The sequence below is a fragment of the Kitasatospora sp. NPDC057940 genome (genome assembly GCF_042887425.1).
Classification (GTDB): Bacteria; Actinomycetota; Actinomycetes; order Streptomycetales; family Streptomycetaceae; genus Kitasatospora.
Map to the genome: position 1 here is coordinate 1 of NZ_JBHVPH010000019.1, position 56,975 is coordinate 56,975.

Here is a 56,975-nt window from a genome sequence, read left to right on the forward strand (position 1 = left end):
GCGCCGTCATCGGCGCAGCGGGCCCTCGGGCGTCCGCGGGGATCAGTGGTGGCCGTGGCCGCTGCTGATCTCCTGGTGCTCCTCGGCGGTGGGCTTGGCGATCTGGCTGCCCTCGCCGTAGAAGCCGCGGGACAGCTTGGCCCTCGTCCGGGCGAACAGCCCGGCCTTGCGGACCACGCCGTTCTCGTCCACCTCCGGCGGCAGGTCCTCCGGCTGCGGCTGCTCGTGCGCGGTGAGGGTGTACATCCGGCCCGGCGGGAGCGGGGCGTGCACCTCGACGAACTCGCCGTGCTGGAGCCGGTTGATGACGCCGGTCTCCCGGCCGTGCAGCACCTTCTCCTTGTCGCGCCGCTGCAGGCCCAGGCACCACCGCTTGGTGATCACGAAGACGACCACCGGCACGACGAAGAAGCCGGTGCGCACCGCGTAGGTGATCGCGTTGATCGACAGGTGGAAGTGGGTGGCGAGCAGGTCGTTGCCGCCGCCGGCCAGCAGGATCAGGTAGAGGCCGATCCAGGCCGCGCCGAAGGCCGTGCGCACCGGCGCGTTGCGCGGCCGGTCGGCGATGTGGTGCTCGCCGCGGTCCCCGGTGACCCAGGCCTCCAGGAACGGGTAGCACCAGATGGCCAGCAGCACGGTCGGGAAGACCATCAGGGGGACGAACACCCCGAGGTTCAGGGTGTGGCCGCCCCAGACGCTGATCTCCCAGCCGGGCATCACGCGCACCAGGCCCTCGGAGAAGCCCATGTACCAGTCCGGCTGGGCGTCGGTGGACACCTGGTCGGGCCGGTAGGGGCCGTAGGCCCAGATCGGGTTGACGGTGGCGATCGCCGACATGAACGCGACCACGCCGAAGACCAGGAAGAAGAAGCCGCCGGCCTTGGCCATGTAGACCGGCATCAGCGGCATGCCGACCACGTTGTCGTTGGTCCGGCCGGGCCCGGCGAACTGGGTGTGCTTGTGGTAGAAGACCAGGATCAGGTGCGCCGCGAGCAGGCCCACCATGACCCCCGGGATCAGCAGGACGTGCACGGTGAACAGCCGCGGCACGATGTCCTGGCCGGGGAACTCGCCGCCGAACATGAAGAACTGCAGGTACGAGCCGACGATCGGCACGGCCAGGACGGCGCCCTCCATGAACCGGATGCCGGTGCCGGAGAGCAGGTCGTCCGGCAGCGAGTAGCCCATGAAGCCGTCGAACATGCCGAGGAACAGCAGCAGCGCGCCGAAGACCCAGTTGATCTCGCGGGGCTTGCGGAACGCGCCGGTGAAGAAGACGCGCATCATGTGCGTCAGCATCGAGGCGACGAACACGATCGCCGCCCAGTGGTGGACCTGGCGCATCAGCAGGCCGCCGCGCACCTCGAAGCTGATGTCGATGGTCGAGGCGTAGGCCTCCGACATCTGGATGCCCCTGAGTGGGACGTACGAGCCGTCGTAGATGACCTCGCCCATGCTCGGCTTGAAGAAGAGGGTCAGCCAGACGCCGGTGATGATGATGATGACGAAGGTGTAGAGCGCGATCTCGCCCAGCATGAAGGACCAGTGGTCCGGGAAGATCTTGCGCAGATTGGCCTTGGCCAGGGAGTAGATGCCGACCCGGCCGTCGGTCCAGTCGGCCAGGGCCTCGGCCTTGTTCGCGGGGTTGGCGCGCGTGCTGGTCACCGGTCCCGGCTGCGACTGCTGGTCGGTTCTCACGACGGACTCCCCGGCGTCCTCGGCGTGCCGGGCTGGAGGCCCGCCGGCAAAGACGCCGGCCGGCGAAGTGTTGTGATCATGGGACCTCTCGATACGGGCCCGCCGGCTGAACCGGCACGAGGAGCGGGTGACCCACTGGCCCGTTGCTCAGGGTGATGAAGCGCTTACTCTGTCATGCTGTCGGCAGGGGGCCGACTGTGCACGTCCATCGGTCCGTACGGCCGCGCGTGTCGGGCCGGACGGGGGGTCCTGGCGTCCGATCGGCCGCCGGACGGGTGGTGGTGCTGCGCCCGGGTGCCGCTGAACCGTTTCGGCGCGCGCCGCGTCCGGAGGTCGCGCGATCCCGGGCCTACGCTGCGCCAATGGTGGATCACCCTGAACTCTTCGAGGACGTCGCCGCGGCCCTCGCCCGCGCCGGGATCGACGCCGGGCCGGGCCCGTCCCTGCTGCGGATCGGCCATCGGCCGCCGGGGGTGGCGGTCGGCTGGTCGCCGGGGGAGGGGCCGGACGGGCCGCCCTCCCGGGGGGTGCGCGAGGCGGTCAGCGGTGCGGCCGCCGTCGTGCTGCGCGAGTGCGGCTACCTGGTCGCCGAGACGGCCGGCGGCGAACTGCTGGTGACGCCCGCCGCCGTACCGGTGGCGGTGCCGGCGGAGCCGGAGACGGTTCCGGAGCAGTGGTGGGGCTGAGCCGGGCCGGCTCGGCAGCCCTCATACCGAACCCTTACCTGAACGGGGGGTGCTGTTGACCACGGCGGCTCTAAGGTTTGCCTAAGCTAAGTCGAAGCGCCCTGGACCCTCGTGTCCGGGGCGTTCGGCTGTGCCGCGCCGCCGCCACCCGCGGCGGGCCGCCGAGTTCAGGTACGACCCGGGGTGACCGGGGGAGGAGCCCGCTGCATGTGGGATGAGGCGTTTCCCAGCTTTCTGATCGGGCTGCGCGAAGGTCTGGAAGCCGGACTGATCGTGTCGATCCTGGTCGCCACGCTCGTCCGCTTCGGACACAAGGCCCGGTTGCCGCAGGTGTGGACCGGCGTCGCGGCGGCGATCGCGCTCAGCCTCAGCTTCGGCGCGGTGCTCACCTTCACCGCCGCCAACCTCTCCGGCCATGCCCAGGAGGCGTTCGGCGGGGTGCTGAGCCTGATCGCCGTCGGCTTCGTCACCGCGATGGTGTTCTGGATGCGCCGCTCGGCGCGCACCCTCTCCGCCGAGCTGAAGGAGAAGGTCCAGGCCTCGCTGGCGATGGGCGCCGGCGCGCTGGTGCTCACCAGCTTCCTGGCCGTCGGCCGCGAAGGCCTGGAGACCTCGCTCTTCCTGTGGACCAACGTGCGCACCGCAGGGGAGTCGACCGGGCCGCTGCTCGGCGCGGCCGTCGGCCTGGTGCTCTCGGCCGGCCTCTGCTGGGGCCTGTACCGGCGGGCGCTGAAGATGAACCTCACCCGGTTCTTCACCATCACCGGCGCCGGCCTGATCGTGGTCGCGGCGGGCGTGCTCGGCTACGGCCTGCGCGACCTTCAGGAGTCCGGGCTGGTCGGCGGCGGCAGCTCGTACGCCTTCGACCTGAGCGGCCACCTGGACGCCTCCTCCTGGTACGCCACGCTGGTGCAGGGCACCCTCAACCTGACCGTCACCATGACGGTCCTCCAGGTCGTCGGCTACCTCGCCTACCTGTGCATCGTGATGACGCTGTTCGTCGAGGGCGTCCGCGGCGGCGGGACCGCTCCGGCCGCCGGGAAGACGACACAGGGCGAGGCTGCGCAGGGCGAGACGGCGCAGGGCGAGAAGGCCGGGGCCGCCGGACCGGTGCGGTCCGGGCGGCCGCGCTGGGCCGTGCCGACCGCGCTGGTCGCGGTGCCGGTGGTGGTCGCCGGGGCCGTGATCGCGGTCAGCGACGGCAAGCAGAGCAGCTCCGCCACCGTGTCCGTCTCCGAGCAGGAGTGCGGCAAGGGCTTCAGCACCCCGCTGCCCGGCCAGCAGGTGTTCCAGATGCACAACACCGGGGACAAGGTCTCCGAGGTCTACCTGGTCAACCCGGCCAGCGGCGCCGTCTACGGCGAGATCGAGGGCCTGGCCCCCGGCACCACCCGCGCGCTGACCGCGACCATCGGCTCCGGCGACTACGCCTGGCGCTGCGTGCCCACCGGCGGCACGTCCGTCACCTCGGCCGCCGTGCACGTCACCGGCGGAGGCCAGGTCAAGGCCGTCAAGCCGGTCGCCGAGGACGACCTCAAGGGCCCGCTCGACGCCTACAAGGACTACGTCAACAAGGGCCTCGCGACCCTGCTGACGCAGACCCAGAAGCTCCAGGCCGACATCCACGGCGGCGACCTCGCCACCGCCAGGGCCGACTGGCTCACCGCCCACCTCCAGTACGCCTCGCTCGGCGCCGCCTACGGCACCTTCGCCGACCTCGACGGCAAGATCAACGGCCGGCCCGACGGGCTCGCCGACAAGGCCCAGGACAAGGACTTCACCGGTTTCCTGCGCCTGGAGTACGGACTGTGGCACGGCCAGTCCGCCGCCGACCTGACGCCCGTCGCCGACCAGCTGACCGCCGACGTCGCCAAGCTCGGGCAGGACTTCCCCGGCCAGGACTTCGACCCCGGAGACCTCCCGCTGCGCGCCCACGAGATCCTGGAGAACACCCTCCAGTTCGAGCTCACCGGCGACACCGACCAGGGCAGCGGCACCAACCTGGCCACCACCCAGGCCAACCTGGCCGGCACCCGGGAACTGCTGACCGTCCTGCAGCCGCTGCTCGACGAGCGCGACCCGCAGCTGCTCCCCCGCGTCGACGCCGGGATGAAGCGGGTCGGCGACCTGGTCGCCGCCGCCCACAAGCCCGAGGGCTGGACCGCACTGGAGCAGCTCCCCGCCGACGCCCGCCGCCAGCTCAACGGCGCCACCGGCCAACTGCTCGAAGACCTCGCCCCCATCCCCGCCCTGCTCGAGATCCGGAAGGCCGCCTGATGACCGACCACACCGCTGCCACCGGAGGCTCCTGCCCGTTCCCGCACGCAGCCGCGCCCGCCCCGGCCGTCGCCGAGGGCGGCTGCCCGGCCGGCCCGGCCCGCCGCAGCTTCGTCCGGACCGCCCTCGGCGCCGGCGCCGGAGCGGCCGTCCTGGCGGGCGGGGCGTTCACCCTGGCCGCCGGCCCGGCCTCCGCCGGGGACAGCCGCCAGGCGAAGAGCGGGGCCGTCCCGTTCCACGGCGACCACCAGGCCGGCGTCACCACCCCGGCCCCCGGCTACGCCGCCTTCGTGTCCTGCCAGGTGATAGCCCAGGACCGCAAGGGCCTGGAGGACCTCCTCAAGACCCTGACCGAGCGGATCCGCTTCCTCACCGCCGGCGGCACCCCGCCCGACCTCGGCGTCGGCGCGCCGCCCGCCGACAGCGGCATCCTCGGCCCCACCGTGCCCACCGACAACCTGACCGTCACGGTCGGCGTCGGCGCCTCGCTGTTCGACGACCGGTACGGGCTGGCCAAGGCCAAGCCGACCAAGCTGGCCCCGATGAAGACCTTCCCCAACGACAACCTGCGGGCCGCCGAACTCCACGGCGACCTCTCGCTGCAGATCTGCGCCGACCGCCAGGACACCGTCCTGCACGCGCTGCGCGACATCACCCGGCACACCCGCGGCGCGATGCAGATCCTCTGGCGGATCGACGGCTTCCAGAACGAGTCCCGCCCGGACGGCGCCCAGCGCAACCTGCTCGGCTTCAAGGACGGCATCGTCAACCCCGACACCACCTCCGCCCGCGAGATGGACCGGCTGATCTGGGTCACCGACGGGCTGGGCGAGCCCGCCTGGGCGACCGGCGGCAGCTACCAGGTGATCCGGATCATCCGGATGCTGATCGAGTTCTGGGACCGCGTCACCCTCGCCGAGCAGGAGAAGATGTTCGGCCGCCGCCGCGACACCGGCGCGCCGCTGGACGGCCGCCAGGAGACCGACGCGCCGGACTACGGCAAGGACCCGGAGGGCAAGGCGATCCCGCTCAAGGCGCACATCCGGCTCGCCAACCCGCGCACCGCCGACACCGACACCTCGCGCATCCTGCGCCGCGGCTTCAACTACGACCGGGGCGTCGACCAGGCCGGCAACCTGGACATGGGCCTGGTGTTCTGCTGCTACCAGCAGGACGTGGTGCGGCAGTTCGAGGCCACCCAGACCCGGCTCATCGACGAGCCGCTGGTTGACTACATATCGCCGACCGGCGGCGGGTACTTCTTCGTCCTGCCGGGCGTGAAGGACAACGCCGACTGGCTCGGGCGCGGGCTGCTCGCGGCGGTCTGACGATGGTCTGACGGCGGTCTCACGGCTGGTCCCACGGCGGCCGACGTGACGCCGGGCCCCGGGCGCCGCCGCGCGCCCGGGGCCCGGCGGCGTCGCGCGGACGGGAGTTCGAAGGCGCGCCCTACGGGCCGAGGGTGAAGCCGATCACCGCGCCGCCGCCGTCCCGGTTGGCGGCGAAGGCCTCGCCGCCGTGCGAGCCGGCCACCTCGTGCACGATGGCCAGGCCCAGCCCCGAACCGGGCAGGCTGCGCGCGGCGGTGGCCCGGTAGAAGCGGTCGAAGACCCGGGAGAGGTCGGCCTCGTCGATCCCCGGCCCGCCGTCGCGCACCTCGACCCGGCGGCCGCGCACCACCACCTCGATCGGGGCCGTCCCGGCCGGGTCGAACTTGGCGGCGTTGTCCAGCAGGTTGCCCACCGCCCGGGCCAGCGCGTCCGGGCGGGCCGTGACCACCGTGTCGTCGGCGTCCACGGTGATCTCCCGGCCGCTGCGCCGCCGGGCCTGCGCGGCGGCCTCGCGCACCAGCTCGGCCAGCACCAGCTCGGTCGGCTCCTCGTCGGCCTTCCGGTCCGCGGCGAGTGCCACCAGCTCCTCCACCAGCAGCGTCAACTCCCTTGCCTCCTCGGCCAGATCGGCCATCAGTGCGGCCTGTTCGGCGGGCGGCAGGCGGTCCAGGCTGGGCAGGACCGAGAGGTTGGTGCGCAGGCTGGTCAGCGGGGTGCGCAGCTCGTGCCCGGCGTCCTGGACGAGCCGGCGCTGGTTCTCCTTGGCCGTGGCGAGCCGGCCCAGCATCCGGTCGAAGGCCCGGCCGAGCCGGCCGACCTCGTCCGTTCCGGCGGCCGGCACCGGCACGTCCAACCGTCCGCTGGCGGCGACCAGTTCGGCCGCGGCGGTGAGCCGGACCAGCCGGCCGGTGATCCGCCGGGCGAGCAGCCAGCCGGCCCCGCCCGCGAGCACCGCGACCACCGCCACCGACACCCCGGTACGGATCCGCAGCGTCGCCAGCAGGTGTTCGGTGGGCCCCAGTTGCTGGGCGATCTGAACCGCGCCCCGGCCGCCGCCGAGCGAGACCACGGCCACCCGGTAGGTGTCGCCGTGCACGTTCCGAAGCCCGGACGAGGTCTGGCCGGGGTCGTCGGAGCGGGCGAGGGAGCGGTCCTCCGGGGTCGGCCGGAGGTCGATCCGGGCGGTGCCGGGCAGCACCTCCCCGTCCGGGCCGAGGGACTGCGAGGTGACCCGGATCGGGCGCAGCAGGTCCTCGCTCAGGCCGCCCGTGCCGTTGAAGTCGCCGGGGAACAGCATCTCCCGGCCGACCTGCTGGTGCACCGCCTGGACGGCCGCGGTGAAGTCGGCGCCCTCGTCGTCCCGGATCAGCCGGGCGGCGGAGCGGTAGCCGAGCGCGCCGATCAGCACCGCGACCAGGGCGGCCATCGCGGCGAAGGCGAGCGAGACGGTGGTGCGCAGCCCCGGGCGCGGCCACAGCAGCCGCGACCGGCCCCGGGCGGTCACGACTCGCGCAGCGTGTAGCCGACGCCGCGGACGGTGTGGATCAGCGGTGTCAGACCGGGCCGGTCCAGCTTGCGGCGCAGGTAGCCGATGAACACCGCGAGGTTCTTCGAGCCGGGGCCGAAGTCGTAGCCCCAGATCCGCTCGTACACCGTGGCCTGGTCGAGCACCGAGCCCGCGTGCCGGGTCAGCAGCTCCAGCAGGTCGAACTCGGTGCGGGAGAGCTCCAGCTCCTGTCCGGCCCGCCAGGCCCGCCGGGCGTGCGGCTCGACCCGCAGGTCGGCCACCGCGAGGACGCCCCCGGCGGGTTCGGGCGGGTTGCGGCGCAGCAGGGCGCGCAGGCGGGCGAACAGCTCGTCCACGTCGAAGGGCTTGACCAGGTAGTCGTCGGCCCCGGCGTCGAGCCCGGCGATCCGGTCCGGGACCTCGACCCGGGCGGTGAGCATCAGGACCGGGGTGCGGTCGCCGTCGGCGCGCAGGCGGCGGCAGACCTCCAGGCCGTCCGGGCCGGGCATCATCACGTCCAGCACCAGCAGGTCCGGGCGCTGCTCCGTGAGGGCGGCCAGGGTCTGCGCGCCGTCCGCGGCGGTGCTCACCCGGTAGCCCTCCAGCTGGAGGGCGCGGGTGAGGGAGTCGCGGATGGCCCGGTCGTCCTCGGCGATCAGCACGGTGTGGGTCATGGCCCCGATTCTCCCCGGCGCGCCCACGGCGGTGTCCGGCGGGTCCGAGGGGCCGAGGGTCCGGGAGTCCGGGCCCGGCCGGTGGCCTGGCCGGCCGCGGCTTTCGCGGCGCCGGGGAGGGGCGTACGGTGGCCACACGGTGGCGTGTCCGCCGGGGGTGCCACCGGGTCCTTGTCGGCACACCCCGCCGGAGGCCGCGATGGCAGACCGGATGGCCTTCCTCACCACCCCGCGCGCCGAGCGCGAGCGGCGGGACGCGCAGGAGCGACTGGGGGACTCCCGGGAGGTGTACCGGCCGCGGGCGCTGCTGCCGATGGTGGGCGGGCAGGCGGGCCGGTGCATGGACTGCGGGCTGCCGTTCTGCCACCACGCCTGCCCGCTGGGAAACCTGGTGCCGGAGTGGAACCGGCTGGTGGCGGACGCGGACTGGCGGGCCGCCGCCGCCCGGCTGCTGGCGACCAACAACTTCCCCGAGTTCACCGGACGGCTCTGCCCGGCACCCTGCGAGAGCGCGTGCGTGCTGGCGATCGACGGCGCGGCGGTGACGATCAAGAACGTCGAGCTGGCGATCACCGACCGGGCCTGGGAAGAGGGCTGGGACCTGCCGCAGCCGCCCGAGCGGAGCGCCGGGTGGCGGGTGGCCGTGGTCGGCTCGGGCCCGGCGGGCCTGGCCGCCGCGCAACAGCTGACCCGGGCCGGGTACGCCACCACGGTGTACGAGCGGGCCGACCGCCTCGGCGGGCTGCTGCGCTACGGGATCCCGCCGTTCCGGCTGGAGAAGCACCGGCTGGACCGGCGGCTCGACCAGATGCGGGCCGAGGGCACGGACTTCCGCACCGGGGTGTTCGTCGGCCGGGACCTCGCGGCCGGGGAACTGCGGGCCGGGTGCGACGCGCTGGTGGTGGCGGTCGGTGCGACCGCCTGCCGGGAGCTGGCGGTGCCGGGGTGCGCCCTGCCCGGCGTGCACCAGGCGATCGACTACCTGACCTGGGCGAACCGGGTCGACGAGGGCGACCGCGCGGCCCCGCCGGTGTCCGCCGAGGGCCGGCACGTGGTGATCGTCGGCGGCGGGGACACCGCGGCCGACTGCCTGGGGACGGCGCTGCGCCAGGGCGCGGCCTCCGTCACCCAGCTCGACATCAACCCGTGTCCGCCGGTGTGCCGGGCGCCGGGGCAGCCCTGGCCCGTCCACCCGAAGGTGTACCGGGAGACCACCTCGCACGAGGAGTCGGGGGCCGCGGCGGCCGGTCCCCGGGTGTTCGCGGCGACCACGGTCGGCTTCGAGGCAGGACCGGACGGCCGGCTGGCCGCCGTCCGCTTCGCCGAGGCCGAACCGGCCGACCGCAGCCCCCGGACCGGCACCGAGCGGAGCGTCCCGGCGGAGCTGGTGCTGCTCGCGCTGGGCTTCAGCGGCCCGGAGCCGGACCAGGGACTGATCGCCCAACTCGGCCTCACCACCGGCCCGGACGGCGCCCTGGCCCGGGACGACGACTTCGCCGGTGGCGCGCCGGGCGTCTTCGTCGCCGGGGACGCCGGGCGCGGTCAGTCACTGATCGTGTGGGCGATCGCCGAGGGGCGGGCGGCGGCCGCGGCGGTGGACCGCCATCTGCGCGGCGGCACCGAACTCCCGGCGCCGATCCGGGCGTCGGCGCGGGCGCTCACGCTCTGAGGGGCGCGTGGGTGGGCCCGGCGGCCCGCCGGCCGACCCCGGGCGCGGCGGGCGCGCCCGAGGTGTTCGTCGGCGCGGTGGCCGGCGCGGTGGTCGGCTAGGCCCGGTCGGCGGACGAACTGTGGCCGGCGGTCTCGTAGTTGGGGTACCTGGCGTCGGAGCGGTGAGCGCGGCCGGGCCCGGTCGGCTCCGGGTCAGAGCAGCGGCAGTCGGCGGAGGAAGACGTCAGGGGCCTGGTTGGTGTCGCCCGGGACGAGCGTGCCGTCCTCGGAGGTGAACAGCACCGTGGTGCCGAGGTCGTCGACGAACGGCCGCTCCGAGGCGCCGGCGGTCTGCGCGCCGTCCGTCGCCACGCTGACCCGCTCGGTGCGGCCGGTCCACAGGTCGCGCCGGAAGACGTCCCCGGCGTTGTTGGTGTCCCCGGGCACCAGGTTCGCCGCGTCGGAGTCGAAGTAGACCCAGCGGGCGTCGGCGGTGATCTGCCCGTGGTAGGACTCGCCGGTGGTCTTCGTCCCCGGGAGCCCGGCGCTGACCAGGGTCTCGGTGTCCTCCTCCAGGTCGCGGACGTACACCTCGAAGTGGTGCCCCCGGGGGCCGTTGCCGTCCTGGAGCAGCGCCGAGTAGACGGCGTAGCGGCCGTCCTGGCTGAGTGCCGGGGAGGCCGCCCCGCGATAGCCGCCCGCCCCGTCGGTGCTCACCAGGACGCTCTGCTCGTCGCGGAGGTCGCGGACGTAGAGGGGGTAGAAGCGGGGCTTGAGGATCGTCGGCTGGTCGTCGTGCCGGAAGGAGTCGCGGACGAACTCCTCGTCGGAGACGCCGTCGAGCTCGGCGGCGGCCTTCGCGGCGAGGGCGCCGGGCTTGTCCTGGCCGATGATGTTGGTGGCCTTGGAGATGAAGCCGACCGAGCCGCCGTCCCCGCTGATCACCGGCTCGGCGGAGGAGGCGTTCGCCTCGGTGCCGTCCGCGCCGACGCTGACCAGGCGGGTCGCGCCCGTCGAGCGGTCGGTGACGTAGATGTTGCCGCCCGTCCAGGTGACCGTGTCGGGGGCCAGGTCGGAGCGGTTGGACTGATAGGCGACGTACCGGCCGTCCCGGCTGATCGACGGGTGGCTGGACTGCCGGCCGGTCTGCGGCTTGGCCGGGTCGTGGCCGGTGGACACCAACTCGGTGGTCCCCGTCCGGCGGTCGTGGACGTAGACGTCCTCGAAGCCGAGGTTCCCGCCAGGGGCGAGGTTGGTGGCGTAGGAGCTGAACGCCACGTAGCGGCCGTCGCCGCTGATCGTGGCGTTGAAGGAGTCGTCGGCCGCCTGGACGCCGTTCGCGCCGGTGTTGACGCGTTCGGTCCGGCCGGTCCACAGGTCCCGGACGAAGACGTCCGACTTGCCGTTGGTATCGCCGGGAACCAGGTTGGCGGCCTTCGAGGTGAAGACGGCGAAGCGGCCGTCGGCGCTCAGACCGGCGGCGTACGAGGCGCCGTCGGGCTGCGCCTGGCCGAGCCCGACGGACACCCGTTCGGTGCGGCCGTGCGGCGCGTCCGCCCGGGCGGGCGTCGCCACCGTGACGGCGGCGAGCGCGGCCGCCGCCAGCGCGCCGGCCGCGCGGAGCAGGCGTGGTGCGGAACGTGTGCGGGTCATCAGGTCCCTCCCCTGGGTAGGGCCGGTCCGCGTCGAACTCCCCGGCGGCCGGCTCGTGGTGAGCCAACCGCCGGGTGCGGCGCGAGGTCAACGAGGCCCGCCCGGGAGCGGCGGAATCGCGTCACCGCGAGGAGGGGGAGAGGGCGATGGATCGGGTGCGGACGGTCTTTGCTAGCATCCGGCGGCAGAGGCGTCGGAGGGGGTTCGGGTGGAGCGCGGCAAGCAGGTGGAGGAGTCGGTCGAGGTCCGCTACACGCCGACGACCGCGGACTTCCGGGCGGCCTTCGCGGCCCGGGCCCGGGGCACGGCGGTGGGTCGACGGGCCCGGCGGTCGAGGTACCTGATCGCCTCGTGCGCCGCGTCCGGCGCGGTGCTGACCTCGGTCGCCGACCGGACGGTGGGCCCGCCGGCCCTGGTGATGCTCGCGGTCGCGCTGCTGCTGGTGGTCGGACTGCCCTGGCTGCAACTGCGTCAGGTGCGGCGGATGGCGGCGGACAAGGGCGAGTTCCGGATCGTCCTCGGCGAGGCCGGGGTGACCGTCACCAACGCGGTGTCCAGCACCGAACTCGCCTGGCGGGAGCTTCCGTACTACCTGGAGACGCCCGAACTCTTCGTCCTGCTGGGCGGGGACGAGCAGACGCACGTGCTGGTCCTGCTGCCCCAGCGCGGCACCGGCGACCCGGGCCGGCTCGGCGCGTTGATCGCCCGGCACGCCTCGGTGCCCGTCCGGGGCTGAGGGGCGGGGCCCCGGTCCGCCGCTGTCGGGGCGGGCGGTCATGGCGTGGACTGCTGGTCGGGCCGGGCGGGCTGGTCGGGTTGGCCGGGTTGGCCGGGTTGGCCGGGTTGGCCGGGTTGGCCGGGCTGGTCGGGGTGGTTCAGCTGGTCGCGCTGGTCGTAGCGCCAGAGCGCCGGGAGCGCGGCCGACAGGGCGGCGGTGCCGGCCAGGCAGAGCAGTCCGCCGGTGCGCAGCGCGACGCGGATGCCCTGCCGGGCGGCGAGGCCGCCGGCCCGCAGGTCCCCGAGGGCGGGGCCGGCGGAGCCGATCAGCATCTCCAGGCCGGCGGCGCGGCCCCGAAGTTCGTCCGGAATGGACTGGTTCCAGATCGCGCTGCGGAAGGTGTCGCCGATCTGGTTGGCGCCGCCCGCGACGAGCAGGCAGAGCAGGACGGCCCACAGGCCGGGGGCGATCGAGGCCGCGGCCGTCGCCGCGCCGACGAGGGCGGCGCAGAGCAGCACCGGCCGGCCGTGCCGGTGCACCCGCTCGGTCCAGCCGCCGGTGGCGGCCGCGAGCAGGCCGCCCGCCGCAGCGGCCGAGTAGAGCAGGCCGAGCGCCCACACCGCGTCCAACTCCTGGGCGAGGAAGGGGAACAGCGCGGTCGGCAGGGCGCAGACGGTGGCCGCGAGATCCGCCAGGTAGGTGCCCAGAAGGTCGGGGCGGCGGGCCGCGTACCGGGCGCCGTCGACGAACTCCCGCAGCCTCGGTGCCTCGGCGTCCCGCTGCGAGGGGACGGGCCGGACCCGGGTGAGCAGGGCGATCGAGACCAGGAAGGTGCCGAGGTCGACCAGGTAGGCGGCCGGGACGCCGGCCGTGGCGATCAGCACCCCGGCGGCGGCCGGGCCGGCCAGTCCGGCGATGCTCCAGCGCAGCGAGAGCAGGTTGCCCGCCGCGACCAGCTGGTCGGGCGGCACCAGCCGGGGGATCATCGCCTCCGCCGAGGGCTGCTGAAGGCCCTGCAGTGCCGCTGCCAGCCCGGCGGCCGCGTACAGCGGCCAGAGCGCGGGGGTGCCGAGCAGCGCGTTGGCGAGCAGCAGGGCGCTCAGTGCGGCGAGTGCGAGTTCGGTGACCAGGGCGACGGTTCGGCGGTCGGCACGGTCTGCGAGGACGCCGCCGTAGAGGCCGAACACGATGGTCGGCAGGAGTTCGACGGCGCCGACCGCGCCCACGGCCAGCGGTGAGCCGGTGAGGTCGGCGATCTGGAGCGGGATCGCCGTCATGGTGAGGACGGAGCCGAGCAGGGTGACGGTGCCGGCCGTCCAGGTGAGGCGGAAGTCGCGGGAGGACCGCCAGGGCGCGGTGTTCGGCAGCAGTCGGGACCTGGGGCGGTCCGTTCCTGAGGTCATGGGGTGGTGGTCCCTTCGGGCCGTCGATCGCGACGACTCTCCTTATCGCTGATAAATTCCAGCTCGGAACTTAGCGGCGATAAGGTGGAGTGGGCAAGCGGATAACGGAGAGGTGGCCGGCGGTGGCGCTGCAACGCGACGAGGTGGTGCGCACCGCGCTGCGCGTACTCGACGAGGAGGGCATCGACGGCCTGACCACCCGGCGGCTGGCCCGCGAACTCGGCGTCCAGTCACCCGCGTTGTACTGGCACTTCAAGAACAAGCGGGAACTGCTCGACCTGATGGCCGAGGCGATGCTCGCCGAGGCCCTCCCGGTCGACCGCAGCCCGGATCCCGAGCACTGGCCGGACTGGCTCGCCGCCGACGCCCGCGCCAAGCGCCACGCCCTGCTCGCCTACCGCGACGGCGCCCGGGTGCACGCCGGAACGCTGCCCACCGAGGACGAACTGCCCGCCGTCGAAGCCCAGTTGGATGCCCTCCGGCAGGCCGGCCTGCGGCCCCGCACCGCGCTGCGGCTGCTGCTCACCATCGACCGCTACATCATGGGCTGGGTCACCGAGGAACAGGCCTGGCGACAGGACGCCGCCGACCGCGCCCGGCCGCCCTTCCCGGACGAGGCCCTGCGCGACCTCCCGCTGCTGCGCGAGGCGGCCGACGTGCTGCGCATGACCGACCACGACGCCGACTTCGAGTACGGGCTGCGGGTCCTGATCGAGGGCTTCCGGGCCGAGATCGCGCGCGAGGCGCTCGGGACGGATGGGCTCGCGTGACCGGCAGGGCCACCCTTGATGTGGGCAGGTCGTCGGGCAGGCGGGCCCGGCAGGATCGGCCGGACAGGGCCTAGCGACGGTGGGCGTGCAGCGCCTCGCGCAGCCGCCCGCCGGAGGCGGCGAGCTGTCGGGCGGCGGTCGGCGCGTCCACGTCCGCGAGCAGGACCAGGATCGCGTCCTTGGCCCGGCCTCCGGTGGCGGCGAGCGCGCGGTGGACCGCCGCCTCGTCGGCGCCGGTGGCCTCCGTGACGATCCGGTGGGCCCGTGTGCGGAGCTTGGCGTTGGTGGCCCGGACGTCGACCATCAGATTGCCGTACGTCCGGCCGAGCCGGACCATGACGGCCGTCGACAGCATGTTGAGCACCAGCTTCTGCGCCGTGCCCGCCTTCAGCCTGGTCGAGCCCGCCAGTACCTCCGGGCCGACCTCCACCTCGATCCCCAGCTCGGCTGCCGCCACCAGCGCCGAGCCCCGGTTGCACGCCACCGCGACCGTTAGCGCCCCGGCCGCCCGTGCGGTCCGGACGGCCGCCACCGTGTACGGCGTGCGGCCGGAGGCGGAGACGCCCACCACGGTGTCGGCCGGGGTGAGCCGGAGCGCGGCCAGGCCGGCCGCCGCCAGCTCCGGGCGGTCCTCGGCGCCCTCGACGGCGCCGGTCACGGCGGTCCCGCCCCCCGCGATCAGGCCCACCACCAGGCCCGGATCGGTGCCGAAGGTCGGCGGGCACTCGGCGGCGTCCAGCACCCCGAGCCGCCCGGCGGACCCCGCCCCGGCGTAGACCAGCCGCCCGCCGGCCGCCATCCGTGCCGCCGTGGCGTCCACCGCGGCGGCGATCCGGACCAACTCCCCGGCCACCGCGGCGGGGACGGTGCGGTCCTCGGCGTTCATCAGGCGGAGCAGGTCGGTGGTCGGCAGCTGGTCGATCCCGGCCCAGTCGGAGCGGATCGTCTCGGTCGGCGGCAGGGCGTCCTGGTCCATGCGGCCAGCGTCCCCGGACATGGCGGTCGCCAATCGGCGCGCGGCCGCGCAGGGTGGCGGTCTCCGGGCCCTCGGACGTGGCGGAGCCATGGCGGACGCCGGGCCGGGTGCGGTGGGAGCGGCCGGTGTACTCGTGATGCCCTCCACGTGCGGAGCGGGTGCTCAGCCCGTCAAAGGGCGTCGCCGTTGCCGCCGTCGAGGTGACGGGCGATGCGGGCGATGGCGGGTGCGTTGTCCTCGAACAGGTGGGCCTGCATGCCCACGGCCCGGGCGGCTTCGACGTTGGGCGCGTGGTCGTCGACGAAGAGGCAGTCGGCCGGGCTGACGCCCAGGGCGGCGCAGGTGATCTCGTAGGCACGCGGGTCGGGCTTGCCGGTCCCGATCTCGTGCGAGTAGACGATGTGTTCCACCAGCTCGTCGAACCGGTAGAGCGGGACCTCGCGTTCGCGGGCGCCGACGAAGCTGTTGCTGAGGATGCCGAGCCGGGCCCGCCCGCGCAGTCCGCGCACGTGGGCGATGAGCTCCTCGTTCGGCGTGCCCAGGTACTCCTCCCAGAGGTCGGCCATGAAGGCCTCGACCTGGGCCGGGCCCAGGTGCAACCGGGCGGCGACCTGCTCGCGCACCTCCGGTTCGGTGATGCCGCCGATCGCGCCGGCCTGCCAGACGTCCCGCAGCCGCTCGTCGATCGCGTGCGGCGGCAGCTCCAACCGGCGCTCCCAGCGCTCCGGCCAGCCCGTCCTCGGCGTGTACTCCAGGACGCCGCCGATGTCGAGGATGAGGCAGGGTGCGTTCACGGGTGGTCCCCTCTCCGCTGCGGCCGCCGTGGCGCGGCCCGCCCCTGCCACTTTCGCGGGTGCGGGTGGGCCCGGGTCAAGGGGGCGGTGAGTCCTCGGCGGTTCCGGGGAGCGCGCGCGGCGGCCGCGTCCGGCGGCAGGGCGTGCTGTCGGCCCGTCAGGCCATCCAGAAGAAGACGGCCGTCATCCGACGTTCCGGCAGCTCGGCGCCGTAGTAGGAGGTCGCGCTGTGCATGAGGTTGGCGTGGTAGAGGAGCAGTTGGTTGTAGCGGTTGGGGACGCGGACGTCCTCGGTGAAGTGGTCGGCGGGCACGTGGCGGGTGCCGAGCGCCTCGACCAGGTTGTTGTGCGGCGCGTTGACGAGGTTCCCGCCGAGGCGTCCGCCGGGGAACTGCTGGCGGTAGAAGCTGGTGCCGGCGTCCTTCGGCGCGCCCGGGCTGAGGTAGAGCACGGCGGCGTAGCGGCACAGCGCGCGGGAGTCTGTGTGCGGGCGGGACTCCGACTCCCCGGCGCCGACGACCTGGACGCAGTTGTGGTTGAGCGTGCCGCCGCCCGGGGTGCTCTGCACCCAGAGCCGGGAAGCGCCGGTGGCCTTGCGGACCAGGGCCTCCACCCGGGCCAGCTCGTCGGGCTCCAGTCCGGGCATGGTGCGCAGGCCCGGCCAGGTCTCGGGGCGGTACGGGTAGCCTTCGGTCCAGTCGCCGCGGGCCAGACAGCGCTCGCGGACGGCGTCCGGGTCGGGGAGGACGTTGTCCAGGACCCAGTAGTCCCGGCCTCGGGTGGGCTTGCGGTAGGGCAGGACCGGCAGGGTGGTGGGCCTGATGGGCTGTGAGGGCATGGGCCGACGATAGGGGCGGCGGTCGTCAACCTTCTGCCGTGAGCAGGTCAACCTTTCGTCAAGGGCTCTCCATTGGGCGGGCGCCTCGCGCCGCAGGTCAGGAGCCCGGCCGGACGGCGAAGGTGCCCAGGGCGCCCTCCAGTCGGTCGAAGGCCCGGACGGCCGAGGGGCGCACCGCCGCCGTGATGGCGGCGGCCTCGTCGCCGGCCAGCAGCCGGCGGAACACTTCGGTGAACACCGTGCGGTCGACGGCGGCGAGCAGCCCGGCGGCCACCCGGCTCTCGAAGTCGACCGGCGGGCCGGCCGCTGTGCTGACCGGCGTTTCGGGTGATGCGTCGGGCGGAGTGCCGGTTGTCGTGGGGCGGGTGGCCTCGGCCAGGGCCCCGGCCAGGGCGGCCTCGCTCTGCTCGTGCAGCTCGCGGATCCGGGCGACCAGGGCGGGGCTGTCGGCGACGGTGCGGGCGAACGCCGGGCCGGAGAAGCCGAGCCGTGGATCGTGCCGGTCGAGGCCGGCCAGGCAGTCGCGGCGCAGCGCGGCGAGGGCGGACTCGCCGGGCGCACGCTCGGCGACCGCCCTGGCGAGCCGGCCGACGATCTCCTCGTGCAGGTCGAGGAGGAGGTCCTCCTTGCGCGGGAAGTGGTTGGTGACGGTCATCTTGGCGACCCCGGCGGCCGTGGCGACCTCGGCGATGGTGGTGCGGTCGAAGCCCTGGTCGATGAAGAGCCTGGTCGCGGCGTGCGAGATCGCCTCGCGGGTACGACGCTTGTTGAGCTCGCGCAGGGTCGGGGTGGCCCCGGGCCCCGGCGTGGGCCCCGGCGTGGGTTCGGTCACGGGTTCCGTCACGGTTTCCGGCGTGGGTTCCGTCATGGGGGCAGCGTAGCGCAGTTCGCTGGGTCGGACCCAGAAATTAGGCTTGACCTAATCGCTGGGTTCGTCCTAAGTTTCTTCCGGGCGGTCGGAGCGGCCGCTGGACGGACGACCAGGGGAGGGCGCATGACCACATCGGCCACGTACGGAGGCGCCGTGTTCACCCACCGCGCCGGGCGGCTCCGTCTGCTCAGCGTCCACGCCCACCCCGACGACGAGTCCAGCAAGGGCGCTGCCACCCTCGCGCGGTACGCGGCCGAGGGGGTGGACGTCCTGGTCGCGACCTGTACCGGCGGCGAGCGCGGCTCGGTGCTCAACCCGGCGATGGACCGCCCCGAGGTCCGGGTGGACCTCGCCCGGATCCGGAGCGAGGAGATGGCGGTCGCCCGGGGCATCCTCGGCGTGCGCCAGCAGTTCCTCGGCTTCGTGGACTCGGGGATGCCGGGCCCGGGCGAACCGCTGCCGGCGGGCTGCTTCGCCGCCCAGCCCGTGGCGGCCGCGGCGGCGCCGCTGGTCGCCCTGATCCGGGAGTTCCGTCCGCACGTGGTGGTCACCTACGACGAGACCGGGGGGTATCCGCACCCCGACCACGTGATGACCCACCAGGTCACGGTCGAGGCCTTCGAGGCCGCCGCCGACCCGGGCCGCCACCCCGAGGTGGGGGAACCCTGGCAGGCGGCGAAGCTCTACTACCACCTGGCGCTCTCCAGAGCCTGGTTCCAGACCCTGCACGACGCGATGACGGAGCGGGGCGTCCCCTCGGACATGGGCGCACTGCTCGCGGACTGGCCGGACACCCCGCCCGCCCTCGCCACCACCACCCGGATCGCGTGCGCCGAGCAGTTCGCCGTACGGGACGCGGCACTGCTGGCGCACGCCACCCAGATCGAGCCCGGGGTCGCGTTCATGGCCCACCCGCGGGACATCGAGCGCGAGGTCTGGCCGACGGAGGACTACCACCTCGCCCGGAGCCTGGTGCCGGACGAGGGCGAGGGGGAGGACGAGGGCGAGGGGCCCGAGACCGACCTGTTCGCCGGGCTGCGCGCAGGAGGGGCGGGGCTGCGCCAAGGAGAGGGGGACGGATGAGCCGGAGGTCGGGTTTCGCCCGCTCAGCACTGGCCGTCGGCGAGCACGAAGTAGCCCGGGCCGGTCTGCTTCAGGGTGTGCGTCACGAAGGTGTTCCAGAGGCCCATGCTCTGGCCCGAGCCGAGCGCGTAGGTCAGGCCGCCGCTCTGGGTGGCCCGCCCGGCCCGGACCTGGTTGTAGTTGCTGTCGGTGAAGCACTGCGCGGCGCCGCCGCCGGTGGTCGCCGTCACCGCCGCCGATCGGGTGCCCACGGCGCCCGACGGGTCGACCGCCGCCACGGTGTAGCCGTACGACGTGCCGGGGGCGAGCCCGGTGTCGGTGAAGGACGGGCCGGTGGCACTGCCCGCCATCGCGCCGTTCCGGTAGACCTGGTAGGAGGCGGCCCCGCTGACGGCCTGCCAGGCGAGGGCGATCGAGCCCTGGCCCGTCGGCGTCGCGGTCAGCCCGGTCGGGGCGGGCAGACCGGGGTTGGTGGGCCCCGTGCCGCCGTCGAGGCCCCAGAACTGCGCGGTGTAGTAGCTGGAGCAGATCGTGTTGAGGAAGTAGCTGCCGGTGGCCCCGCACTGGTCGGCTGCGGAGCCGGGGTTGACGGCCAGGCCGTGGCCCATCCCGGCGACGGTGAACAGCGCCACGGCGGGCCGCCCGCCCGTGTCGGCGTAGACCTCCTCGGTGGTGCCGCCCGGCAGGCTCCGGGTGCTGGTCGGGCGCTGGCCGACACCCTGGACGTCGGTCCACTGGTCGCGCAGCTCCGTCGCGTTCACCGGCCTGACCACGGTGTCCGCGCTGCCCTGCCAGATCGCCACCCGGGGCCAGGGCCCGGCGTAGCCCGGGTACGCGGCCCGGACCTTGTCGCCCCACTGGGCCGGGGTGAGCCCCTGGTCGGAGTTCTGGCAGCCGGAGGCGGCGCCCTGGGTGGTCGCGCACTGGGCCGGGAGGCCGGAGTCGATCGCCCCGCCGGCGAACACGTCCGGGTAGTCGGCCAGCAGGTCGGAGGCCATCCCGCCGCCGGCCGACAGCCCGGTGACGAACACCCGCCGGTCGTCCGAGCCGTACAGAGCCTTGGCCTTGGTGACCATCTCGACCACCGACTCGGCCTCGCCGACGCCCCGGGAGTCCTTGGTCGCGTCGAACCAGCTGAAGCAGGAGAGGCTGTTGTTGGCACTGCTGGTCTGCGGGAAGACGACCGCGAAGCCGTACCGGTCGGCGAAGGTCGTCCAACCGGAGTTGCGGTAGTAGTCGTTGGCGGTCTGCAGGCAGCCGTGCAGTGCGACCACCAGCGGCGCGCCACTCGGCAGTCCGGCGGGGGTGTAGGAGTACATCGCGAGGTTTCCCGGATTGGCGCCGAATCCGGTGACCTGCTGGAAGGTCCCGCTCACGGTGTCGGCCGTGGCCGGAGCCACAGTCGGTGCGGGTGCGGGTGCGGGTGCGGGTGCGGGTGCGGGTACGGGTACGGGTGCGGCGGTGCCGATCGCGAGCGCGGCGGCCGTCAGCAACGCGGCGGCGGCAGGACGGAGGGGCATGGGGGCTCCTGGGTGGGGGAGGAGTGGGGGCGGTTGCCGTGCAGCGTGGCGCGCCCCGCGCCCCGGTGCCATGTGACGGCCACCCGAGGTCCACCGCGCCGCCATGGCGTGGACCGCCATGGTCCGATGCCGGGGGCCGCGCGCCGGCCGTACGCCGGAAGGCACTTGAGGGGCGTGCGCGAACAGGGCAGGTTGATCCCATGACGACGAATGAGGCAGACCCCGGCGGCGCGACGTCCCCGGAGGGCCAGGAGCTCCTTGAAGGCCGGCAATCACTTGAAGGCCGACAGCCCCTGGAGGGCCAGGTGCCCCGGACCAGGACGCACACCTGGACGGCAGGGCCGCCGATCTCCGCCTTCCCGCACCTGAGCGGAGAGGAGATCCTGCACGAGATCCTCGCGGGCCGGATCCAGGAGCCCGCGATCTGCAGCACTCTGGGGTTCCACCTGACCGAGGTGAAGCCGGGTACGGCGGTGTTCGAGGGCGAACTCGGCGACCACCTCTACAACCCGATGAACACCGTGCACGGCGGCTACCTCGCCACCCTGCTCGACTCGGCGCTCGGTTGCGCGGTGCTGAGCCGGCTACCCGCCGGGATCGGCTATACCACCACGCAGTTGAACGTCCACATGCTGCGCCCACTGTTCGCCGACTCGGGGCTGTTGCGCTGCGAGGGGCTGGTGCTGCATCTGGGCCGGACGATGGCGACGGCCGAGGCGCGGGTGGTCGGGGTGGAGAACGGCAAGCTCTACGCGCACGCCACCACCACCTGCGCGATCCTGGCGCCCCGCCCGGCGGCCTGACGTGATGGCCAGACCGGTGGCCTGGTCGCAGGCCTGAGCTGAGGCCTGGGCTGAGGTTCGGCTGAAGGTGCGGCCGGGCCCCGGTCGCCACGGCGGCCAGGGCCCGGGGGCGGCTGCTGTTCAGCGGGCCCGGGCGGGTGGGCGGCCGCTTCGCGCGTGCTCCCGAGGTGCCACCACGCCGTGAGGGGAGGATGGGGCATGGACATCCGGCAGCTGGAATACTTCCTCGCGATCGTGGACCACGGGGGTTTCAACCGGGCCGCCGCAGCCCTCTACCTCTCGCAGCCCGCGCTGTCGCAGGCCGTGCAGGCGTTGGAACGGGACGTGGGCGGGAGCCTGTTCCACCGGATCGGCCGCCGGGCGGTGCTCACCGAGGCGGGGACGGCGCTGATCGAGCCGGCCAGGGTCGCCGTACGCAGTCTGGAGCTGGCCCGCGCCAGCGTGCTGGCCGTGCACGAGTTGCGGGACGGGCGACTGGACATCGCGGCGATGCCGTCCCAGGCGATCGAGCCGTTGACGACGATGATCCGGGCGTTCAGCCGCCGGTACCCCGGGGTGTCGGCGAACATCCGGGCCGCCTTCACCTCGCGCGACGTCATCGACATGGTGCGCACCGGAGCCGCCGAGTTGGGGCTGCTCGCCACGGAAGGGCCGCTCAGCGACAAGGAGGTGGTCTCCCATGACGTCGGGGAACAGCGCTTCGTCCTGGTCACCCCTCCGGGTGGACCGTTCCGCGAGGGTACGTCCGTCCAGTGTGAGGAACTGGCCGGGCAGCGGTTGATCGTCGGGCAGCGGGGCACGGGGATGCGCGCGTACGTCGACGGCCTGCGCGAACGGGGCATCGGGTTCGCCATCGCGGCGGAGACCGAGCACCGGGTGGCGATCCTCCCTCTCGTGCTCGCGGGGGTCGGGCTCGCGGTGGTCACCGAGTCCTGGCGCACCGCGGCCGAACAGGCGGGCGCATTGGTCCTGGACATCGAGCCGAGGACGACCTTGCGGATCGTGCTCGTCGGTCGGCGCGCCGAACAGTCCCCGGCCGCGCGCGCCTTCGTGTCCTGCGCGCTCGATGCCGTCAAGCACTGATAAGGAGGCCTTATCAGGCAGATCGACAGAGCGTCTTGGACGGTGCGGTGGCTCGATTGCTGCAATCGGCACATGACTCATCACCACATCGCCCTGATTCCCGGGGACGGAATCGGGGCCGAGGTCCTGCCCTCCGCCCGGCAGGTCCTGGAGGCGGTCGGTGCCCGCCACGGCATCGGCTTCTCCTACACCTCGTACGACTGGTCCTGCGAGCGCTACGTCCGTGAGGGCGCGATGATGCCGGTGGACGGCCTCGACCAGCTCCGCGACAAGGACGCGATCCTGCTCGGTGCGGTCGGCCACCCCGGTGTGCCGGATCACGTCTCGCTGTGGGGGCTGCTGATCCCGATCCGGCGCGGCTTCCGGCAGTACGTCAACCTGCGGCCGGTCCGGGTGTTCGAGGGCGTCGAGAGCCCGATGCGCGGCGCGGTGGCGGGCGAGGTGGAGCTCGTCGTCGTGCGCGAGAACGTGGAGGGCGAGTACAGCGAGATCGGCGGTCGGCTGAACCGGGGGTTCCCCGAGGAGATGGCCGTTCAGGAGGCGGTGTTCACCCGCGCAGGGGTGACCCGCGTCCTCGACTACGCCTTCGGGCTGGCTGCTCGGCGCGGCGGCAGGCTCACTTCGGCCACCAAGTCCAACGGCATCGTGCACACCCTGCCCTTCTGGGACGAGCTGGTCGCCGAGCGCGGCGCCGCCCACCCCGAGGTCGCCTGGGACCAGGAGCACATCGACGCGCTGGCCGCCAAGTTGGTCCTCGCACCGGCCCGCTTCGACGTGGTGGTCGCCTCCAACCTGTTCGGTGACATCCTCAGCGACCTGGCCGCAGCGGTGGCGGGCTCCATCGGCATCGCACCGGCCGCCAACCTCAACCTCGAGCGGGACTTCCCCTCCATGTTCGAGCCGGTCCACGGCTCCGCTCCCGACATCGCCGGTCGGAACGTCGCCAACCCCGTCGGCTCGATCTGGTCGGCGGCCATGATGCTCGACCACCTCGGCCATCCCGAGGCGGCCCGGGACGTCACCGACGCCATCGCCGCGGTCTTCGCCACGACCGACGAGCGCACCCCGGACCTGGGCGGCAGCGCCACGACCACCGAGTTCACGGAGAAACTCCTCGAACTGCTCTGACCGGCACACCCCCGGCCGGGGTTTCGGGCCGGGCGGGGGCGGCGGGCTGACGACGCCGCTCCGGCCTGCCCGCAGTGGGGCGCCGGTTCCACCCCGGTCGTAGGGCCGTCCCCGGTCGCTCGCCGCCGAGCCGCGCGCTGTCACCGGCTTCCGCGCTCGGAAGGTCACTCCCGCCTCCGGCTGCATCCAGGTTCCTCGACGAGGAGAAACGCCATGACAGCAACCGCGCCTCCCGGCAGCATCGCTTCCTCCGGCGCCCCGGTGTCCGAACCGTGGTACAGGCAGCTGTACTTCTGGGTGCTGACGGCCATCGGCTGCGGTGTCCTGACGGGTTGGCTCTGGCCGCGTACCGGCATCGCCCTGGAGCCGGTCGGCACCACCTTCGTGTCGGCCGTCAAGATGCTCATCACCCCGATCGTCTTCCTGACGATCGTGGCCGGCATCGGAGGCGTGGACAGCCTGCGCCGTGTCGGCAGGGTCGGCCTCAAGTCCCTCGTCTACTTCCAGGTCGGAACCCTGGTCGCCCTCGCCGTCGGACTCGTTGCCGTCAACCTGTTCCAGCCCGGCGGCGGAGTGCACGTCCACCCCGGCGACCTGCACCTCTCGGGGGACGCCGCCCGGTACGTCAAGGACGGCGCGCACCAGAGCTGGTGGGACTTCCTCACCGGCCTCGTGCCGTCCAGCGTCGTGGGGGCCTTCGCCGACGGCAACATCCTTCAGGTCATCTTCTTCGCGGTGCTCTTCGGTGTCGCCCTCAAATCCGTGGGAGCCGTTGGGGCGCCGATCGTCGAAGGCGTCAACCGGCTCAGTGCGGTCGTGTTCAAGGTCCTCCGCTACATCATGCTGGCCGCACCCGTCGGCGCCTTCGGTGCGATGGCCTTCACCGTCGGCAAGTACGGCATCTCCACCCTCACGGGCCTGGGGCGGCTCATCGGACTCTTCTACGGCACCTCGCTCTTCTTCGTCGTCGTCGTCCTCGGCGGCGTGCTGGCCCTGCTCAAGGTCAACGTGTTTCGGTTGCTGCACTACCTGCGCGAGGAATTCCTGATCGTCCTGGGCACCTCCTCCTCCGAGAGCGCGCTGCCCCGGTTGATGGCCAAGCTCGAAGGGCTGGGTGTACGCCGCGACATCGTCGGCCTGACCGTACCGACGGGCTACTCCTTCAACCTCGACGGCAGCTCCATCTACCTCTCCCTGGCCACCCTGTACATCGCGCAGGCGACCGACACCGAGCTCACCCTCACCCGGCAACTCGGCCTCCTCGCCGTCATGATCCTCACCTCCAAGGGATCCGGAGGAGTCACCGGCGCAGGGTTCATCGCCCTGGCCGCCACCCTCTCCACGGTCGGCACGGTACCTGCGGCCGGCGTCATGCTGATCTTCGGGATCGACAAGTTCATGTCGGAGTGCCGCGCGTTGACCAACCTCGCCGGCAACGGCGTCGCCACCCTCGTCGTCGCCCGCTGGGAGCGTGCCCTCGACGTCGCACGCGTCGACAGGGTCCTCCGCAGCGGGGTGCCCGAACCGGTGGAGGCCCCGGGCCGGTAGTGAGCGGCACCGGGGTCCTGTCGGCCGGGGGGTCGGGGGGATGCCGTTGGTCAGAGGGCCGCGAGCAGCCCGCAGAGCGCGAGGAGGCCGCAGATCCCGAAGTTGACCAGCTTGTGGGAGAGGAAGACGGCGGCGAACTCGCGGATCGTCGCGCTCGGCCAGTAGTACGCGGCGGTCGGCGAGCCGAACACCTGCCCGTTGACGCCGGTCTTCCGGGCGGTGAGCGCCGCCCGGAAGGCGTGGAAGTTGTTGGTGACCACGACACAGCGGTAGTCGGGCTTGGCCTGCTCCATGATGGCCTTGCTGAAGAGCAGGTTCTCCTCGGTGGTGCGGGAGCGGTCCTCGCGCTCGATGTGTTCGGCCGGGAAGCCGCGCCCGGTCAGGTAGTCGGCCATCGCGTGGGACTCCGGCAGCTTCTCGTCCGGGCCCTGGCCGCCGGAGGTGATCAGCACCGGCGGGTTGCCGCGCGCGGCCTGCTTGTCGTACACCTCCCGGCCCCGGTCGAGCCGGCTGGCCAGCAGCGGCGGGACGCGCTCGCCGCCGATCAGGCCGGAGCCGAGGACGACCACGAAGTCCACGTTCCGGCGCGGCCGGTGGCGGCCGTAGAGGAACGCGTAGCCGACGAAGCAGACGAACAGGAAGGAGATGTAGCCGACCACCAGGACGGCGGTGCCGGCCAGGACGCCCAGCCGGGGTGAGCGGGTGGCCAGAGCGGCGAGCAGCAGCGCGATGACGGCGAGGATGCCCAGCCCGGCGAGGAGGGACAGCAGGTTGGCGGGCCGTCTGCCCTCCTTGCGGATCATGGTCAGGCCGTTGGCGATCAGGAACCAGACCAGGGCCGCCGTGCCGAGGGCGGGCAGCAGGATGATCGCCACCGCCGCCAGTTCCATCACCAGCGTGGGCGCCTTGCGCAGCTCGGTGAGCAGGGCGAGGGCGAGCAGGGAGACGGCGATGCCGAGCAGGACGGCATTGCTGAACTGGCGGCGGTCGCGTAGTACCCCGATTCCGAACAACAGGAAGAACAGGGCTGCTGGGACATAGGCGATCATGCTTCGTATCGTAGGCGGAGGCCGTTCGCGCGAACCGGCTGTCCGCGCGAACCGGTCGTCCGCTCGAACCGTCCGCCCGTGGACGAACCGGCCGGACGAACCGGCCGGACGAACCGGCCGGGCGGGCTGGACGAGCGGACCGGCCGGGCGGACCGGTCAGGCGAACCGCTCGATCGCGGCGAGGACCGCCGCCGTCATCGCCGGACTCCCGGTGTGCCCGGACTCGTCGATGACGGTCAGTTGGGCCTCCGGCCATGCCTGGACCAGCCGCCACGCGGTGTCCAGCGGCGAGCCGAGGTCCAGTCGGCCGTGGATCAGCTCGCCCGGGATGCCGGCCAGCCGCCCGGCGTCGCGCAGCAGTTGGCCGTCGGCCAGGAACGCGTGGTGCGCGAAGTAGTGCGCGGTGATCCGGGTGAACGCCATCAGCGCGTCGGTGGGGCGGTCGCTGTAGGCGTTCGGCTTGCCCAGCGCCTCGTGCGCGATGACGGCGTCCTCCCAGGTGGCCCAGGCGTTCGCGGCGGCCCGCCGGACGGTCTCGTCCTGGCTGTTGAGCAGCCGGCTGTAGGCGGCCACCAGGTCGCCGTCGCGGTCGGCGGCCGGCAGGAAGTTCCGGAACTCCTCCCACGGGCCGGGCAGGAAGCGGGCGACGCCCCGGTAGAGCCAGTCGGTCTCCTCGGGGCGGGTCGTGGTGACGCCGCAGAGCACGATCTCGGAGACCCGCTCGGGGTGGGCCTGGGCATAGGCGAGGATCAGCGTCGAGCCCCAGGAGCCGCCGTACAGCAGCCACTTCTCGATGCCGAGGTGTTCGCGCAGCCGCTCCATGTCCGCGATCAGCCGCTCGGTGGTGTTGTGCTCCAGCCCGGTCGTCGGGTCGGCGGCGTGCGGCAGGCTCTGTCCGCAGCCGCGCTGGTCGAACTGGACCACGTGGTACCGCTCGGGGTCGAAGTACCGCCGGGTGCCCGGCCGGTGGCCGGAGCCGGGCCCGCCGTGCACGATCGCGGCGGGTTTGCCCGCCGGGTTGCCGGACGCGTTCCAGTGCATCCGCTGACCGTCTCCGACGTCCAGCAGGCCTTGTGCGTAGGGCTCGTGGTGGGGGTGCAGTTCGGGCATCGCGGAACTCCTCCGTGGACGTGCGGCCGGACAGACCCTAGCGGGCGCGGGCAGGCCGGGCCGCGGATTTTCGGCGGGCCCGGGGCAGGGGAGCGGCCGGCCGGGCCCGCCGTGGTGGGGTCAGCGCTGCTCGGCGGGCAGCAGGGTCGCGAGCCCGTCGAGGACGCGTTGCACGCAGAACTCGAAGCGGGTGTCCATGTCGGGTTCGGTGAGGTCGTCGGCCAGGGCGACGAGGTTGGGGAAGGTGTCGACGGGCAGGGCGCGGAAGCGGTCGCCGGTGGCGTCGGCGATGTCCCGGCGGCTGGTGCCGAGGACTTCGGCGGCCGAGATCGGGGACTGTTCCTGGAGGACGAACCCCTGGACGAAGGCGCCCAGCAGGTAGGTGGCCATGGCGGCGTCGGCGTCGGAGAAGCCGGCCGCGCGGAGCCGGTCGAGCTGGTCCTCCATCAGGCCGAGCAGGTGGGGACCGGGGGAGAGGCGGCCCGAGACGACCTTGGCGGCGTCGCGCTTGTCGAGCAGCAGTCGGCGGTAGCGCCAGCAGTAGGCGTGGAACTGCTCGCGCCACCCGCCCTCGCGCGGCGGGGGTTCGGCCGAGGCCATCACCGCGTCGGTGAGCAGGTCGAGCAGTTCCTGCTTGTTGCGGACGTGCCAGTACAGCGAGGCCGCCTTGACGCCGACCTCGGCGGCGACCTTGCGCATCGACAGCCCGTCGAGGCCGTCCCGTTCCAGTACCCGCAGTGCGGCCTGGGTCAGCGCGTCCCTGGTCAGCGGCGGTGTCTTGTCGTCGTTCTCCGGCATGGCTGTGCGGTCGCCTCCAGCGGTCTCATCCGGTCGCGAGTCCCGTGGCGACTGTCCGTGGCCAGTGCCCTTCGCGAGATCCCGCTTGCAATCTAACACCGTTAGGGGCACTCTGTGCGTGCCGCACCATTCCCTAACGCCGTTAGGGGCCAGGAATCGGGAGGGTTCCCATGCAGGAGTCGAGCACCCGGCGCAAACGGCTCGCGCTACTGACGCTCTGCGTCACCATGTTCATGTCCATGCTGGACAACGTCATCGTCAACAACGCCCTGCCCCGCATCGGCCAGGACCTGGACGCCGGGATCAGCGGCCTGCAATGGGTCGCAGAGGGCTACAGCCTCGTCTACGCCGGGTTCGTGCTGACCGGCGGCGCGCTCGGCGACCGGTACGGCCGCACCCGGATGTTCCGGCTCGGCCTCGCGCTGTTCACGGTCGGTTCCGCGCTCGCCGCGCTCGCCGGAACGATCGGCCTGCTGGTCGGCGCCCGGATGCTGCAAGGCGTCGGGGCCGCGCTGCTCACCCCGGGCAGTCTCGCCCTGCTGCGCCACGTCTTCACCGACGAGCGCGAGCGCGCCAAGGCGATCGGCCTCTGGTCCGGGGTCTCCGCGCTGGGTCTGTCGATCGGTCCGGTGGTCGGCGGGCCGATGGTCGAGCACCTCGGGTGGGCCAGCGTGTTCTGGATCAACGTGCCGATCGGCATGGCCGGACTGGTGCTCGCCGCCCGGGTGCTCCCGGACATCCCCCCGCGCGCCCGGCGGATCGACCTCGGCGGCCTCGTCCTCTCCGCCGCGGGCCTCGGCCTGCTGGTCTACGCGCTGATCGAGGGGCCGACCCGTGGCTGGACGGACACCCGGGTGCTCCTCTGCGGCGCCGCGGCGCTCGTGCTGCTGGCCGCCTTCCTGGTGCTCGAACTGCGGCTCGCCGAACCGATGCTGGAGCTGCGGCTGTTCCGCGACGGCGTCCTCGGCGGCGCGCTGCTCAGCGGCTTCATGGTCAGCTTCGGGATCTTCGGCGCGCTCTTCTTCCTGCCGCTGCTGATGCAGGGCCCGCTCGGCTGGTCCCCGTCCGACGCCGGCTACGCCGGGCTGCCGATGACCGCGATGATCGTCGTCGCCGCGCCGCTCTCCGGCCGGCTGACCTCGCGGTACGGGCCCCGGCTGCCGTTGGTGCTCGGTCTCGCACTGTGCGCGGCGGGCCTCGGCGGGCTGTCCCTCTACGGCGGGCACGCCCACTACGTCGAGTACCTGTGGACCCTGTTCGCGATGGGCCTCGGGATGGGGATGACCTTCACCCCGGTGTCGATCGCGGTGCTCCAGCGGGTCTCCCCGGCGCAGACCGGGATGGCCTCGGCGAGCATCAACACCCTGCGCGAGCTGGGCGGCGTCCTCGGGATCGCGGTGCTCGGCGCCGTGCTGACCAACCGGATGACCGGCAGCCTGACCGCCGCCCTGCACCGGCTCGGTGTGCCGCCGGACGCCGTCGGCTCGATCGCGGACGCGCCTGCCGGGGCGGGGCACGGCGGTGGCGGCGCGGCCGCCGCGCTGCCCGGCCCGGTCCGGGACGTGGTGGACGGGGCCTTCATCGAGGGCCTCCACCTGGCGGCGCGCTGCGGTGCGGCCGCGCTCGCCGTCACCGCCGTCCTGGTCGCCGTCCTGCTGGGCCGGGCCCGCCCGCTCGCCCAGGGCGGCACCGGCCTCCCGGAATCGGCCCCCGACTCCGCGTCGGACCCCGGCCCCGGCCCCGGCCCGGACTCCGACCTCGGACCGGACTCCGGCCCTGGCCCCGTCCTCGACCCGGACCCCGGCCCGGAGCCGCTGGCCGAGGCCCGGACGGTCCGACGGACCTGACCGGTCCGGCCGACCTGATCGGTCCGACCGGTCCGCCTGCCGACGCCACCCGACGCCGCGTCAGCGGATGCCCTCGACCGCCGCCTGCGCCGTGCGGGCCAGCTCCCGGCGCGCCCCCGCCCGGGTGGCCTGCGGCGCGGGCGGCGGAATCGGCGGCAGGAACGTCACGTCGGCGACCAGCCCGCGCACCGCGACCACCCGGGCGAGCGAGGTGAGCAGTCCGTCGTCGCCGACGAAGGCGGGCACGCTGGTCGGCCGTCCGTCCGCCAGCCGGTAGCGGATCGTCACCGGCTGGACGAAGGCGCCCGCCTCCACCGCCGCCTGGAACAGCGCGGGCCGGAAGCGGCCGCTCTCCCGCCCGCACCAGGTGGACCCCTCCGGGAAGACGATCACCGGCCGGCCGGCGCGCAGCACCTCGGCCACCGCCGCCACGGTGCCGGGCAGCGCGCGCAGCCGGTCGCGGTCCAGGAACACGGTGCCGCCCCAGGCGATCAGCGGCCCGAGCACCGGCCACCGGCGGACCTCGGTCTTGGCCAGTGAGCGGCCCGGGCGGCCCGCCGCGATCAGCGGTATGTCCAGCCAGGACACGTGGTTGGCCACCACGAGCGTCCCGCCGCCGAGCGCGCCGCCCGGCGTCCCGAGGTGAACGGTGACCCCGAGGGCGCGCAGCAGGACGCGCGCCCAGAGCCGGATCAGCCGCTCCCGGGTCCCGTACGGGAGGAGGCGCAGGGGCAGGCTGAGCAGCACGCCCGTCAGCACCGCCGCCAGGCAGGCCGCCAGCCGCAGCGCCCGCCGGGGGTGCGAGACGGCGGGCGCCGGGTCGGCCAGGCAGGTCTCGGGCCGGCAGGGGGCCGTCGGCAGCCAGACGCTCATGACGAGGCGCCGAGCGGCCGGGCGGGCAGTCCGGACAGGAAGTGCCGCAGGTAGCGCGGGTCGGTGCGCTCCAGCGACAGCAGCACGTACAGGTCGACGCAGTCGAAGTCCGGGTCGTACGCGGGCTCGCCGCAGACCCAGGCGCCGAGCCGCAGGTAGCCGCGGAGCAGGGCGGGCAGCGCGCCGCGCTCGGCGCGCGGCACGCCGGTGGCGTCCCAGCGGCGGCGCGGGGTGACCCGGTACTGCTCGGGCGCCAGGTACTTGGCGCTGACGGTGTCCCAGACCCGGGCCGCGGTGGCGCCGCCGTCGTCCAGGGGGATCGAGCAGCAGCCGCCGACCCAGGTGTTGCCGGTGTCGGCGAGGTACCGGGCGATGCCGCCCCACATCAGGTTGATGACGGCGCCGTTGCCCCGGTGGTCGGGGTGGATGCAGGAGCGGCCGAGTTCGACCAGGCCCGGGCGGACCGGGGCCAGGGCGGAGAGCTCGAACTCGCCGTCGGAGTAGAGCCGTCCGGCCCGCCGGGCGGCCTCGGGGCGCAGCAGCCGGTAGGTGCCGACGACGGCGCCGTGCTCGCCCTCGCGGACCAGGAGGTGGTCGCAGTACTCGTCGAAGGGGTCGACGTCCAGGCCGGCGACCGGGCTGTGCAGGACGGCGCCGAGCTCGGCGGCGAAGACCTGGTGGCGCAGCCGCTGGGCGGCGCGCACGTCGTCGGCGTCGCGGGCGAGGGAGACGGTGTAGGCGGCCGGGGCCGGGGCCGGGGCCTGGGTCCGGCGGGGGGCGGGGACGGCGGGGGCGTCGTGGGTGGGGGCTACTGCGGTCGGAGCGTACGTGGGGACGGTGGTCATGGCGGACCCTCCAGGGCAGCACGATCGGCGGCGCCCTGGATCGCCAGGGCACCGGCCCGGCCCGCAGGCGTTGGGCCTGCACGCGAACCGGTCCCCGTATATCTCTCCGAGCCGGTTGGCATCCATGTTGCGGTGCGGCGGAGCGCAGATGTGCAACTGCTGAATGGGACCACCCGTCGCCTCCCGGTCATCTGCCGGGCACCGGGCGCTCGCCCGCCGGGGGTGGACAGCCCGGGCGCCGGTGCGCCCGGGCCTGCCACCGTTCCCCGGGATTCCCCCGGAACTACCGTGGACGGGTGCGATGTTGCGTGCGACCGGCGTGCTCCGCCAGGGCGCGCCCCCGGCGGGGTCCGGACACGCCCTAGAAGGCCTGCCAGCCCTGCGGGTCGACGTCGCCCGGGATGACGGGCGCGGGGCCGTAGGGTTCGCGGGTGAGGACGAAGGAGCCGAGGTCCAGGTGGCTGACGGTGCCGTCGGCGGTCCGGACCACCCGCAGGGTCTCGCCCGCGTAGTAGTTGTCCAGCCCCGTCCAGGTGCCGTCCGGCTCGGCGCGGAAGCGGGAGCTGCGGGCTCCGCCGACGAGCGAGGTCAGTTCGAGGCCGCGGTCGGCCCGCAGCCGCAGGGCCTGCGCCGAAGTGCCCCAGTACCAGGGGCCGGTGAGGGCCAGCAGCTCCTCGTCGACCTCGGGCAGCGGGCGCCAGGGCTCGGGCAGCCGGGGCTCGTGCTCGGCGGTCAGCGTGATCAACTGGGTGGCCACCAGGGTGGTGCCGGCGCCGGTGGTGGCGTTGGACAGGGCGATCGCGGCCAGGCCGTCCTCGTCGCTGACCCACAGTGCGGCGGTGAAGCCGGGCATCGAGCCGGTGTGGCCGTACAGCACCCGGCCCTGGTGGCGGCGCAGTTGCAGGCCGAGGCCGTATCCGGAGGTCCAGGTCGTGTCGTCGGGGCCGGTGGCGGGCCGGCGCATCTCGGCGAGCGAGTCGGCGGCCAGCACCTTGTCGTCCCCGGCGGCGAGGAAGGCCGCCCAGCGGGCCAGGTCGGCGACGGTGGACCAGAGTTGGCCGGCCGGGCCCATCAGCCCGGTGTCGGTGAGCGGCTCCGGCAGCATGACGTCGGCCCACGGGTGGACGGCGAAGCCCCCGGCGTGCGGGTGCTCGGGCAGCAGGGTGGTGCGGTCCATGCCGAGCGGCGCCAGCACCTCGCGCCGCAGCACCTCGCCCCAGGGCTCGCCGCGCAGCCGCTCGACCAGTGCGCCGAGCAGCGCGTAGCCGGGGTTGGAGTAGTGGTGGAGGCGTCCGGCCGGGTGCTTGATCGCGGCGTCGGGCTCCAGCAGGTCGTCCAGTCCGGGGCGCAGGGAGCCGTCGGTCCGCTCCCACCAGGGCCCGGGCGTCTCGGCGGCGAGCCCGGCGGTGTGGGCGAGCAGTTGCGCGACGGTCGCGCCGTCGGCCGGGGTGCCGGGCAGGTGGCGGGCGAGCGGGTCGGCGAGGTCGAGCAGGCCCTCGTCGCGCAGCCGCAGCACGAGCACGGCGACGAAGGTCTTGGTGAGCGAGCCGATCCGGTACTGGACGTCGGGGGTCGGCGCGTGTCCGTCGATCATGCTGCGGGCGCCGCTCCAGACCAGCCGGCCGTCCCGGACCACGCCGGCGGCCAGGGAGGGCGTGCGCCCTTCGGCCTGGGCGACGGCGACCCGGTGCAGCAGGGCGCGGCGGGTGGTCGGCAGCAGTTCGTCGGACTGATCGGTCATCTGATCCTCTGAATCCTTCGGCGCGGTCCGGCGGGGGAGGCCCGTCGGCGTGGTCTGCCGCGAGGCCCGCCGGCGAGACCGCCGGCGGGGGCCGCCGGCCGGCACGGACGGGCGACAGACGCACCCAACCTAGCCAGGCCGCCCCGAAGGATCCACCCGTTATCTCCGCAAACGCCCCGCGCTGTCGTCCCCGCGATCGCCCCGCGAGCGTCCAGTGAACGCCCCGCGCTGTCGCCGTCGGGCCGGTCAGTCCGGCAGCGGCGGGAGTTCGGGCCGCTGCAGCCAGGCCTCGAAGACCGGCGCCAGCGGGGCGGTCGTGTACCGGGAGGCGTGCGCGAGCAGGTCGGCGGTGCCGACGACGCCGTGCCGGTGGACGCTCGTCCAGTCCCGCAGCATCGCGAAGAAGGCGTCCTCGCCCAGCGCCCGCCGCAGCGCGTGCACGGCGAGGCCGCCGCGCTGGTACAGCCGGTCGTCGAACATCAGCCTGCGGCCCGGGTCGGCGAGCCGGAGGTCCTGCGGGAGCCCGGCCAGCAGGCCGTGCGCCGCGGCGGCGTGGGTGGCCGCGGCCGGGCCGCCGGCGTGCTCGGACCACAGCCACTCTGCGTACTTGGCGAAGCCCTCGTTCAGCCAGATGTGCCGCCAGTCGGCGATCGTCACGCTGTTGCCGAACCACTGGTGCGCCAGCTCGTGGGCGATCAGCCGCTCGCGCTGCCAGCCGCCGCCGAGGTGGTTCGTCCCGAAGGTGGCGACGCCCTGCGCCTCCACGGGGACGTCCAGTTCCTCGTCCGCGACGACCACCGCGTACTCGCCGAACGGGTACGGCCCGAACACCTCGCCGAAGTACGTCATCATCTCCGGCTGCCGCCCGAAGTCCCGGGTGAACGCGGGGACCAGCCGCTCCGGGACGTAGCCGGTCTGCGGCACGGCCGGGCGGGCCGCCAGCGGGACCGGCCGGTAGTGGCCGATCGACACCGTCACCAGGTACGGCGAGGTCGGCGCGCTCTGCTCGTACACCCAGGTGGTGCTGGAGGCCCGGGTGGTGCGGGTCAGCAGCCGGCCGCTCGCCAGCACGGTGAACGGGGACGGCGTGGTGACCGCGATCTGGTACGTCGCCTTGTCGGCGGGCCGGTCGTTGCACGGGAACCAGGACGGCGCGCCGATCGGCTGGCTGGCGACCAGCGAACCGTCGGTCAGCTCCTCCCAGCCCAGCCCGCCCCACGGGCTGCGCACCGGGCGGGGGTTGCCGGTGTAGTGCACCTCGACGGTGAACGCCGCCCCCGCCGCCAGCGCCCTGGCCGGGCGGATCCGCAGCTTGCCGGCGCGGTGGGTGTAGCGGGCGGCCTTGCCGTCGACCAGCACCCGCCCGATCCGGAACTCGGCCAGGTCCAGCGCGAACTCGGCCAGCGCCGCGTCCGCCACGGCGCTCAGCCGGGCCGAGGCCGCCAGCCGGTTCGGCCCGGGCCGGTAGTCCAGCACGAGCTCGTAGCGGTGGACCCGGTAGCGGTGGTCGCCGCTGGCCGGGAAGTACGGGTCGGGGGCGCCGGCGGCCGCCGGGACGTGCTTGGGCTTCACGGGGGCGGGCACTTCCTGCGGGCCGGGACGGGTGGTCATGACGTGGGCTGCCACGCCTCGATGGGGTTGCCCAGCCACCGCGTGTCGGCGGGGACGGACTCGGCGCGCATCACCAGCGAGGCCGGGCCCAGCGTGCTGCGCGCGCCCACCGTGCTGCCGGGCAGCACGATGCCGCCCGGGCCCAGGGTGGCGCCCTCGCGGAGGACCACAGTATCCATCCGCATGATCCGGTCGTGGAAGAGGTGCGTCTGCACCACACAGCCCCGGTTGACGGTCACGCCGTCCCCGAGGGTGACCAGGTCCGCCTCCGGCAGCCAGTAGCTCTCGCACCAGACGCCGCGGCCGACCCGCGCGCCGAGCGCCCGCAGCCAGAGGTTCAGCACCGGCGTGCCCGGCACCGCGCCGACCAGCCACGGCACCGCCAGCACCTCGACGAAGGTGTCCGCGAGCTCGTTGCGCCACACGAAGCTGCTCCACAACGGGTGCTCCACCACCCGGAACCGGCCGACCAGCAGCCACTTCGCCGCCACCGCGACCACGCAGGCCACCGCGCCGGCGCCCAGCAGCACCAGGCCCGAGAGCAGCGCGGCCGCGCCCGCCGACCAGGAGACGGCCAGCCGGGACAGCACCGCGACGGTCAGCACGCCGAGCGCCCCCGAGGCGAGCACCGGCAGCAGCCGGGCCAGCTCGACCAGTCCGCGCGCCCAGAGCAGCCGGGCCGGCGGCTCGTAGGTCAGGCTCTGGTCGGCCTCGTCCGCCGCGCGCGGCAGCCGCATCGGCGGCATGCCCAGGTACGAGCCGCCCTTCTTGGCCTTCTCCGGCGTCGCCGACAGCACGCCCACCAGGCCCCGCTTGGGCACCGCCCGGCCCGGCGCGGTCATTCCCGAGTTCCCGAGGAACGCCCGCTCGCCGACCTTCGCCTCGCCGAGCCGCACCCAGCCGCCGCCCAGCTCGTACGGCGCGATCAGGGTGTCGTCGGCCAGGAACGCGCCGTCGCCGACGGTGGTCAGGCTGGGCAGCGCCAGCACCGTGGACACCTCCGCGCCCCGGCCGACTCTCATCCCGAGCGCCCGCAGCCACAGCGGCGTGACCAGCCCCGCGTACAGCGGGAACAGCACCTCCCGGGCCCCGTCCATCAGCTGGGTGACGGTCCACGCCTGCCAGCCGACCCGGCCGTGCAGCGGGTGCACCCCGGGGACCAGACCGCGGCTCAGCAACCGGACGGCGGCCACTAGCTGCGCCGCGTACACCGCGCCGTACGCCAGGGTGGCGGGCAGCAGGCCGAGCAGCGCGCCGCCGAGCGCCGCGCCGAGGTCGTCGCCCTGGTGGACGAAACCGGCGAGGACCGCGAGCCCGGCCAGCGCGGGCGCCACCGGGAGCAGGCCGAGCGCCGTGCCGCTGGCACCGTAGAGCGCGGCCCAGAAGACCCGGTGCGGCGGGCGCTCCTTGGGCCACGCCCGCTCGACGCGGCCCAGCTTGACGGCGGGCGCGCCGCCCCAGCGCTGGCCGGTCGGCACGTGCCCGGTGACGCTGGAGCCGGGCAGCACCTGGGCGCGCTTGCCGACCCGGGCGCCGGGCAGCAGGGTCGAGCGGGTGCCGACCACGGCGCCCGAGCCGACCTTGACCTGGCCCACCTCCAGCCGGTCGCCGTCCAGCCAGTAGCCGCACAGGTCCACCTCGGCCTCGACGGCGCAGCCCCGGCCCAGCTTCAGCATCCCGGTGACCGGCGGCAGCGAGTGCAGGTCCACCTCGGGCCCGACCTTGGCACCCAGCGCCCGGGCGTAGCGGACCAGCCAGGCGCCGGACAGTGCGGTGGCGCCGCTGAGCTCGGCGAGCCGCTCGGCGGTCCAGAGCCGCAGGTGGACGGCGCCGCCGCGTGGATGGCTGCCCGGGCGCAGGCCGCGCAGCAGCAGCCGGGCGCCGCCGGCCGCGATCGCCAGCCGGCCCGCCGGGCTGTACAGCGCCAGGGCGCCCGCGCCGACCGCCCACCAGGAGGCGGTGGGCGCCCACGGGTAGTCGCCGAGGTGGGAGAGCAGGTTGCCGGCCGCCAGCAGGGCGACCGTCCAGCGCAGGCCGACCACGGTGAACAGCGGGATCAGCAGGAGCAGCTGGAGCAGCTTGGCCCTGGTCGGCACCAGGGCGATGGTGCGGGCCTGGCCGCCCTGGGCGGCGGTGCGCTCCAGGTGCCGGGCGAGCTTGCGCAGCGTCGGGTGCTGGTAGACGTCCAGCACGGCGGCGTTCGGGTAGCGGGTGCGCAGCAGCGTGGTGAGCCGGGCGGCGGCCAGGCTGCCGCCGCCGATGCCGAAGAAGTCGTCGCGCGGGCCGCTCACCGTCACACCGAGGATCTCGGCCCACTGCTCGGCCAGCCAGGCCTCGGTGCCGTACAGCTGCTCGCTCGGCCCGGCGTTCTCCAGCTCGGGCAGCGGCCAGGGCAGGGCGGCCCGGTCGACCTTGCCGGAGGTGCGGGTGGGCAGGGTGTCGACCGGCGCGAGCAGCGGCACCAGGGCGGCCGGCAACTCGGCGCGCAGCTTCTCGACGGCCTGCTCGCGGTCGAAGCCGTCCTGGACGACCAGGTAGCCGACCAGCAGTTGGTTGCCGCCGCGTGCGGTGCGGACGGCGGCGGCCGCGCCCGCCACGGCGGGCAGGGCCTGGAGCGCCGCGTCGACCTCGCCGAGTTCGATCCGGCGCCCGCCGAGTTTGATCTGCTCGTCGGTGCGGCCGAGGAACAGCAGGCCGGCCGGGTCGGCCTGGACCAGGTCGCCGCTGCGGTAGGCGCGCTCCCAGCCGAGCGAGGCCAGCGGTGCGTACTTCTCGGCGTCCTTCTCCGGGTCGAGGTAGCGGGCCAGGCCGACCCCGCCGATCACTAGCTGGCCGGTGCCGCCGGCCGCGACCGGCTCGCCGGCCTCGTCGACCACGGCGAGGTCCCAGCCGTCCAGCGGCAGGCCGATCCGGACCGGGCCGTCGCCGGTCAGCAGCGCGGCGCAGGCGACCACGGTGGCCTCGGTGGGGCCGTAGGTGTTCCAGACCTCGCGGCCCTCGGTGACCAGCCGCTGCACCAGCTCCGGCGGGCAGGCCTCGCCGCCGAAGATCAGCAGCCGCACCTCGTTGAGCGCCTCGGCCGGCCAGAGCGCGGCCAGCGTCGGGACGGTGGAGACCACGGTGATCTCCTGCTCCGCCAGCCAGGGGCCGAGGTCGGCGCCGCTGCGCACCTGGGAGCGGGGGACGGGCACCAGGCAGGCGCCGTGGCGCCAGGCCAGCCACATCTCCTCGCAGGAGGCGTCGAAGGCCACCGACAGGCCGGCCATCACCCGGTCGCCGGGGCCGATCGGCTCGTCCTGGAGGAAGAGCGCCGCCTCGGCGTCGACGAAGGCGGCGGCGTTGCGGTGGGTGACGGCCACGCCCTTGGGGCGGCCGGTGGAACCGGAGGTGAAGATGATCCAGGCGTCGTCGGCCGGCGTGGGGCGGGGGCGGTGGTCCGCGGTCGTCTCGCCGGGGTGGGCCGCCGGGCGTTCGCGGCGGACGGTCAGCGCGCGGTCGGCGCCGAGTACCGCGGCGACGCCGGCCTCCCCGAAGACCAGCTGGGCGCGCTCGTCCGGGTCCTCGGCGTCGACCGGCACGTAGGCGGCGCCGGCGGCGAGCACGGCGAGGATCGAGACGTACAGGTCGTTGGTGCCCGAGGGGACCCGCACGCCCACCCGGTCGCCCGGGCCGATCCCGGCGGCGGCCAGCCTGCGGCGCAGCTGCTCGACCTCGGCGGCCAGGGCGCGGTAGCCGAGCACGGTGCGCCCGTCGTCCAGGGCCGGTTCGTCGGGGTGGGCGCGGACGGTGGCGTCCAGGACGTCGACCAGGGTGCGCGGCGCGGCGGCCGGACGGCCCGGGAAGAGGGCCTGCGGCGGTGGGGCCTGCGGCGGTGTGGCGTGGGGAGGCGTGGCTCGGGGTGGTGTGGCGGACTGCTCCGTGCTCGGTTCAGCTGTCATGGCAGCCCGTACGCTCCTCGTCCTCGCCCCGTTCCGACTGATGCCCGGCCCTTCGGGGCGGTGGGAGCACTCGCCTGACCGGGTGACCCCACTCCGGGGCCGGAGCGGACAACCCGACTGATGGTAGCCCCGGGTGCGAGGCGCCGTACGGCCCGCCACCTGGCTCAACTAGGCCGGAAATGGCCTGAGCTGACGTTGCGTCAGTCAACAACTGGGTGGGCGTGGCAGTCATGTGACTGGATGTCAGTCGAATTGACGGATCGTCAGGCCGAATTCTCGATCGTGATCCACGCCACAGCGAATGCTGCTCCTTTCGGGTGGCGGGCCCGGCTTCCCGGCCTGTTTCCGGCCCGGCCGCCGGGCCCGCCATGGTGTCCGCGTGGTGTCCGCGCGGTCTCCGCGTCGCGCCCGAAGGGTGTCGGAGCGGTCAGCGGAAGCGGTGCAGGGACTCCTGGAGGAACGCCTCCAGGGTGCGCGGGGCGCGCCCGGTGAGGTGGGCGAGGGTGTCGTCGGGCGCCTCCCGGCGGACCACCGCGAGCTGCTGGATCTCCACCACGTGGGAGGCCAGCCAGGGCGGCATCCCGGCCCGCTCGACCAGGTGGGCGTGCAGCCCGGCCGGGGGCAGGTCGAGGTAGCGGACCGGGCGGCCGAGCAGCTCGCCGAGCAGCCCGGTGAGCTCCGGGTAGCTGTACGCCCGGCCGCCGGTGAGCGGATACGTTCCGCCGGCGAGCTCCGGGCGGGTGAGCACCTCGGCCGCGGCGTCGCCGATGTCCCGGGCGTCGACGTAGTTGCAGCGGGCCTGGCCCATGGCGCCGTGCACCACCCCGGCGGCGGCGATGCCGGGGGCCAGCAGCAGCAGCTTCTGCATGAACGCGTACGGCCGCAGCACCGTCGCGGTGACGCCGGACGCGCGCAGGCGCTCCTCGACCAGGTGGTGTCCGCGCGAGACGGCCACGGGGGAGTCCGGTTCGGCTGCGGGTGCGGAGATCTTGACGATGTGCTCCACGCCGCTCTCGACCGCCGCGTCGATCGCGGCCAGCTCGTGCTGGACCTGGTGCGGGCCGTTGGCCATGGTGAGGAAGAGCTGGTGCGCGCCGCGGAAGGCCGCGCGCAGGGAGTCCGGGTCGGCGGCGTCGGCCGGGAGCGTCTCGGTCAGGGCGAGGGTCCGGTCGTCGAGGCCGGCCGCGAGGCGGGCGGGGTCGCGGCTGAGTGCACGGCTCGGTGCACCGAGGGCGGCGAGGCTGCGCAGGGTGGCACCGCCGGTGGCGCCTCCGGCGCCCATGACGACGATCATGAGGTCTGTCCTTCCGGTCGGGTGGAGAGTCGGTGCTGCGGGGATCGGGTCCGGCGGCTGCCGCGCCAGCGCCAGGTGATCACGGTGGCCGCGATCGCCGACGAGACCGGCAGGTCGATCGGAAGGCGGCCGGGCCAGGGGCTGGTGGCGAGCCCGTGGATCTGCGGCAGCCAGTGCGCGGCCGCGAGGCCGACGGCGAGCGCGACGGCCGCGGCGGCCAGGCCGAGCGCGGGGGCCAGCAGGGCACGCGGTGCCCGGCCGCCCGGGGAGCGGTCGGGCCGGCGTCGCAGGACGGAGCCGACCAGGGTGGCGACGACGGCCGAGGTGCCGCCGATCGTGGTGGCCGCGGCGATCATCAGCTGTGGCTGGTGCGTGACGGCCCCGCCGATGCCCGCCATCACGGCGGGCATCGCGTAGGCGACGAGGACCTCCCGCCACAGGGTGAAGGGGGGCGGTGCGCCGGATGCTTTCTTGCTCATGGGCTTCTCCTGCGGAGGTGCTGGGGTGAGGTGATTAGGTGGCTAACTATTGGTGCTTAGGTGCCTAACTATTGGGTCGTGAAGTCGGCGGGCCGCCTTGTGCGGCCCGCCGTTCCCGCTCGGGTCAGTCCGCGGTCAGCGCGTCGGCGCCCTCGACCACCCTGGCCAGGAGGTCGAGGAAGGTGGCGCGCTCCTCGACCGAGAGCCCGCCGACCAGCGCCTGCATCCGGGCGAAGTGCTCGGGCGCCAGATCGCGCAGCCGCTGCGCGCCGCGTGCGGTGAGGACCACCACGTTGGCGCGGCCGTCCTCGACGGACGGGCGGCGGACCACCAGGCCCTCCCGCTCCAGGCCGTCGACCAGGCCGGTCACGGTCGCCCGCGAGACGCCGAGGCCGGCCGCGAGCTGGGAGGGCGACTTCTCGCCGCCGTGGTCCTCCAGGTCGGCCAGCAGTCGGTAGCGGCCGGTGGAGAGCCCGAACCGGGCGAAGTGCACCTCCCCGGCCTGGCCGATCCGGGCGCCCGCCGCCATCAGCCGGGCCGCGACCAGGATCGCCTGCGGGTCGGCCGTGAGGCCGTAGCGGGCGATCTGGCGGCGGGCCTGATCGAGGGTGGGAGCGCCGCTGCCGGCGTCGGGGCGTTGCGTCATGAAAGTAATATGGCGCCTCATCAGTTTCCCGGTCAAGTCGACGGCCCCTCCGGGGTGCGGGTGCCGCCGGTGTACTGGTGCCGCGCCGCCGCTTCGACCGCCTCGCCGACTCCGAGGGCGGCGAGCGCGCGCATCCCGTTGGCGGCCAGTGAGATGCCGGCGGCGCTCGCTTGCGCGGTACGCCTGCGCGGTGGAGAGCGTGCGCGACCCCGAACTTCGGGAGATCCTCGTCACCCGCGAGAACGCGGCGCGCGCCGCCGTCCGCACGTTCCTGGCCGACCAGGGCGTGCCCGACCCCGACGGGCGGACCACCACCCTGCTGGCCTGCGTCGACGGACTGGTCTTCGACCGGCTGGCAGGAGGCGGGGAAGTCCGCGTGGACGAGATCCAGGGGCTGGTGGCGGCTGCGCTGCGCGGGGTGGCCGGACGGTAGGGCGTTTCTTCGAACTCCCTCCACTCGGAAGGCAGTTTGAAAAGTCGCTCTCGGCGGGGTGTGGCGGCCTCGCCGCGCGACGTGCCGTAGGGCTGTGCTGCGGCGGCCCGGATGCGGCGGTGACCGTGATGGTGGCTCAGTGGTGACGGGCGATCAGGTCAATCAACCGTCAAGTTGGTTCATTCACAGAATAATCCGGTCGCAAAGTGGACGGCATCGAAACATTTACGCTGCTTCCAGGTCTTCACATGGAGATCTCAGGCTGACAGGCTGGGGCCGCCCTTTCAGTACTGAGGAGGTTCCTTGTCCCGTATATCCACGCTGGCCGGAGCGGTCACCTGCGCCCTCGCCCTCGTCACCGGTAGTGCTGTCGCGGCATCGGCAGCGCCGATAGACCTGGCGCCGGGTGCGGCGGCCGAGGCGAAGGTCGCCGCTGTCAACTGGACCCCGTGTAACCCCGACCCGAGCAAGCCGGACCCAGGCATCTACGACTGTGCCGTGTACCCGGTGCCGCTGGACTATGACAACCCGTCGGGTGAGAAGATCGGCATCGCCATGATGCGCCGGCGGGCGAGCGACCCGTCCAAGCGGATCGGCTCGCTGTTCCTCAACCCGGGCGGCCCGGGTGGTAGCGGCTACCTGTGGGCGACCACCACCCGCTTCGGTACCGAGGTGCAGTCGCGCTTCGACCTGGTCGGCTTCGACCCCCGTGGCGTGGCCCGGAGCAACCCGCTCAAGTGCTTCAAGACCCAGGAGGACGCCGACGCGGTCAACGGCCGCATGGTCGGCGTGCCGGTCACCAAGGCCGAGATCAACGAGACGCTGGACGCGGACCAGGACTACACCGACGCGTGCAGCAAGAACGCCGGCCCGCTGATCGAGCACATGTCGACCATCAACGTGGTCCGCGACCTCGACCGGATGCGCCGCGCCGTCGGCGACTCCCAGCTCAACTTCGCCGGGTTCTCCTACGGCACCCTGATCGGCGCGACCTACGCCGGGATGTACCCGAACAAGGTGCGCACGATCATCGTCGACGGCAACGTCGACCCGAACCTGCGCCTGCACGACGGCCTGGAGTACGACCGTCAGCGGGCGGGCGGCTTCGAGCTGGCCCTGGACGAGTTCCTGAAGCGCTGCCAGGCCGCCGGCGCCCCGCGCTGCGCCTTCGGCGAGGGCGACACCCGGGCCAAGTTCGACCAGCTCCGCGACCACCTGCGGACCAGCCCGGTCACCCTGCCGAACGGCTCCCAGGTGACGCTGAGCACCTTCACCAGCGAGGTGGCCAGCGCGCTGTACTCGCAGGCCAAGCTGGCGCCGCTGGCCAAGTCGCTGCAGGCGACGTACCAGCTGGTCCAGAAGCCGGCCGCGAACACCCTGATGGCGCCGAAGGCGACCGTCTCGGACGACGACGCCAACATCCTCGCGGTGAACGCCCCGCGGGCGCTGCGCGAGGCCCCGGCCGACTCCGAGTACACCGCCGACGACTCCTACATGGGCGTCAACTGCCAGGACAAGCCGTACCCGTCGAACGACCGGGTCTTCCCGAACGTCGCCAAGGCCTGGGAGAAGGAGTCGCCGACCTTCGGCCGCTACCAGGCCTTCGACGCGCCCGCCTGCGCGAGCTGGCCGGCCCCGGCCCGGGACGCCGAGCGCTTCAGCGGCCCGTGGAACAAGAAGACCTCGAACACCGTCATGGTGATCGGCAACCTCTACGACCCGGCCACCCAGTACAAGTTCGCCCAGCGGATGCAGCAGCAGCTGGGCAACGCCGTGCTGGTCAGCGTGGACTCGATCGAGCACTGCGCCGTCGGCCGCAGCCAGGCGCTGAACGCGCTGGTCACCCGCTACCTGGTGGACGGCACCGCGCCGAAGCCGGGCCAGCTGCTGAAGCCGGACGCGGCGATTTTCCCGGCGGCCTGACGGGGCTGAGCGGCCTGACGGGGCCGAGCGGTCGGCCGGTGCCGGCCCGCGCGGCCCGCAAGGCCCGCCCGGCAGGACTGGCCGGGCGGCCCCCGGAGGCCTGAGGTACGTGTGAACGGATGTGGTGGTCGGCGGCGCCGGCCACCACATCCGCGTTTTCCGGCCGAACCCCCGGAGGACGGCGCGAACGCGGACGGCCGTGCGAACGCGGCTGACGGCGCGAACCGGAAACGCGGCGTGAATACGGCGGTGGATCGCCATCCGACCCTCCTCGGGAACGAGTTTTTCTCGGATTCTTCTCGGATGTCGGGGACCGTAGCCGATACCACTGACAATCGGCCGCCGGGTCCGCAGCGGCCTGGGACCTGCGCTGATTCAACGAAAATGACGTACTGTCACACTAGTTCGTTAAAGGATTCCCTCCTTCGAATACCTGTGTTAGCGTGCCGCCGCCAGCTTCTCTCATCGCCGAGAAAGTGAGGTCGGGTCATGGAGGGCGCATTCTCCCGACGGGGATTCCTGGGCACCGCAGGTGCGGCGGCGGCCGGGCTCTCCGCCGCCTCGACGGGCACGGCGGCCGCGGCCGGGGCGCGCCGGGAGCTGCCGGAGGGACGGTCGGTCCGGCCGGGCGATCCCCGCTACCGGACGCTCGGCCAGGGCTTCAACCAGCGCTGGCACAGCAGCCCCGCCTACATCCGCCTGGTGGCCGACGAGGCCGACGCCGTGTGCGAGTTGAACCGGGCGCTGGACCACGGGCTGCGGCCGACCGTCCGCGGCGGCGGGCACTGCTACGAGGGCTTCGTCGACAACGACGGGGGAGTCATCCTCGACCTCGGCATGATGCGGGGCGTCGCCGCCGCCACGGACAAGTTCGGCCGCCCGACGTACTGCGTGGAGGGCGGGGCCACCAACTGGGACGTCTACACCACGCTCTTCCGCGCGTACGCGGTGACGCTGCCGGCCGGGTCCTGCTACTCGGTCGGCGCGGGCGGGCACATCTGCGGCGGCGGTTTCGGCCTGCTCTCGCGGCGGCACGGGCTCACGGTGGACCACCTGGTCCAGGTCGACGTGGTCACCGTGCGGGGCGGCACCGCCGTGGTGACCAGGGCCCACCGCGACGACGGCGAGGGCTCCCCGGAGGCGGACCTCTTCTGGGCCCACACCGGGGGTGGCGGCGGGAACTTCGGGGTGGTGTTGCGCTACCACTTCGCGGCCGGCGTGCCGGAGCCGCCGCCCCGGGTCTGGCTCAGCAGCGTCGCCTGGCCCTGGGGAGAACTGGTCGAGCGGCCCGGCGACTTCGAGACCCTGGTGCGCAACTTCGGCGCCTTCATGGCCGAGCACAGCGGCCCGCAGGAGCCGACCTACCAGGGCCTGTTCGCGATCCTCAAGCTCACCCACCGCTCCAACGGGAACGTCGTCCTGGTGAGCCAGTGGGACGGTGACGACCCGGCGCCGCTCGACGCGTTCCTGGCGGCCGTCGAGCACGGGATGGTGACGCGTTCGGTGGTCCAGACCCACAGCGCCGGCGGGCTGTTCCTGCCCTACCCGGAGAAGCGCCGCCAACTGCCCTGGTTCCAGGCCACCATGACGCTCAACCCCTCGGGCGACAACCAGCGCGGCAAGTACAAGTCGGCCTACCACCGCGAGCCGTTCAGCCGGGCCCAGATCGCCACCTTCTGGGACTGGCTGGTGCGGGACGTCGAGGGCGTGGACCTCACGAAGACGCTGGTGCAGATCGACTCCTACGGCTGCCGGATCAACACCCGCGGGCCCGCGGAGACGGCCGTCCCCCAGCGCGACTCGATCATGAAGCTCCAGTACCAGACGTACTGGACCGACGAGGCCCAGGACGCCGACCACCTGGCCTACCTCGGCGGGCTCTACCGGGACGTCTACCGGGAGACCGGTGGCGTCCCGGAGGTCGACACCGCGACGGACGGCGCCTACGTCAACTACCCGGACGTCGACCTGGGCACGGCCGGCCAGCCGGACCCGGCCTACCAGCGGCTCTACTACAAGGGGAACTACCCGCGGTTGCAGCGCACCAAGGCGTACTGGGACGGCGCGGAGGTGTTCCACCACGCTCAGTCGATCACCCTCCCCGGGGCCTGACCGCGGCCTGACCGCGGCCTGACCGGGAGGGGCCCGCCACCGGATGCGCGAGCCGCCGCGGGGGCGCAGGGTCGAGGTATGAGCGGAGTGGTCGTGCTGGTCGAGCTGGAACCGTCCACGGAGGTGCTGGACGCGGGCGAGGTCGACGTGGGCGCGCGGATCCGCTGGGTGCACGCGGCGCCGCCGGATCCGGACGCGCCGGAGGATCCGGGGCCGGTGACGTTCTGCGGACACGACACGGCGGACCTCGAACGGGAGCCCTACCGCCCGGCCGGGCCCGGCGAGCCGTGGTACCCGCCGTCCCAGCGCACCCGGCGGTGCCGAGCCTGCGAGGCGGTGCTCAAGGCGCCCTGAACGGGGGCTCGCGGAGCGCGTCCGGTCCCACCGGCCGCGCCGGGGGCGCGCCGGCCCGCCCGCTCGGACCGGATCGGACAGGCCGGTGCACCCAGGTCCACCCCTCTACGCGGCCGGCGTCGCCGCCTCCTCGAGGATCCGCCCGTCACGCAGCTCGATCACCCGGTCGGCGAGCTCCATCAGCGTCGGGTCGTGGGTGGCGACCACCACGGTGACGCCCTCGCTGCGGACGACGGCACGCAGCAGCTGCATGATCGAGCGGCCGGTCTCCGAGTCCAGCTGGCCGGTCGGCTCGTCGGCGATGATCAGGCCGGGCTCGTTGGCCAGCGCGCGGGCGATCGCGACGCGCTGCTGCTGGCCGCCGGAGAGCTCGCCGGGCCGCTGGTTGGCCTGGTCGGCGAGGCCGACCAGGGCCAGCAGGGTGTGTGCGCGCTCCTCGCGTTCGGCGGCCGAGACCTTGCGCAGCCGCATCGGCACGCCGACGTTCTCGGCGGCGGTGAGCATCGGGATCAGCCCGAAGGACTGGAAGACGAAGCCGATCCGCTCCCGCCGCAGGGCGAGTCGGCCGTCCTCGTCCAGTTCGGCGAGGTCGGTGCCGTCCAGGGCGATGCTGCCGGCGGTCGGGGCGTCCAGGCCGCCGACGAGGTTGAGCAGGGTGGTCTTGCCGGACCCGGACCGGCCCTTGAGCGCGGCGAGTTCACCGCGGCCGACGGTGAAGGAGACGCCGCGCAGCGCGTGCACGGTCCGCTCGCCGGTGCCGAAGCTGCGCCGGAGGTCGGTCACGGCCACCATCGGGGCGTCGGTGGTGGCGGTGGCCTGAGGCTGCGTCATTGAGGCTTCCCCCTGTGTGTGTCTACCCAGTGTCTACGGACGGGCGGCGCCACGGGTTCACGGTTTCGGGCGGCGATTTCCGGGGTGCGGGTCGGCGTTCCCAAAGGCGTGCTGTGGAGCCTGAGTTATGAAATGTTCATGGCGTTCTGGCGGACGCCCGGAGTGCGGGAGGCTGCCAATGCAAGGAATTTGCTCATTACTTACTTGTTAGCGCAAGTCCCTTCCGTTCCTGGATCGAATCTGACAGAGTCGTCCGCTATCCGGTGATCAAATGCCGGTGATCATTGCGTCGATGTGCCCTAAGTGTGTCTATTCGTAACCGAGTTGTGACCAAATCGGATCGATGGATCAGGCTGGGACGCAACCTGGGGACGTAAAGACCGGGGAGGAACTTGATGCTCGGCTTCGTCGTGCGCCGACTGCGCGGGCGACTGCCGCTGGCTGCCGCCGTGCTGCTCGCAGTGCTGATCACCACGGCCGTGCTGACCGCGCTGGTGGCATTCAACCGCAGTGTGGGCGAGGCCGGCTTGCGGCAGGCGCTCCAGGGGGCAGGCCACGCCCGGACCACGGTCGTGGTGACCGCCGAACACGGGCTCGACCAGCGCGCGAAGGACGAGGCGGAGCTCGCCGCCTACCGCGGCAGGCTCTTCGGAGACCTGCCCGTGCACACCGACAGCCTGATGCGCAGCCGCTCCTTCGGCCTGCCGGGCGGCGGCGCCCCCACGACCGCGGGCGGCCCCGGCGCCCAGCCCGACCTGACGGTCCTCGCCGACCTCGACCGCGACCGGACCCGCCTGCTCGCCGGCGCGTGGCCCGCCGCGGCCACCGGCCCGGTCCAGTCCGCCGCCCCGCAGGTCGCCGTCCCGCAGACCATGCTGGCCCGGCTCGGCCTCGCCGACCAGGCCCTGCCCGCCGACGTGCAGGTGGCGGACCGCCTCGACGGCAAGCCGCTGACCGTCCGCGTCACCGGCGTCTACCGGGCCGTCGACCCGACCGCCGCGTACTGGCGCGTCGACCCGGTCGGCGGCCACGAGGTCGAGGTCGGCGGCTTCACCACCTACGGCCCGATGCTGGTCGACCAGAGCGCCTTCACCACCGGCGGGCTGGTGCAGAGCAGCCGCAGCTGGCTGCTCGACGCCGACTTCGCGGGCATCGGCCGCTCCGCGGCGGAGGCCATGGGCAACCGCTCCCAGGGCCTCGCCGACGACCTGCAGACCCGCGCCAGCATCAGCTCGCGGACCGAACTTCCCGACCTCATGCGCGAGTTGTCCTCCAGCATGATGGTCGCCCGGACCACCCTGCTGATCGGCGCCCTCCAGCTGACCGTGCTCGCCGTCGCGGCGCTGCTGCTGGTGGTCAACCTGATCGCGACCCGGCAGACGGCCGAGAACGAGCTGCTCGCCGCCCGCGGCGCCTCCGGCGCCCGGCTCGGCACCTTCACCGCGACGGAGTCGCTGCTGCTCGCCCTGCCCGCCGCGCTGCTGGCGCCCCTGCTGACCCCGTTCCTGGTCCGCGCCCTGGCGGGCTTCGGCAGCGACCACCAGGTGCCCCTGGACACCGGCGTCAGCTGGTCGCTCTGGCCGATCGCCGTGCTCTGCGCCTTCGCCTGCGTCCTGCTGGCCAGCCTGCCGAGCCTGCTGCGCGGCGCCGGAGCCGCCCTGCGCAGCCGCTCCGGCCGCCGCCAGGCCCTGGTCTCCGGCATCGCGCGCAACGGTGGCGACCTCGCCGTGCTCGCCATGGCCGTGCTCGCCTACCAGCAGCTCAGCCAGTACGGCGGCGGGCTGTCCACCGACTCCTCCGGCCGGCTCGGCGTGGACCTGCTGCTGGTCGCCACCCCGACCCTGGCGCTCTGCGCCGGCACCCTGGTGGTGCTGCGCCTGCTGCCGCTCGCCGCCCGGCTCGGCGCCCACGTGGCCGCCCGCGGCCGCGGCCTCGGCCCGGCCCTGGTCGGCTGGCAGCTGGCCCGTCGGCCCGCCCGCGCCACCGGCCCCGTGCTGCTGCTCGTGATGGCCGTGGCCACCGGCGTGCTGGCGCTCGGCCAGCACGCCACCTGGACCGCCTCCCAGCGCGACCAGGCCGCCTTCAGCACGCTCGGCGGCCTGCGGATCTCCGCCTCCCACAACGCCCTGATGGGCCAGGGCGGCCGCTACGGCGCGCTGCCCGGCGGCGACCGGCTCGTCCCGGTGGTGCGCGAGGACCAGTCCCTGCCCAACGGCAAGGGCCAGCTGCTCGCCGTGGACACCGCCGCCCTCGCCGAGCGCGTCCCGGTCCGCCCCGACCTGCTCGGCGGGCGCACCCGTGAGGACGTGTTCGGGCCGCTCGCCCAGCTCGCCCCCACCGGGCCGCAGGCCGGCCTCGAACTGCCCGGCCACCCGCTGCGGATCGACGCCGAGGTGACCGTCCAGCAGCCGGAGCAGGAGATGAAGCTGCCCAACGGCTCCAGCCGTCCGGCGGTCCACCCCGAGGCCAGGCTGCTGGTGCGCGACCGCTTCGGCGTGATCCACAAGGTCGCGTTCGGCCCGCTCCCGCTGAACGGCGACGCCAAGGTCTCGGCCTCGCTGACCACGATGGTCGACGCCCCGCTCGGCTCGGCCGCCGCGCCGCTGACCGTGGCCGGCGTGATCGTCTCCTTCGGCGACCGGTCCGACGGCGAGCTGACCGTCCGCCGGCTGTCCGCCTCCGACAGCGCCGACGGCCCCGCGACCGCCGTCCAGGTGCCGGCCGGCTTCGGCTGGACGGCGGAGGTGCCCGCCGTCCGGGCGACGAAGGACGTGGTGGCCGGGCCGGCCGCCAAGCTCGGATCCGAACCGGCCGGTGCCGACAGCCTGTTCAGCATCCGCTACCGCTTCGCCAACGGTCTGGGCAACGACCTGCTCCGCGCCGTCCTGCGGCCGGCCGGGACGAGCGTGCCGGAGACCCTGTCCGGCGTCGCCACCCGCGACTACCTGAAGCTCGTCGGTGCCTCCGTCGGCGACACCCTCAAGGTGCCGTTCAACGGGAGCGTCCTGCCGGTCAAGGTCGCCTCGACGGTCGACGCCCTGCCGACGGCCGGCCCCAACGCACTCATGGTCGACCTCGCCACCACGGCCCGGCTGATGGCAGCCCAGGGCAACGAACTGCCCAACCGCGCCGAGTGGTGGCTGCCCGCCACCGGCCCCGGCGACCGGACCCCCGCCGAGGCCGCCGCCGCCCTGCGCGCCGCCCCCGGCACCCAGGACGTCCAGCTCTACGAGGAGGCCTCCGAGGCCCTCCTCAGCGACCCGGTCGGCGCCGCCCCGCAGAGCGCGCTCATGGTCATCGCGGTCGTCACCGGAGTGCTCGCCGCGATCGGCTTCGGCGCCGCCGTGGCCGCCTCCGCCCGCGAACGCTCCCGGGACTCCGCCCTGCTGCTCGCCCTGGGCGCCCGCCGCAAGCAGGTGACCCGCACCATGGCCGCCGAGCAGGCGCTCCTGGTCGCCCTCGGCGGGGTCGTCGGGCTGGGCCTCGGCACGCTGCTCGTCCACCTGATCGTGCCGTTCGTCGTGCTGACGCCCGCCGCCACCCGCCCGACGCCCGAGGCGCTGATCGAGCTGCCGTTCGGCCAGGCCCTGCTGCTCACGGCCGCGATCGCCGTCGTCCCCCTGCTGTCGGCCTTCCTGATGGGACGCCGTCGTCGGGACGTGGCTGCCCGGCTGCGCCACGTGGAGGAGATGTGACCACCAAGGCCGGCCCCGCCGTGCCCGCCTCTTCGCCCGAGCCCGAGCCCGAGCCCGAGCCCGCGCCCGCGCCCGCCCAGGGCCCCGCGCCCTGGGTCCGCACCCGGCTGCGCGCGACGCCGATGGCCACCCTGCTCATGGCGGCGCTCGCCTTCGTCACCGTGTTCATGGCGGCGGCCTTCCCGCGCGTCGTCGACCGGGGTGCCGACAGCGCCCTGCGGGACTTCGTGCGCCAGACGGGCGTCAACGCGACCAGCCTTCAGGCCACCGCCGAGCCGACCCTGATCCAGTCGGCCGCCGACCTCGACGACGTGCACCGGAAGCTGACCGCGGAGATCGGCCGGAACCTGCCGCTCACCGAGACCAGCCAGCTCCACGGCAGCCGGGCCAAGTCCCCGCGCAAGATGTTCAACGAGGGCTACGCCCGGCTCTCCGACCATCAGCCGGAGCTCAGCCTGCTGTACGTGAGCGGTCTCAAGGACCTCGTGACCCTCACCGACGGCGTGTGGCCGGGCCCCGCGCCGGAGGGCGCGCCGCTGCCGATGGTGATCAGCCAGAAGGCCGCCGAGACCATCGGCGTCAAGCTCGGTGACGTGATCGACAACGGCAGCGACCTGACCGGCGGCAACCGGTCCACCGTGGTCGGCTTCTACCGCGTCAACAACCCCACGGACCCGGTCTGGGACGACGTCGGCTGTCCCGCCCGCGCCTGCCTGGAGGGCCAGGGCCAGGCGCTCTTCTGGGGCACCACCGGCTTCGTCGGCGACAGCGGCCTGCACCAGCTGGTCCTCTGGGGCAACGGCGGCGTGGACTTCTGGCGGCTGCCCGTCGACTCCGCCGCCCTGCGCGCCGACCGGCTGGCCGAGGCCCGCGCCACCGTCAGCTCCTACCTGGTCGGGCGCGGCGCCACCACGCTCGCCAACGCGGTCGGGCGCCCGGACCTGCACGTCACCTCGCTCCTGCCCGACGTCTTCACCCGGGCCACCGCCCGCTACGACGCCGCGGCCCCGCTGGCCGCGATCGGACCGGCCGGAGTGGCCGGGGTGGCCGTCGTGGTGCTGTGCCTCGCGGCGGCCCTCACCGCCGACCGGCGCACCGCCGAACTCCGGCTGCTCCAGGCCCGCGGCGGCTCGCGCGGCGGCATCCTGCTGCGCCTGCTCGGCGAGGGCGTGGCGACCGTGCTGCCCTCCGCCCTGCTCGGAACGGCCCTCGCCCTGGTGCTGTTGCCCACCCCTCGGTGGGACAACGCCCTGCTCACCGCCCTGGCCGTCACCCTGATCGCCGTGCTGGCCTTCCCGGCGCGCGCCGCCGTGCTGCTGTCCCCGCCGAAGGCCGTGGCCGGCTGGCGCCGACTCGTCGGCGAACTCGCCGTCCTGGGCGTCACCGCCGCGGCCGTGGCCGAGGTCCGCCGCCGCGGCGTCGCCCCCGGCAACGGCCTGGACCCGCTGCTGGTGGCCGCCCCGCTGATGCTCGCCCTCACCGGCGGCCTGCTGCTGGCCCGGATCCAGCCGCTGGTGGTCGGCTTGCTGGCCGCCCTCGCCGGGCGCGGCCGCGGCCTGATCGGCTTCCTCGGCCTGGCCCGCGCCGCCCGCGACAGCTCGGGCCGCCGGCGGCCCTCCGCCCTTCCGCTGCTCGCCCTGGTGATCGCCGTCACCACGACGGGCTTCGGCGCCACCGTCCTCGACACCGTGGACAGCGTCCGGCTGCGCGCCGCCCGGATCACCACCGGCGGCGACGCCTCCGTCTCCCTGCCGGTCTACGCGACCCTGCCGGAGGCGTTCACCGAGGCCGCCGCCGAACTGCCCGGCGTACGGGCCGGGACCGGGGTCTGGGTCGAGCCCGGGGCCTCCTTCATCGGCACCGGCGGTGCCCGCACCGCGGCCATCCTCGTGGTGGCCGAGCCGAAGGCCTACGCCGAGATCGCCCGGACCCTCAAGGTGGGCGAGTTCGACCCGGTGGCGCTCGCCGGGGCCCCGGGCGGCCCGGACAGCCCGGTGCCGGCACTGTTCAGCAGCGGCCTGTCCAAGCAACTGGCCGACGGCCCGGCCCGGCTGCGCACGCCCAACGGGGGCGAACTGCGCACCACCGTCGCCGGGATCGTCACCGGCACCCCCGCCCTGCCGGACCCGGGCAAGCCGTTCATGGTCGTGCCGGTCGGGCCCGCCTCCGAGCGTCTGCCGGAGCTCAAGCGGTCGAACAAGTGGCTCTCCGTCGGCGATGTCGACGCCGTCCAGGTCAGGAACCTGCTGCTGGACCGGGGCCTGACCACCGCCACGGGCCTCGCCAAACTGGTCCGGGACGAGGCCCTGGCCGCCGGCAAGGGCACCTACGGGCTGCCCCCCGGGTACACGGTCCGCAGCAGCCACGAGGTGGCCGCCGCGCTCGCCGCCGACCCGCTGCAGCGCTCCGCGGAACGCCTGTTCTGGTACTCGGGTGCCGCCGGCGCCGGGTTCGCCCTGCTGGCCGTCCTGCTGACCCTGGTCCGGGCCGCCCCCGAGCGCACGGCCCTGCTGGCCCGGCTGCGCACCATGGGCCTGCGGCCCCGGCAGGGGCTGGCGCTGATCATCACCGAGACGCTGCCGCAGGCCCTGGTGGCGGCCGTCGGCGGCGGACTGGTCGCGCTGGCGGCGGTCGCACTGCTCGGGCCGGCCTTCGACCTGTCGGCGCTGGTCGGCGCCGACGTCGGCGACGCGCTGACCCCCGCCCTGCTGCCGGTGCTGCTGCCCACGGCGGGCCTGGCGCTGGTGGTCTGCCTCGGGGTGGTCCTGGAGACGGCCGTCTCCGGTCGGCGCCAGATCGCCACCGAACTGCGGGCGGGGGACCAGCGGTGAGGGCGGGAGGAGCGGTACGGGCCGCGACACCGGCGCAGGCCGCCGGGACCGCGGGGACCATCGAGGTCATCGAGATTTTCAGGACCATCAGGACCGTCAGGACCTTCAGGACCGCCAGGACCTCTAGGACAGTCGAGACAGGAGACGAGCGGTGAAGAGCACTCCCCAGGAGCAGCCGGTCGCCGAGGCCCCCAGCTTGCAGGAGCTCCGGCAGCGGGCCCTCGCCGCCGCCTCGCCCAAGGCGTACGGCGAGGGCGCGGCCATCGTCTGCGACCGGCTGGTGCGGATCTTCAGCGCCGAGGGCGTCGAGGTCCAGGCGTTGCAGGGCTTGGAGCTGACCATCCGGCAGGGCGACCTGGTCGCCCTGGTCGGCGCCTCCGGCAGCGGCAAGTCCACCCTGCTGACCATCCTCGCCGGGCTCGACGTGCCGACCGCGGGAAGCGCCACCGTCGCCGGCTGCGACCTGCTGGAGATGTCCGCCCGGGAGCGGCTGCGCTACCGGCGCGAGGTGGTCGGCTTCATCTGGCAGCAGACCGCCCGCAACCTGCTGCCCTTCCTCACCGCCGCCGAGAACGTCGCGCTGCCGATGCAGTTGCGCGGGCGCCGGGCCGGGGCCGGGCGGGCCAAGCAGCAGGCCGGCCGGGTGGCCGAGCTGCTGGAGGCGCTGGAGATCGGCGACCTCGCCCACCGCCGCCCCAACGAGCTCTCCGGCGGCCAGCAGCAGCGGGTCGCGATCGCGGTGGCGATGGCCAACAACCCGCCGGTGCTGCTCGCCGACGAGCCCACCGGCGAGCTGGACTCCGAGACCGCGGGGGTGATCTTCGAGTCCTTCCGCACCGTCAACCGCGAACTCGGCGCCACCGTCGTCATCGTCACCCACGACCCGATGGTCGCGGGCGAGGTGCGCCGCACGGTCGCCATCCGGGACGGCCGGACCAGCAGCGAGGTGCTGCGCCGCACCGTCACGGACGAGCACGGCGAGGAGTCGGTCAACGAGCGCGAGTACGTGATGCTGGACCGCACCGGGCGGGTGCAGCTGCCCGTCAAGTTCCTGGAGTCGCTCGGGATGGAGCACCGGGTGGCGGTCGACCTCGCGGCCGACCACATCGAGGTGCGTCCGGACGACATCGCCGGGCACTGAGCCGGCGCAGGGGCGGCGGCCGTCCGGTCCGTCAGCTGTCGCCGCCCATCCGCTGGAAGAGCCCGCTGCCTTCGGCGTCCGCGCGCAGGTCGGGTGCGTCCTCACCGGTGCGCTCACCTCGGGCGGTGGCGGTGCAGAGGGCGAAGACGAGCACTGCACTGGCCGCGACGACGAGGATTCCGAGTGCGGTCAGGACGCGTAGCCAGGTCAAGGAAGTGCCTCCTGGGGACGGTGCGGAGGAAGGCCGCCGGTGTTGTATCGGCAGTTCGGTCCGCACGGTCGAGTGTCCACAGGCGGTTCTTCCCGTCGTCCGCCGCGCGAGAGGTCGCCCGCGCGGGCGCTCGAAGCATCAGTAGGGCGCGTCACACTCCCTCGCGCGCCCCTGTGGGGGTGGCGATCCGGTCCTCCGGGGACGTGGCCAACGCCCGCAGCGCGTCGAGGTCCGGCTTCCCCGCCCCGGTCAGCGGGATCCCCGGCAGCACCAGGACGGAGTCCGGCGCGCACCGGGGCCCGACCCGCTCCCGGGCCCAGCGGCACAGCTCCTCCGCCGTCGCCCGCGATCCCGGCCCGGTGACCACGGCCGCGTGCACCCGTTCCAGCCGGTCCGGGCCCGCCGTCGCGAACATCACCGCCTCCCGCACCTCCGGGTGCGCGCGCAGCGGCTCCTCGACGTCCCGGGGGAAGACGTTGTGCCCGTCCACGATCGCCATCGGGCGGCGCCCGGCCACCGTCAGATAGCCGGCCGCGTCCAGACTGCCCAGATCGCCGGTGTGCAGCCAGCCCTCCCGCAGCACCCGGGCGGTCAGCTCGGGGTCGCGCCAGTAGCCGACCATCGCCGTCGGGGTGCGGACGCAGATCTCCCCGGTCCGGCCCGCCGGCAGCACCGTCCCCTCCTCGTCCACGATCCGCACCTCGGTGTCCGGGAACGGGCGCCCGGCCGTCGCCAGCAGCCGCGGGTCCAGGTGTTCGTCCGGCCCCAGCCTCGTCACCGGCCCGCACTCCGTCAGGCTGTACGTCTGGTGCAGCACCCGGCCCAGCCGCCGCGTCGCCTCCGCCAACCGGCGCGGCGACGGCGGACAGCCGGTGTACGTGACGCGGCGCAGGCTGCCGGTGTCGGTCGCGCGCAGCAGCGGATGGTCCAGCACGCGGTAGAGCAGGTGCGGCGGCAGGTACACCCGGGAGACCCGGAACCGCTCGATCGCCGCCAGCACCGCCTCGGCGGCGAAGGCCTCCTGCAACACCACCGTGCCGCCCGCCGCCAGCGCCAGATCCGCCGTCGTACCGCCGCCGTGGCACAGCTCCGTACAGAGCAGGAACGTCGAACCGGACAGCAGCGCCGGTCGCGGCGGCCGGGCGAACCGGCGCAGCACCCCCTTCGGCCGGCCCGTCGTCCCGCCGGTGAACCGCACCGCCATCACGTCCTGCGGGCGGAACCGCGGGGCCAGCGGCTCCGGCGAGCAGGACGCGGCCGCCGCCGACAGGTCCGCCCCGAGCGCCGACGGCCCCAGCGCGAACAGGCCCGCCGAGGGCAGCGCCCGCGCGATCCCCTCGGCGGCGGCCCGGCAGCGGACCGGATCGAAGACCAGCGCCGACGTCCCGGCGAACCCGGCCAGCGCCACCGACTCCCCGACCGGGCCGTCCGGGTGCGGCATCGCCACCCGGCACCCCAGCAGGTTCGCGGCCAACCGCACCAGCACCGCCTCCGGCCGGTTCCCGGCCAGCACCGTCACCCCGTCCCCGCGCCCGAGCCCGGCACCCGCCAGCGCCCGTGCCATCCGGTACACGCCGTCCAGACACTCCCGGGCGGTCAGCGCCTCCTCGCCCCAGCGGATCGCCACCCGCCCGGGATCCCGCTCCAGCCCCGCCAACACCAGCCCGGTGTACGTCGGCCCCGACTCCGCCATGCTGCGGCCTCCTGTCCGATGGGACGTCAGCTTAGGGCGGGCGCGGTGGTGGAGTGGCGCGGGGGACCCCGGGTGCCGGGGCCGCTGCCGGGGCGTCCTGCCACGGCCGGACCGCAGTGCTCGCGGCCGGGAGTTGTTAGGGTTCCCCGTCGGAGAGGGACGGGGGACACGTGGGCATCAGCACGGGCACGGCCGAGGCGCCGGGCGGGCAGGGGGCCGAGGAGCGGCCGCACGGCGTCCTCGACCTGCGGGGCGTCGCGGGGGCGGCCTTCACCGTGGGCTACCCGCCCGATGCCGTGGTGGTCGTGTCGGGCCTGCCGGGCGCGGGCAAGAGCACGCTGCTGCGGCGCTGGTCCGGGGCGGGGGCGGTGCCGACCGTCGACCCGCGCGCCGTCCACGAGGCCTGCGAGGCGGTCATGCCCGCGCGCCTGCCGTACGCGGTCTACCGGCCCTGGGCCCGGCTGGAGCACGTCCGGCTGCTGCGCTCCTCCGTGCGGCGCGGCGGGCCA

43 protein-coding genes and 2 pseudogenes (1 of these 45 running past the window's edge) are annotated in these 56,975 nt (G+C 74.1%); 20 read left to right on the top strand and 25 right to left on the bottom strand.

Features of this window, described 5'->3' with window-relative positions; genetic code table 11:
- Positions 1 to 42: 42 nt before the first annotated feature.
- Positions 43 to 1,665 (bottom strand): cytochrome bc complex cytochrome b subunit, encoded by a 1,623-nt coding sequence (locus tag ACFVTF_RS25550; RefSeq protein WP_387816907.1) that lies wholly within the window; start codon positions 1,663 to 1,665, stop codon positions 43 to 45.
- A gap of 395 nt (positions 1,666 to 2,060) precedes the next feature.
- Between ACFVTF_RS25550 and ACFVTF_RS25555 the strand changes: the two genes are divergently transcribed.
- From ACFVTF_RS25555 to efeB, 3 genes are all read left to right on the top strand, one after another.
- The gene (locus ACFVTF_RS25555) at positions 2,061 to 2,384 is read left to right on the top strand and encodes a hypothetical protein (protein WP_387816801.1); all 324 of its coding nucleotides are present in this window, start codon (positions 2,061 to 2,063) and stop codon (positions 2,382 to 2,384) included.
- A 207-nt stretch (positions 2,385 to 2,591) separates the two neighbouring features.
- Positions 2,592 to 4,661, top strand: a complete 2,070-nt coding sequence (gene efeU, locus ACFVTF_RS25560) for an iron uptake transporter permease EfeU (RefSeq protein ID WP_387816803.1) — start codon at positions 2,592 to 2,594, stop codon at positions 4,659 to 4,661.
- On the top strand, positions 4,661 to 5,989 hold the full coding sequence (efeB, locus tag ACFVTF_RS25565) for an iron uptake transporter deferrochelatase/peroxidase subunit (RefSeq protein WP_387816805.1): 1,329 nt from the start codon (positions 4,661 to 4,663) through the stop codon (positions 5,987 to 5,989). The genes efeU and efeB overlap by 1 nt, the downstream gene beginning before the upstream one ends.
- A 121-nt stretch (positions 5,990 to 6,110) precedes the next feature.
- On the opposite strand, the gene ACFVTF_RS25570 is transcribed toward efeB, so the two are convergent.
- Positions 6,111 to 7,496, bottom strand: coding sequence for an ATP-binding protein (locus ACFVTF_RS25570; RefSeq protein WP_387816807.1), 1,386 nt, complete (start codon positions 7,494 to 7,496; stop codon positions 6,111 to 6,113).
- Entirely contained in the window at positions 7,493 to 8,173 is a 681-nt protein-coding gene (locus ACFVTF_RS25575; protein WP_363621862.1) for a response regulator transcription factor, read from the bottom strand. Before ACFVTF_RS25575 ends, ACFVTF_RS25570 begins: the two co-directional genes overlap by 4 nt.
- A 199-nt stretch (positions 8,174 to 8,372) precedes the next feature.
- Between ACFVTF_RS25575 and ACFVTF_RS25580 the strand changes: the two genes are divergently transcribed.
- The gene (locus tag ACFVTF_RS25580) at positions 8,373 to 9,842 is read left to right on the top strand and encodes a glutamate synthase subunit beta (protein ID WP_387816809.1); all 1,470 of its coding nucleotides are present in this window, start codon (positions 8,373 to 8,375) and stop codon (positions 9,840 to 9,842) included.
- Positions 9,843 to 10,036: 194 nt separating this feature from the next.
- Here the strand turns inward: ACFVTF_RS25580 and ACFVTF_RS25585 are convergent, their stop codons facing one another.
- A complete protein-coding gene (locus ACFVTF_RS25585; RefSeq protein WP_387816811.1) occupies positions 10,037 to 11,476 on the bottom strand; it encodes a hypothetical protein in 1,440 nt (479 codons plus the stop codon).
- Positions 11,477 to 11,684: 208 nt separating this feature from the next.
- On the opposite strand from ACFVTF_RS25585, the gene ACFVTF_RS25590 reads away from it, so the two are divergent.
- Positions 11,685 to 12,212, top strand: a complete 528-nt coding sequence (locus tag ACFVTF_RS25590; RefSeq protein ID WP_387816813.1) for a hypothetical protein — start codon at positions 11,685 to 11,687, stop codon at positions 12,210 to 12,212.
- Between the two features lie 38 nt (positions 12,213 to 12,250).
- Here ACFVTF_RS25590 and ACFVTF_RS25595 read toward each other — a convergent pair whose 3' ends face one another.
- Positions 12,251 to 13,597, bottom strand: a complete 1,347-nt coding sequence (locus tag ACFVTF_RS25595) for an MFS transporter (RefSeq protein WP_387816815.1) — start codon at positions 13,595 to 13,597, stop codon at positions 12,251 to 12,253.
- A gap of 122 nt (positions 13,598 to 13,719) precedes the next feature.
- Between ACFVTF_RS25595 and ACFVTF_RS25600 the strand changes: the two genes are divergently transcribed.
- Positions 13,720 to 14,367, top strand: a complete 648-nt coding sequence (locus tag ACFVTF_RS25600; RefSeq protein WP_371515622.1) for a TetR/AcrR family transcriptional regulator C-terminal domain-containing protein — start codon at positions 13,720 to 13,722, stop codon at positions 14,365 to 14,367.
- 70 nt (positions 14,368 to 14,437) lie between these two features.
- Here the strand turns inward: ACFVTF_RS25600 and murQ are convergent, their stop codons facing one another.
- The 4 genes from murQ to ACFVTF_RS25620 all read right to left on the bottom strand — a co-directional run bounded on the left by murQ (position 14,438) and on the right by ACFVTF_RS25620 (position 17,843).
- Positions 14,438 to 15,343, bottom strand: coding sequence for an N-acetylmuramic acid 6-phosphate etherase (murQ, locus tag ACFVTF_RS25605; protein ID WP_387816817.1), 906 nt, complete (start codon positions 15,341 to 15,343; stop codon positions 14,438 to 14,440).
- Between the two features lie 170 nt (positions 15,344 to 15,513).
- Positions 15,514 to 16,137 (bottom strand): HAD family hydrolase, encoded by a 624-nt coding sequence (locus ACFVTF_RS25610; RefSeq protein WP_371515620.1) that lies wholly within the window; start codon positions 16,135 to 16,137, stop codon positions 15,514 to 15,516.
- Positions 16,138 to 16,294: 157 nt separating this feature from the next.
- A complete protein-coding gene (locus ACFVTF_RS25615) occupies positions 16,295 to 16,975 on the bottom strand; it encodes a DUF6445 family protein (RefSeq protein ID WP_371515619.1) in 681 nt (226 codons plus the stop codon).
- A gap of 97 nt (positions 16,976 to 17,072) precedes the next feature.
- On the bottom strand, positions 17,073 to 17,843 hold the full coding sequence (locus ACFVTF_RS25620; protein WP_387816818.1) for a TetR/AcrR family transcriptional regulator: 771 nt from the start codon (positions 17,841 to 17,843) through the stop codon (positions 17,073 to 17,075).
- A 126-nt stretch (positions 17,844 to 17,969) separates the two neighbouring features.
- Between ACFVTF_RS25620 and mca the strand changes: the two genes are divergently transcribed.
- Positions 17,970 to 18,929, top strand: a complete 960-nt coding sequence (mca, locus tag ACFVTF_RS25625; RefSeq protein WP_387816819.1) for a mycothiol conjugate amidase Mca — start codon at positions 17,970 to 17,972, stop codon at positions 18,927 to 18,929.
- A 23-nt stretch (positions 18,930 to 18,952) separates the two neighbouring features.
- Here the strand turns inward: mca and ACFVTF_RS25630 are convergent, their stop codons facing one another.
- Entirely contained in the window at positions 18,953 to 20,449 is a 1,497-nt protein-coding gene (locus tag ACFVTF_RS25630; RefSeq protein WP_387816820.1) for a PHB depolymerase family esterase, read from the bottom strand.
- A gap of 305 nt (positions 20,450 to 20,754) precedes the next feature.
- On the opposite strand from ACFVTF_RS25630, the gene ACFVTF_RS25635 reads away from it, so the two are divergent.
- From ACFVTF_RS25635 to dctA, 4 genes are all read left to right on the top strand, one after another.
- Complete coding sequence (locus ACFVTF_RS25635; protein ID WP_387816821.1) at positions 20,755 to 21,252, top strand: PaaI family thioesterase; 498 nt, start codon at positions 20,755 to 20,757, stop codon at positions 21,250 to 21,252.
- A gap of 198 nt (positions 21,253 to 21,450) precedes the next feature.
- A complete protein-coding gene (locus ACFVTF_RS25640) occupies positions 21,451 to 22,335 on the top strand; it encodes a LysR family transcriptional regulator (protein WP_387816822.1) in 885 nt (294 codons plus the stop codon).
- Between the two features lie 72 nt (positions 22,336 to 22,407).
- On the top strand, positions 22,408 to 23,463 hold the full coding sequence (locus tag ACFVTF_RS25645) for a tartrate dehydrogenase (RefSeq protein WP_387816823.1): 1,056 nt from the start codon (positions 22,408 to 22,410) through the stop codon (positions 23,461 to 23,463).
- Positions 23,464 to 23,676: 213 nt separating this feature from the next.
- Positions 23,677 to 25,011 carry a C4-dicarboxylate transporter DctA gene (gene dctA, locus ACFVTF_RS25650; RefSeq protein ID WP_387816824.1) on the top strand — a complete coding sequence of 445 codons (1,335 nt, stop codon included), beginning with the start codon at positions 23,677 to 23,679 and terminating at the stop codon, positions 25,009 to 25,011.
- Positions 25,012 to 25,061: 50 nt separating this feature from the next.
- Here dctA and ACFVTF_RS25655 read toward each other — a convergent pair whose 3' ends face one another.
- The 3 genes from ACFVTF_RS25655 to ACFVTF_RS25665 all read right to left on the bottom strand — a co-directional run bounded on the left by ACFVTF_RS25655 (position 25,062) and on the right by ACFVTF_RS25665 (position 27,968).
- Positions 25,062 to 26,060 (bottom strand): YdcF family protein, encoded by a 999-nt coding sequence (locus tag ACFVTF_RS25655; protein WP_371515611.1) that lies wholly within the window; start codon positions 26,058 to 26,060, stop codon positions 25,062 to 25,064.
- Positions 26,061 to 26,216: 156 nt separating this feature from the next.
- Positions 26,217 to 27,170: a prolyl aminopeptidase gene (gene pip, locus ACFVTF_RS25660; RefSeq protein ID WP_387816825.1), complete on the bottom strand. Its 954-nt coding sequence runs from the start codon at positions 27,168 to 27,170 to the stop codon at positions 26,217 to 26,219.
- Positions 27,171 to 27,290: 120 nt separating this feature from the next.
- Positions 27,291 to 27,968: a TetR/AcrR family transcriptional regulator C-terminal domain-containing protein gene (locus ACFVTF_RS25665; protein ID WP_371515610.1), complete on the bottom strand. Its 678-nt coding sequence runs from the start codon at positions 27,966 to 27,968 to the stop codon at positions 27,291 to 27,293.
- A 170-nt stretch (positions 27,969 to 28,138) separates the two neighbouring features.
- Between ACFVTF_RS25665 and ACFVTF_RS25670 the strand changes: the two genes are divergently transcribed.
- Positions 28,139 to 29,815 carry a DHA2 family efflux MFS transporter permease subunit gene (locus ACFVTF_RS25670; RefSeq protein WP_387816826.1) on the top strand — a complete coding sequence of 559 codons (1,677 nt, stop codon included), beginning with the start codon at positions 28,139 to 28,141 and terminating at the stop codon, positions 29,813 to 29,815.
- A 60-nt stretch (positions 29,816 to 29,875) separates the two neighbouring features.
- On the opposite strand, the gene ACFVTF_RS25675 is transcribed toward ACFVTF_RS25670, so the two are convergent.
- The 9 genes and pseudogenes from ACFVTF_RS25675 to ACFVTF_RS25715 all read right to left on the bottom strand — a co-directional run.
- The gene (locus tag ACFVTF_RS25675) at positions 29,876 to 30,688 is read right to left on the bottom strand and encodes a lysophospholipid acyltransferase family protein (RefSeq protein ID WP_371515608.1); all 813 of its coding nucleotides are present in this window, start codon (positions 30,686 to 30,688) and stop codon (positions 29,876 to 29,878) included.
- Entirely contained in the window at positions 30,685 to 31,533 is an 849-nt protein-coding gene (locus ACFVTF_RS25680; protein WP_387816827.1) for a GNAT family N-acetyltransferase, read from the bottom strand. The genes ACFVTF_RS25675 and ACFVTF_RS25680 overlap by 4 nt, the downstream gene beginning before the upstream one ends.
- Positions 31,534 to 31,894: 361 nt before the next feature.
- A complete protein-coding gene (locus ACFVTF_RS25685) occupies positions 31,895 to 33,274 on the bottom strand; it encodes a serine hydrolase domain-containing protein (RefSeq protein WP_387816828.1) in 1,380 nt (459 codons plus the stop codon).
- A gap of 246 nt (positions 33,275 to 33,520) precedes the next feature.
- Complete coding sequence (locus ACFVTF_RS25690; RefSeq protein ID WP_387816829.1) at positions 33,521 to 34,885, bottom strand: M1 family metallopeptidase; 1,365 nt, start codon at positions 34,883 to 34,885, stop codon at positions 33,521 to 33,523.
- Entirely contained in the window at positions 34,882 to 38,823 is a 3,942-nt protein-coding gene (locus ACFVTF_RS25695; protein WP_387816830.1) for a Pls/PosA family non-ribosomal peptide synthetase, read from the bottom strand. Before ACFVTF_RS25695 ends, ACFVTF_RS25690 begins: the two co-directional genes overlap by 4 nt.
- Positions 38,824 to 39,250: 427 nt before the next feature.
- Positions 39,251 to 40,117, bottom strand: a complete 867-nt coding sequence (locus ACFVTF_RS25700; protein WP_387816831.1) for an NmrA family NAD(P)-binding protein — start codon at positions 40,115 to 40,117, stop codon at positions 39,251 to 39,253.
- Entirely contained in the window at positions 40,114 to 40,596 is a 483-nt protein-coding gene (locus tag ACFVTF_RS25705; protein WP_387816832.1) for a hypothetical protein, read from the bottom strand. The genes ACFVTF_RS25700 and ACFVTF_RS25705 overlap by 4 nt, the downstream gene beginning before the upstream one ends.
- 124 nt (positions 40,597 to 40,720) lie before the next feature.
- Positions 40,721 to 41,242, bottom strand: coding sequence for a MarR family winged helix-turn-helix transcriptional regulator (locus ACFVTF_RS25710; protein WP_387816833.1), 522 nt, complete (start codon positions 41,240 to 41,242; stop codon positions 40,721 to 40,723).
- 44 nt (positions 41,243 to 41,286) lie between these two features.
- Positions 41,287 to 41,406, bottom strand: a pseudogene (locus ACFVTF_RS25715) (FAD-dependent oxidoreductase); the annotation flags it as partial.
- Between ACFVTF_RS25715 and ACFVTF_RS25720 the strand changes: the two are divergent.
- From ACFVTF_RS25720 to ACFVTF_RS25735, 4 genes and pseudogenes are all read left to right on the top strand, one after another.
- Positions 41,400 to 41,675: pseudogene (locus ACFVTF_RS25720) on the top strand (TetR family transcriptional regulator C-terminal domain-containing protein); the annotation flags it as partial. The pseudogenes ACFVTF_RS25715 and ACFVTF_RS25720 overlap by 7 nt on opposite strands.
- A gap of 303 nt (positions 41,676 to 41,978) precedes the next feature.
- A complete protein-coding gene (locus ACFVTF_RS25725) occupies positions 41,979 to 43,598 on the top strand; it encodes an alpha/beta hydrolase (RefSeq protein WP_363585578.1) in 1,620 nt (539 codons plus the stop codon).
- Between the two features lie 489 nt (positions 43,599 to 44,087).
- Positions 44,088 to 45,710, top strand: a complete 1,623-nt coding sequence (locus ACFVTF_RS25730; protein WP_387816834.1) for an FAD-dependent oxidoreductase — start codon at positions 44,088 to 44,090, stop codon at positions 45,708 to 45,710.
- 78 nt (positions 45,711 to 45,788) lie between these two features.
- Positions 45,789 to 46,064 (top strand): hypothetical protein, encoded by a 276-nt coding sequence (locus ACFVTF_RS25735; protein ID WP_387816835.1) that lies wholly within the window; start codon positions 45,789 to 45,791, stop codon positions 46,062 to 46,064.
- 105 nt (positions 46,065 to 46,169) lie between these two features.
- Here ACFVTF_RS25735 and ACFVTF_RS25740 read toward each other — a convergent pair whose 3' ends face one another.
- Positions 46,170 to 46,895, bottom strand: coding sequence for an ABC transporter ATP-binding protein (locus ACFVTF_RS25740; protein ID WP_387816836.1), 726 nt, complete (start codon positions 46,893 to 46,895; stop codon positions 46,170 to 46,172).
- Positions 46,896 to 47,290: 395 nt separating this feature from the next.
- Between ACFVTF_RS25740 and ACFVTF_RS25745 the strand changes: the two genes are divergently transcribed.
- The 3 genes from ACFVTF_RS25745 (at position 47,291) to ACFVTF_RS25755 (ending at position 54,562) form a co-directional block, all read left to right on the top strand.
- Positions 47,291 to 50,590 carry an FtsX-like permease family protein gene (locus ACFVTF_RS25745; protein ID WP_387816837.1) on the top strand — a complete coding sequence of 1,100 codons (3,300 nt, stop codon included), beginning with the start codon at positions 47,291 to 47,293 and terminating at the stop codon, positions 50,588 to 50,590.
- Positions 50,587 to 53,421, top strand: coding sequence for a hypothetical protein (locus ACFVTF_RS25750; protein WP_387816838.1), 2,835 nt, complete (start codon positions 50,587 to 50,589; stop codon positions 53,419 to 53,421). The genes ACFVTF_RS25745 and ACFVTF_RS25750 overlap by 4 nt, the downstream gene beginning before the upstream one ends.
- Before the next feature lie 151 nt (positions 53,422 to 53,572).
- Positions 53,573 to 54,562, top strand: coding sequence for an ABC transporter ATP-binding protein (locus ACFVTF_RS25755; protein WP_371515596.1), 990 nt, complete (start codon positions 53,573 to 53,575; stop codon positions 54,560 to 54,562).
- A gap of 31 nt (positions 54,563 to 54,593) precedes the next feature.
- On the opposite strand, the gene ACFVTF_RS25760 is transcribed toward ACFVTF_RS25755, so the two are convergent.
- Together ACFVTF_RS25760 and ACFVTF_RS25765 are read right to left on the bottom strand one after the other, a co-directional pair.
- Positions 54,594 to 54,773, bottom strand: a complete 180-nt coding sequence (locus ACFVTF_RS25760; RefSeq protein WP_371515595.1) for a hypothetical protein — start codon at positions 54,771 to 54,773, stop codon at positions 54,594 to 54,596.
- Between the two features lie 151 nt (positions 54,774 to 54,924).
- Positions 54,925 to 56,466, bottom strand: a complete 1,542-nt coding sequence (locus ACFVTF_RS25765) for an AMP-binding protein (protein ID WP_387816839.1) — start codon at positions 56,464 to 56,466, stop codon at positions 54,925 to 54,927.
- Positions 56,467 to 56,636: 170 nt separating this feature from the next.
- On the opposite strand from ACFVTF_RS25765, the gene ACFVTF_RS25770 reads away from it, so the two are divergent.
- On the top strand, positions 56,637 to 56,975 hold the 5' portion of the coding sequence (locus ACFVTF_RS25770) for an AAA family ATPase (protein WP_387816840.1). Its footprint extends 324 nt past the window's final position; 339 of the gene's 663 nt are visible here — the first part of the coding sequence; the start codon lies at positions 56,637 to 56,639; the stop codon falls past the right edge of the window.

What these genes read in the sequence shown, in the direction of transcription:
- ACFVTF_RS25745 (WP_387816837.1), top strand. Translation starts at nt 47,291, where the DNA reads ATGCTCGGCTTCGTCGTGCGCCGACTGCGCGGGCGACTGCCGCTGGCT.
- ACFVTF_RS25735 (WP_387816835.1), top strand. Translation starts at nt 45,789, where the DNA reads ATGAGCGGAGTGGTCGTGCTGGTCGAGCTGGAACCGTCCACGGAGGTG.
- murQ (WP_387816817.1), bottom strand. Translation starts at nt 15,343, where the DNA reads ATGGACCAGGACGCCCTGCCGCCGACCGAGACGATCCGCTCCGACTGG.
- ACFVTF_RS25585 (WP_387816811.1), bottom strand. Translation starts at nt 11,476, where the DNA reads ATGACCCGCACACGTTCCGCACCACGCCTGCTCCGCGCGGCCGGCGCG.
- ACFVTF_RS25730 (WP_387816834.1), top strand. Translation starts at nt 44,088, where the DNA reads ATGGAGGGCGCATTCTCCCGACGGGGATTCCTGGGCACCGCAGGTGCG.
- ACFVTF_RS25615 (WP_371515619.1), bottom strand. Translation starts at nt 16,975, where the DNA reads ATGCCCTCACAGCCCATCAGGCCCACCACCCTGCCGGTCCTGCCCTAC.
- dctA (WP_387816824.1), top strand. Translation starts at nt 23,677, where the DNA reads ATGACAGCAACCGCGCCTCCCGGCAGCATCGCTTCCTCCGGCGCCCCG.
- ACFVTF_RS25690 (WP_387816829.1), bottom strand. Translation starts at nt 34,885, where the DNA reads ATGACCACCCGTCCCGGCCCGCAGGAAGTGCCCGCCCCCGTGAAGCCC.
- ACFVTF_RS25765 (WP_387816839.1), bottom strand. Translation starts at nt 56,466, where the DNA reads ATGGCGGAGTCGGGGCCGACGTACACCGGGCTGGTGTTGGCGGGGCTG.
- ACFVTF_RS25665 (WP_371515610.1), bottom strand. Translation starts at nt 27,968, where the DNA reads ATGCCGGAGAACGACGACAAGACACCGCCGCTGACCAGGGACGCGCTG.
- mca (WP_387816819.1), top strand. Translation starts at nt 17,970, where the DNA reads ATGACCACATCGGCCACGTACGGAGGCGCCGTGTTCACCCACCGCGCC.
- ACFVTF_RS25555 (WP_387816801.1), top strand. Translation starts at nt 2,061, where the DNA reads ATGGTGGATCACCCTGAACTCTTCGAGGACGTCGCCGCGGCCCTCGCC.
- ACFVTF_RS25740 (WP_387816836.1), bottom strand. Translation starts at nt 46,895, where the DNA reads ATGACGCAGCCTCAGGCCACCGCCACCACCGACGCCCCGATGGTGGCC.
- ACFVTF_RS25655 (WP_371515611.1), bottom strand. Translation starts at nt 26,060, where the DNA reads ATGATCGCCTATGTCCCAGCAGCCCTGTTCTTCCTGTTGTTCGGAATC.
- ACFVTF_RS25670 (WP_387816826.1), top strand. Translation starts at nt 28,139, where the DNA reads ATGCAGGAGTCGAGCACCCGGCGCAAACGGCTCGCGCTACTGACGCTC.
- ACFVTF_RS25705 (WP_387816832.1), bottom strand. Translation starts at nt 40,596, where the DNA reads ATGAGCAAGAAAGCATCCGGCGCACCGCCCCCCTTCACCCTGTGGCGG.
- ACFVTF_RS25645 (WP_387816823.1), top strand. Translation starts at nt 22,408, where the DNA reads ATGACTCATCACCACATCGCCCTGATTCCCGGGGACGGAATCGGGGCC.
- efeU (WP_387816803.1), top strand. Translation starts at nt 2,592, where the DNA reads ATGTGGGATGAGGCGTTTCCCAGCTTTCTGATCGGGCTGCGCGAAGGT.
- ACFVTF_RS25700 (WP_387816831.1), bottom strand. Translation starts at nt 40,117, where the DNA reads ATGATCGTCGTCATGGGCGCCGGAGGCGCCACCGGCGGTGCCACCCTG.
- efeB (WP_387816805.1), top strand. Translation starts at nt 4,661, where the DNA reads ATGACCGACCACACCGCTGCCACCGGAGGCTCCTGCCCGTTCCCGCAC.
- pip (WP_387816825.1), bottom strand. Translation starts at nt 27,170, where the DNA reads ATGCCCGAACTGCACCCCCACCACGAGCCCTACGCACAAGGCCTGCTG.
- ACFVTF_RS25675 (WP_371515608.1), bottom strand. Translation starts at nt 30,688, where the DNA reads ATGAGCGTCTGGCTGCCGACGGCCCCCTGCCGGCCCGAGACCTGCCTG.
- ACFVTF_RS25575 (WP_363621862.1), bottom strand. Translation starts at nt 8,173, where the DNA reads ATGACCCACACCGTGCTGATCGCCGAGGACGACCGGGCCATCCGCGAC.
- ACFVTF_RS25710 (WP_387816833.1), bottom strand. Translation starts at nt 41,242, where the DNA reads ATGACGCAACGCCCCGACGCCGGCAGCGGCGCTCCCACCCTCGATCAG.
- ACFVTF_RS25595 (WP_387816815.1), bottom strand. Translation starts at nt 13,597, where the DNA reads ATGACCTCAGGAACGGACCGCCCCAGGTCCCGACTGCTGCCGAACACC.
- ACFVTF_RS25640 (WP_387816822.1), top strand. Translation starts at nt 21,451, where the DNA reads ATGGACATCCGGCAGCTGGAATACTTCCTCGCGATCGTGGACCACGGG.
- ACFVTF_RS25620 (WP_387816818.1), bottom strand. Translation starts at nt 17,843, where the DNA reads ATGACGGAACCCACGCCGGAAACCGTGACGGAACCCGTGACCGAACCC.
- ACFVTF_RS25685 (WP_387816828.1), bottom strand. Translation starts at nt 33,274, where the DNA reads ATGACCGATCAGTCCGACGAACTGCTGCCGACCACCCGCCGCGCCCTG.
- ACFVTF_RS25580 (WP_387816809.1), top strand. Translation starts at nt 8,373, where the DNA reads ATGGCAGACCGGATGGCCTTCCTCACCACCCCGCGCGCCGAGCGCGAG.
- ACFVTF_RS25630 (WP_387816820.1), bottom strand. Translation starts at nt 20,449, where the DNA reads ATGCCCCTCCGTCCTGCCGCCGCCGCGTTGCTGACGGCCGCCGCGCTC.
- ACFVTF_RS25695 (WP_387816830.1), bottom strand. Translation starts at nt 38,823, where the DNA reads ATGACAGCTGAACCGAGCACGGAGCAGTCCGCCACACCACCCCGAGCC.
- ACFVTF_RS25680 (WP_387816827.1), bottom strand. Translation starts at nt 31,533, where the DNA reads ATGACCACCGTCCCCACGTACGCTCCGACCGCAGTAGCCCCCACCCAC.